The following is a 55,848-nucleotide window of genomic DNA, read 5'->3' as shown; positions in this document are numbered from 1 at the left end:
AGCTGAGGATCTCCGGCTGCGATGCCCGGACACCGCCCCACGCCTGCTGCTCGAAGGAGTACGAGTAGAGGGCGGACGGCACGTCGCACTCGCAGCCGGGGTAGGTGTTCTCCCGCCAGGTGCCGCCGACATCCCCGGCCTTCTCGAGCACGATGAAGTCGTCATGACCCGCCCGGGTCAGGCCTGCCGCCATGCCGAGCCCGGCGAAACCCGCCCCGATCACCACCACCCGGGTGTGCCGGACCTCGCCACGACCTGCCCCTGCCTGCTTCACCGATCTCCCTGCCCTCACGCCAACTTGAACAGTGTTCAAGTTGGCATGCGGTCAGCGCAAATCGGTGGACTTGGGCGTCAGCGGAATCTCCGCAACCGCAGACTGTTCCCCACCACGAACACCGAGGACAGCGCCATCGCCGCGCCTGCGATCATCGGGTTCAGCAGGCCGAGCGCGGCCAGCGGGATGGCCGCGACGTTGTAGGCGAACGCCCAGAACAGGTTCGCCCTGATGGTGCCGAGCGTGGCCCGCGAGAGCCGGATCGCCTGCGGCACCGAGCGCAGGTCGCCGCGCACCAGGGTCAGGTCGCCCGCCTCGATCGCGGCGTCCGTCCCGGTTCCCATCGCCAGCCCGACGTCCGCGGTGGCGAGCGCCGCCGCGTCGTTCACGCCGTCGCCCACCATGGCGACGACGGCACCCTCGGCCTGCAGGCCCGCCACGTGCGCGACCTTGTCGGCGGGCATGACCTCCGCGATCACCCGGTCGATGCCGACGCTCCGCGCCACCGCGTGCCCGACCTCGGCGCGATCGCCGGTCAACAGCACCGGGGTCATGCCGAGCGCCACGATCTGCGCGACGGCCTCCGCGCTGGTGGGCTTGACGGCGTCGGCGACCGTGATGGCGCCACGGATCGCGCCGTCCCAGGCCACCGCGACGGTGGTGCGCCCGGCCCCGAACACCGACCGCAGCTCCGCCGGGATCGGGCCCTCCGGCCGGCCGACGCTGACCCGGACCCCCTCGACCAGGCCGACGACGCCGATGCCGGGGCGGTTCTCGAATTCCGTCACCGACGGCGCCGGGCCGCCCGCGACAGCGATCGCCCGGGCCACCGGGTGTTCCGACGCGCCCTCCACCGCGGCCGCCAGCGCCAGCACTCGATCGGGGCTCTCGCCGTGCGCCGCGACCACCTCGTCGAGCGTCATCCGGCCCGTGGTGACGGTGCCGGTCTTGTCCAGCACGACGGTGTCGATCCGCTTGGTCTGCTCGAGCACCTCGGGCCCCCTGATCAGGATGCCCAGCTGGGCGCCGCGACCGGTGCCCACCAAAAGCGCGGTGGGCGTGGCCAGTCCGAGCGCACAGGGGCAGGCCACGATGAGCACCGCGACCGCGGCGGTGAAGGCCTCCGTCGCGGCGTGCCCGGTGACCAGCCAGCCCGTCAGTGTCGCCGCCGCGACGACCAGCACCACCGGGACGAACACCGCCGACACCCGGTCCGCGAGCCGCGCCACCGCCGCCTTGCCGTTCTGCGCCTCGGTGACGAGCGCGGCGATGTGGGCCAACTGGGTGTCGGCGCCGACCCTCTCGGCCCGCACCACGAGTCGCCCGTTGGTGTTCACGGTGCCGCCGACGACGGCATCGCCGCCGGAGACCTCAATCGGCACCGACTCACCGGTGACCGTCGACGCGTCCACGGCCGCGGCGCCCTCGAGCACCCGTCCGTCGGTTGCGATCTTCTCCCCCGGCCGCACCACGAATCGGTCCCCGACCCGCAACTCGCTCACCGGGATTCGTCGCTCGGCGTCGGCTCGCAGCACCGTCACGTCCTTGGCGCCGACCTCGATCAGCGCCCGCAGCGCGGCGCCCGCACGGCGCTTGGCCCGCGATTCCGCGTACCGGCCCGCGAGCAGGAAGACGGTGACCGCGGCGGAGACCTCGAGATAGATCTGTCCCGCGGGGTCGTGCGCGCCGAGTCGCAGCGTGAACTCGTGGGTCATCCCGATCTGCCCCGCGGTGCCGAACACCAACGCCCACAACGACCATCCGTACGCGGCAAGGGTGCCGAGCGAGACGAGCGTGTCCATCGTCGAGCTGCCGTGACGGGCGTTCGTCAGCGCGGCCCGGTGGAACGGATAGCCGCCCCAGAACACCACCAAGGTGGTCAGCGCCAGCGCCACCCATTGCCAGTAGTCGAACTGCAGCGTCGGGATCATCGACAGCGCGACGACCGGGACGGCGGCCAGCGCCGAGATCGCCAGGCGCCTGCCGAGGTGATCCGGCATCGGTTCCGCGGGCCCGGCAGCGGCGGGGCCGGCAGGCAACGACACGGCCGCGGAGTAGCCCGCCGACTCGACCGCGGACACCAGTTCGGCGGGCTGCACGCCCGCCGGATAGCGAACGTGGGCCCGCTCGGTGGCGAAATTGACGGTGGCGCGGACGCCGTCGATCTTCGCCAGCTTGCGCTCGATCCGGTTCGCGCAGGAGGCGCACGTCATCCCGCCGAGATCCAGATCGAGCTCGCGCTCCGCGACGGTGTCCAACGCGCCTCGGCCCGCGGCGGCGGTCATGGCGCCAGCTCGTAGCCCGCCTCTTCGACCGCCTCTGCGACGGCCCGCGGGTCGAGCTCGGACTCGCTGGTCACACGGACCGCTCCGGTGGCCAGGTCGACGAGCACCTCGGTGACGCCGGCGATGGCGCCGACCTCCTCGGTGACCGAGGAGACGCAATGCCCACAGGTCATGCCCGTGACCGTGTATGTGCTCTGCATCGTGTCTCTCCTAGGACCGGACGAGGCGGGCGATCGCGTCCGAGGCCTCTTTGACCTTCGCGTCGGCCTCCGGGCCGCCCTTCTTGGCCGCCTCGACGACGCAGCCCGCGAGGTGCGCGTCCATCAGTTTCAGCGAGACCGACTGCAGCGCCTTCGTCGCCGCCGACACCTGGGTCAGGATGTCGATGCAGTACCGATCGTCGTCGACCATCCGCGAGATGCCCGCGACCTGTCCCTCGATGCGGCGAAGCCGCTTGAGGAGGTCGTCCTTCTCCGGGGAGTATCCGTTCATGCCCCTACCATACCCCCCGTGGGTACTAGCCGCCAGGGCGGGCCGCTGTTCGACCGGTCACTGCGGACCGCCGCGGTCCCGCCTCCGGACCACGTCGATCACCAACAACCCGGCCACGATCACCAGCACGGTCGCCGCCCCGATCCAGGTGCCCGAGTAGTGCGTGCCGGTGAACGCGGGGGCGCCGTCCATCGCGGGTGCGAAGTCCGAGGTCTGCACTCCCCGGTTCCAGCACCAGATCGCGGCCACGGTCGCGAGCACCGCCAGGGCGAGCTCCACGATCCGCGTCATCCGTTCGCTCACCGCTCACCGTCCTCCGCCTCGTCCACCTCGTCCGCCACCAGCTGCTCCAATTCGGTGCGCAGCCCGTCACCGTCCCGCGCCCACGCCCGCACCACCGAACCGTCCCGCAGCCGCAAGCCGATCGCGGTACGGCGCCGCGGCACCCCGGACAGCTCGCCGAGCGACGGGGCGCTCTCCCACGGCTCCAGATCCTCGGCGAACGGATCCGCCTCGGGCAGCACCCCGACGATATCGGCCACCTCGACGGTCTCGGCGCCGTTGCGCAGCACCGCCGGGGTGAGCAGCACGCTCGCGTGCCGCCGGGCCGCCACCACCTGAAGGGTGACCAGCCCCGCGAGCAGCACGGCGAACAGCGCCAGCCCGAGCCAGTGCACACCCGAACCGATGATCGCCTCCACCACGAGCACGACCAGGCACAGCGCCGGGCCGAGCGCGACCAGCCACCACCGTCCGCCCGGTTCCTCGAACAGGATCCGCTCGGCCGCGTCACTCACCGGCAAACCACGCCGCCGAGGACCTCAGGTAGACGAGCACGCTCGCCACCAGCGCGAGCAACGAGACCAGCAGCGTCGGCACCTGACCAAGACCGGTCGCCAGCAGCCCGAGCTGCAGCACGAAGAACACCGCCGACAGCGCGACGACCGCCCGCCGAAATCGCGGATCCCCCGCCCTGGTCGGCCCAGCCATCAGCCCGACGCCGAGGCCGGTCAGCAGCGAGACGGCGCCGGAGCCACGCAGCAGCACGATGAACTCGTCCACGCTGTCGGGGTTCGCACCGCGCTCCACCAGTTCCTCCCGTATAGCGGTGCCGGGAGATGTCAGGGCCAACAGCCCGAAGAGCACCAGCAGCGCCGCACAGACCAGCCACAGCCAGTACGCGACATCGACCGGGCGAGGACGGGCCTGCGCGTCACCCACGACGGCTACTGCGCCTTCGGTCCGGGCACGAAGTACTGGTTCGACTCGCTCCGGTGCATCAGGATCACCGCACCGACGGACAGCACCGCCTGCAGGATGCCCGCCCCGCCCGCGACCATCCCGGCCACGCCGCCACCGGCGCCGAGCCCGAACAGCGCGGGGATCGCGAAGAAGACCATCGTCACGCCGATCATGGTCACCAGCATCCGGGCCCAGTTCCTGCCGCTGCGCATCTTGAACACGAACAGCAGGTACAGGCCGGTCAACGCCAGCCCGAGCAGCGCAGTGACGCCGAGCCCGACCAGCAGCAGACCCTCAGCCGCCGAGGCGCTGATCTCCACCGTCGGATCCTGGGCGTGCACGTCCTTGATCAGCTGATCGGCGAAGGTCTTCCGATCCGCTGCCACCATCGCGAGGGTGGCGAACAGGTTCACCACACCGAGAGCGGCGACCCCACACAGCAGCTGGAAGGCGGTACCCACGTCGACGGGCACCGCGGGTCGCGGGTCCTGCGCGACGGGGCCGGTCGGGGGCGCTGGCGGCCATGGGGCGGTCATGACACCACCGTAACCATCACAACCGGGCTGCGAACTCGGCGGCCCAGTAGGTCAGCACGATGTCCGCACCCGCGCGACGGATACTGAGCAGCGACTCCAGCACGGCAGCGTCGCGGTCGATCCAGCCGTTCTGCGCGGCGGCGGTGATCATCGAGTACTCACCCGAGATCTGGTAAGCCGCAACGGGAACCGTCGACATGTCGGCGACCTCACGCAGCACGTCGAGGTACGACATGGCCGGCTTCACCATCACCATGTCCGCGCCCTCGTCCAGGTCCAGGTCGACCTCGCGCAGTGACTCGCGCCGGTTGGCGGCGTCCTGCTGGTAGGTGCGGCGATCCCCGGACAGCGACGACCCGACGGCCTCGCGGAAGGGTCCGTAGAAGGCCGACGCGTACTTGGCGGAGTACGCCAGGATGCCCGTGTCCTGATGGCCGGCGTCGTCGAGACCCTCGCGGATCGCGGCGATCTGTCCGTCCATCATTCCGCTCGGCCCGAGCAGGTGCGCCCCGGACTCGGCCTGCGCGACCGCCATGTCGACGTAGCGGGTCAGCGTCGCGTCGTTGTCGACCCGACCGTCCGCCGCGAGCACCCCGCAGTGGCCGTGATCGGTGAACTCGTCGAGGCAGGTGTCCGCCATGATCACGGTGGAGTCGCCGAGCTCGGCGCGGAGCACGCGCAGTGCCCGGTTCAGGATGCCGTCGGGATCGGTCGCACCCGAACCGTTGGCGTCCTTGTCCTCGGTCCGGGGGACGCCGAAGAGCATCAGCCCGCCGACACCCGCCTCGACCGCCTCGGTGGCGGCGCGGGTCAGGGAGCCGAGGGTGTGCTGGAAGACGCCGGGCATCGAACTGATCTCGCGCGGCTCGTCGATGCCGTCCGCGACGAACATCGGCAGCACCAGATGCCGTGGCTCCAGCGAGGTCTCGGCGACGAGGCGACGCAGCGCCGGGGTGGCGCGCAGGCGTCGGGGACGTTCGGCGGGAAAGATGGATGCCCTCCTTCGTCGGGCCTGTGAGTCCTTCTGGCCCGCATGGGGACCAGAAGGACTCACGGGCGCGTCAGCGCCTAGCGCCTACGGGACTTCTTGCGCGGGGGCGGCAGCGCGCCCTCGGCACGCAGCCGGGCGGCGTGCTCGGCGAGCGCCTCCACCAGCGGGCCGACCTGAGCGGTCTCGGGCTGCACATCGACCCGGAGGCCGAACTCGATCGCGGTCTCCGCGGTCTTCGGCCCGATGCACGCCACCAGCGTGCGGGCGTGCGGCTTGCCGGCGATGCCGACCAGGTTGCGCACGGTGGAGGACGAGGTGAAGCAGACCGCGTCGAACCCACCGGTCTTGATCATCTCGCGGGTCTCGGCCGGCGGCGGCGCCGCCCGGACGGTGCGGTAGGCCGTGACGTCGTCGATCTCCCAGCCGCGCTGGCGTAGGCCCTCGGCCAGGGTCTCGGTGGCGATGTCGGCGCGGGGCAGCAGCACCCGGTTGACCGGATCGAAGACGTCGTCGTACGGCGCGAACTCGGCCAGCAGACCCTCGCTGGACTGCTCGCCGGACGGCACCAGCTCGGGGTTGATGCCGAACGAGCGCACCTTGTCCGCGGTGGCCTCGCCGACGCAGGCGATCTTCACGCCGGAGAACGCGCGGGCGTCGAGCCCGAACTCCTCGAACTTCTCCCAGACCGCGCGCACCGCGTTGGTGGAGGTGAAGACCACCCACTGGTAGCGGCCGTCGACCAGGCCCTTGACCGAGCGCTCCATCTGCGCGGGGCTGCGCGGCGGCTCGACCGCGATCGTCGGAACCTCGATGGGGATGGCGCCGTGCGTGACGAGGCGATCGCTCATCTCGCTGGCCTGCTCCTTGGTGCGCGGCACCAGGACGGTCCAGCCGTACAGGGCGCGCGACTCCCACCAGGACATCTTGCTGCGCTGGCTGACCACCTTGCCGACGGTCACGATCAGCGAACCGACCAGCTCGGAGCCGGCCTCGTTCAGCGTCGCGAGGGTGGCCTCGACGGTGCGCTGCTGGCAGGTGGTGCCGCGGACGGTGATCGCGGCGGGCGTCTGCGGGGCCAGTCCGTTCTCGACCAGCTCGCTCGCGGTCTCCGCGAGGTGGCCGGCCGTGGCGTGCAGCACCAGCGGTCCCGGCGCCGCGGCCAGCGCAGCCCAGTCGACCTCGCCGCGCACGTCGACCTCGGTGTGACCGGAGCCCAGCGGCATGCCCGCGTAGCTCGGCACCGCGGATCCGGCGGGCAGGCCCGGCAGGATCTCGAACTGCACCTGGGTCCGTGCCACCGCGGTGACCTCGGCGATCACCGAATCTGTTGTGAGCGGGTCGCCGGAGACCAGGCGGACCACGTCGTGCCCGTTCTTGGCCTCGGCCACCAGCGTCTTGGCGACCTCGGCCGGCTCGCCGAGCGCGGGGCGCACCTCGAACGGCGGGTTCTCGGGGTCGATCTCCTCACCCTTGACCAGCAGTCCGGTGCCGACCAGCGCGGTCACGCCCTTGTCGACGTCGGGATCCGTGAACGCCAGGGTGGCGGCCGCGAGGACGTCGCGCGCCCGGACGGTGAGCAACGCCGGGTCGCCCGGGCCGGAGCCCACGAACAGGATCCGTCCGGGGGTGTTCTTGCGGACTCGGCTCATCGGTTGTTCTCCAGTGCGTTCATGTGTCTAGCAATGTCAGGGACATGGGAATGGGCGCGCGGTTTCGAGGAGCGCGCCGACGGCAATGACTCACTCATCGGTCGGTCCGCCCTCCGTCTCGCTTTCGGTTGCCTTGCCCATCAGGGCGCGGGCGCCCAGGTCGAGCAGTTCGCGGGCGACCTCGCGACCGAGTTCCTCGGCACGGTCCGGCGGTCCGACCGTCGAGGCCCGGATCGAATCGGACCCGTCGAGCGCCGCCGCACAGCCGCGTACCGACAGCTCGTCGAACACCCGGCCGTCGTCATCGATGGACTCCACGATCTCCGCGATCGCGCCGACCGGGGCCGTGCATCCGGCCTCGAGCTCGGCCAGCAGCGCACGCTCCGCCGTGACGGCGGCGCGGGCACTCGCGTCGTCCAGCTCGGCGAGGATGGCGATCAGCGCGGTGTCACCCGCGCGGCATTCGACGGCAAGCGCGCCCTGCGCGGGGGCGGGCAGCATCTGCACCGGCTCCAGCGACTCGGTGATCACGTCGAGCCTGCCGATCCGCGAGAGCCCCGCCCTCGCGACGACGACCGCGTCGAGCTCGCCGCCGGCGACCTTGCCGATCCTGGTGTCGAGGTTGCCGCGCAACGGCTGGATGTCCAGGCCCAGTCCGAGGGCCCGCAGCTGGGCGATGCGCCGCGGCGCGGAGGTCCCGATCCGGGAGCCGGCAGGCAGCTCACCGAGCACCATCCCGTCGCGAGCCACCAGCGCGTCGCGCGGATCCTCGCGACCGGGCACGGCGGCGATGACCACGCGCTCGTCGGGCGCGGTCGGCAGGTCCTTGAAGGAGTGCACGGCGATGTCGACGTGTCCGGCGGCGAGCTCCTCGCGCAGCGCGGCGGTGAACACGCCGACGCCGATCTTCTCGACCGGGCCGGAGAACTGGTCGCCCGCGGTCTTGACGATCACCAGCTTGGCGGGGTGGCCCGCGGCGATCAGCGCGTCCCGGACGGTGCCTGCCTGAGTGGTGGCCAGCAGGCTGCCCCTCGTGCCGATGCGCAGGGTGGCCGCGGGGGCCTGCTCCGCGGTGGTGTCCCTGGTGGATGCGGCGGTTGCACTCATGACTGCATCCCCTTCCATACGTCCATCGCCTCGGCCTCGTGGCCTGCCGTGAAATCGTCCGCGAGCTCGACCGCGCGCATCTCCATCGGCGTCGCGACGGCCTCGGCTGACCCGGGGCTCAGCTCGAACAGCTCACGCAGTGCGGCCGCGTAGGAGTCGCCGCCTGGGGCGCTGGCCAGCTGCTTGACCCGGACGGTCGGCGCGTGCAGCAGCTTGTCGACGACGCGACGCACGGTGCGCGCGACCTCGTCGCGTTGCGGATCCTCGAGCCCGGGCAGGCGCGAGTCCAGCCGCAGCAACTCGGCCTCCACCACGTCGGCGGCGCGCTGGCGGAGGGCGGTCACGGTCGGGGTGACCTCGGCCAGACGCTGTCCGGCCAGGTAGGTGGCGAGCTCGCCCGCGACGATCTCGCGGGCCGCCTCGGTGTCCGCGGCGGCGGCGCCTGCCGCCGGATCGCGCTGCAGGGCCGCCATGTCGAAGATGCTCACGCCGGGCAGTCCGGCGATCGCGGGCTCCACGTCGCGGGGCAGCCCGAGGTCGCAGATCACCAGCGGCCGCCGCGCGGAGTCCCGCTTCGCCAGCGCGACGTGCGCGTCGGCGAGGGTGACCACCGCACCGACCGCGCCGGTACAGGTCACCATCACGTCCGCCTCGGCGAGCGCCGACGGCAGGTCGGCCAGGTCGACGGTCGCGCCGTCCACCCCGGAGGCCCGCACGGTCTCGGCGAGGCGCTCGGCCCGCTCCCTGGTGCGGTTGGCGACGATGACGCGGCCGATCCCGGCCCGCGTCAGGTGCGCGACGGACAGCCCACCCATCGAGCCCGCGCCGACCACGACGGCGGTGCGCCCGGCGAGCCCGTCACCGAGCAGGTCCGCGGCGCGGTCGAGGGCGACCGACACCACCGAGGCGCCCGCGCGGTCGATCCCGGTCTCGGAGTGCACCCGCTTGCCGACCCGCAGCGCCTGCTGGGCCAGCTCGTGCAGCACCCGGCCCGCGGCCTGCTGGTTGTCGGAGATCGCGTAGGCGGTCCGGATCTGGCCGAGGATCTGCTGCTCGCCGACGACCATCGAGTCGAGACCGCTGGCCACCGCGAACAGGTGCTCGGCTGCCGCCTCGCTGTAGCGCACGTATGCGTGCTTGGTCAGGTCCGGCAGATCCATCCCGGAGTGCCCGGCGAGCAACTCGCCAACGTCGGAGAGCGCGCCGTGGAAGGCGTCCACCACCGCATAGATCTCCACCCGGTTGCAGGAGGAGACGATCATGACCTCGGAGACATGGTCCGAGCTCATCATCTTGTCGATCAGCTTCGGCCGATCGGTGTCGCCGATGGCGACCCGCTCGAGGACGGAGACGGGAGCGCTGCGATGCGAGATCCCGACCAGGAGAACACTCACGGTGCCATCACCGATCCATTCGTTGTCGAACCAGAGCCTGACGAAGCCGAGCGTGCCGTGCGGAGCCCCACCGCCGCCGAGGCCGCGGCGGGCTCGGTTTCGGCGTTGCGGGCGCTGTGGAAGGACAGCACCTGCATCTCCACGGCGAGATCCACTCGGCGGATCTCGACGTGTTTCGGGACATCGAGCGGCGAGGCCGCAAAGCTCAGAATGCAGCGCACACCGGCATTCACCAGCAGGTCGCACACCTCCTGAGCAGATTCGTCCGGGGTCGCGATGACCCCGATGGTGGCGTCCAGCTCGCGGCACGCGGCCTCGAGCTCGGCGACGTCGCGAACGGTCAGCGCGTCGACGGTACTGCCGATCCGGTCGGGATTTCGGTCGAACAGGCCGACCATCGTGAATCCGCGACGGCCGAACCCGCCGTAACGGGCCAGGGCCTGCCCGAGGCTGCCGACGCCGACCAGCACCACCTGGTGGCCGCGGTCCAGTCCGAGCGCGGCCTCGATCCGGGCGCGCAGCTTGGTGACGTCGTATCCGACGCCGCGGACCCCGTTGGGGCCGAGGAAGGAGAGGTCCTTGCGCAGCTTCGCGGAGCCGACACCGGCCGCGGTCGCGAGTTCCTCGCTGGAGACGATGAGCGTGCCGTCGTCGGCCATCACACCGAGGACCCGCAGATAGGTGGCGAGCCGGGTGACGGTGGCCTGCGGCAGGTCCCGCACCGTCGTGTCCGCCCGGGCGACGTCGGCACCGGACCGGACTGCGGACGTGTTCTCAGCCCCTGCGACGCCACGGGCAGAGAACCCATGCGGCTGGTGCTGTTCGGTCACGTTGGTGGCTCCTCGTCCGGCCATGCACATGGCCGGTTCTCACGCTGATCCGGGGGGACTGTTCACACCACGGTAACTGCTTGTGAACCCATGCACAAAGTCGCCGGATTCCGGATTCACCCGCTGCGACCTGCGCAGCGTCCGGATGCGAGGGGTGTCAGGTCGGCCTCAGATTGTCAAATCCGATCGCAGCCGAGACTCGTCGACCTCCCAGTAACTGTGCTCACGGCCGTCGAGCAAGACGACCGGCAGCCGGTCGCCGTACTCGGCGCGCAGCTCGGGATCGGTCGCCGCGGCCACGTCGACGTCGACCGATTCGAGTTCGAGGCCGAATTCCTCACACAACCGCAGCAGCTGAGTGCGCGCTACGTCACAGGAGCCGCAGCCGGCCCGGGTCAGCAGGGTGATGGTGTGTGCGGGGTCGGTCATGGGTCCACTGTGCCACCGCCACCTGCGCCTTCCGCGGGCCGCCCGCGGAGACGCAAGTCACAGCGGCCACGCGGGCGGCGATCCACCCGGTGCGCCCCCGAGGCTGGGGATAGGGTGGGCCGCAGTTGGACGAACACAGGAGGTATGAGTGCCTGGTCGATCTGGTCCGACCGGCTCGGGAGTGGGCGCCGGCTGGCTCGACGCCAAGCGTCCCCGCCGACGCGGCAGGAACCCCTTGGGGCCCAGCGACGCCCAGCTGCGGGCCAGCCTCGCAGGTGAGGCCAGCGCGGACGCCGCCATCGCGTTGCACGAGGCGGCGACGAGCGAGGCCGAGGCCGGCGGTGAACTCGGCGCCCGCGGGACCGAGGGCGGCGTGCCGCTCGACCTGACCGCGGCGGCGTTCTTCGACGTGGACAACACCATGGTCCAGGGCGCCTCGATCATCCACTTCGCCCGCGGCCTCGCCGCCCGCAAGTACATCTCGCTCGCCGACATGGCCAGGTTCGGCTGGCAGCAGCTCAAGTTCCGGGTGACCGGCAAGGAGAACAGCGACGACGTCGCCAGCGGCAAGGAACGCGCGCTGGCCTTCATCGCAGGCCGCGAGACCGCGGAGTTCTCCCGCCTCGGCGAGGAGATCTACGACGAGCTGATCGCCGACAAGATCTGGCCGGGCACCAGGGCGCTGGCGCAGATGCACCTCGACGCCGGTCAGCAGGTGTGGCTGGTGACCGCGACCCCGGTGGAACTGGCCCAGGTCATCGCGAAGCGGCTCGGGCTGACGGGCGCGCTGGGAACCGTCGTCGAAAGCGAGGACGGCAAGTTCACCGGACGACTGGTCGGCGACATCCTGCACGGCGCGGGCAAGGCACACGCGGTCCGGACCCTGGCCGTGCGCGAGGGACTGAACCTCAAGCGCTGCACGGCGTACTCGGACAGCCACAACGACGTGCCGATGCTCTCGCTCGTCGGCACCGCCGTGGCCATCAACCCGGACGCCGACCTCAAGGAGGTCGCGCGCAACCGCGGGTGGGAGATCCGCGACTACCGCACGGGACGGAAGGCCGCGAAGATCGGCGTTCCGACCGCACTCGCGCTCGGCGCGGTTGGCGGCGCGCTGGCGGCCGTGATCAGCCGCCGCAAGCACTGACGCAACCGTGCGGAGCCGCTACTCCCTCGACAGCATCGCCGCGGCCGCGTGCTCGAGGTCGATGTAGGCCTCGCCGCTGACGTCGACGACCACCCGGTTCAGCGTGCCGCCGGCGAAGGCCCACGGCGCGGCGCCCGGGTAGTCGTCGGTGACCGGTTCGCCGTCGTCGCGGCCGATGGTGAGCCCGGTGCCGCCGAGCCCGAACACGCCCGGCTGGGTCCGGATCCGGCCCTCCCCGACCTGGTGATCTCCGTAATAGAGGCGGAGCATCCCTCGCGCGGTGCCCGGCGGGTCCTCGCCGTCCTTGTCGAACGAGGCACCGAGGATCACCCGGTCGCCGGTGCGCAGCTCCTCGGTCGCGCTGATCCGCTGCTGCTCGCTGCCGAGGAAGTTGTAGACGTAGTGCAGCCGGTTGTCCCGGACGTACAGCGCGTGCCCACCGAAGCGGCCGCCCTGAGCGAACAGCACCCCGGATGCGCCGGGGGACGGCAGACCGACGAGCGCCCCCAGCGAGTACGAGCGGTTGCGAACGGCCACCGCCACCGACTCGGGCACCGCGGCGCCGCCGGGCCGGTACACATACCGGGTTCGGAGCGGGGCAGGCCGCGGGCGCGGCGTCATGAGGATCTCCACCGGATACCGGTCGTCGAGCGGCAACGCCCGGTTGGCACCCGCCTCGTGGAACCACAGTCCGACCAGTTCCGCGAGCCTGCCCGGCTCGGCGTCGGCGAGGTCGTGCAGCTCGGTGCGATCGACGTCGGTGTTGTAGAGCTCCCAGGTGTCGTCCTGGAAATGACCCCAACCACTGATCGCCGGATGGGTGGTGACGGCCTTCCAGCCGTCGTGCCAGATGCCGCGGGTGCCGAGCATCGAATAGAACTGGGTGTGCCGAGCGCTGGGGATGCCTGCGGTGTCGAAGCTGTAGCGCATGCTCACGCCCTGGATCGGGTGCTGGGGGTACCCCTTGACCGTCTCCGGCATCTCGATGCCGAGACAGTCGAGCACCGTCGGCATCACGTCGATGGCGTGGTGGTACTGATCTCGGATCTCGCCACGGGCGGCGATCCCCGCCGGCCACGAGATGATGCACGGATCGCAGGTGCCGCCGTTGAACGCGTAGCGCTTCCACATCTTGAACGGGGTGTCGAATGCCATCGCCCAGCCGTTCGGATAGTGGTTGTAGGTCCGGTACCCGCCCAGCTCGTCGAGCATGGCCATGTTCTCTGCCAGGTCGTCGGGCACGCCGTTGAAGAATTTGTTCTCGTTGACCGAGCCGTCGGGGCCGCCCTCGCCGCTGGCACCGTTGTCGGAGACCAGCACCACCATGGTGTTGTCGCGCTGCCCGATGTCCTCGAGGTAGTCCAGCAGGCGCCCGATCTGGTCGTCGCAGTGCGAGACGAACCCGGCGTACACCTCGGCCATCCTCGCGAACAGCCGCTTCTCGTCGCCGGAGAGCGTGTCCCAGCGCCGGGTGTGATCCAGCATCGGGAACGGCTGGCCGTCGGGTCCGCGGCGGGACTCCGGGGTGCCGATCGGGTTCAGCGGCGGCAACTCGGCCCCCGGCGGGATCAGGCCCATCTCCTTCTGCCTGGCCAGGACCTCGTCACGCATCGCCTCGTAGCCGCCGTCGAACCGGCCGCGGTAGCGGTCTGCCCACTCGCGCGGCACATGATGCGGGGCGTGCGCGCAGCCGGGCGCGTAGTAGAGGAACACCGGCCGGTCCGGCGCGATTGTCTTCACGTCGTCGATGAACTCGATCGCCCGGTCGGTGATGTCGACGCCGAGGTGGTAGCCCTCCTCCGGCCGGGTTGGCGGCTCGACCGGGTGGTTGTCGTGGACCAGATCCGGGTGCCACTGGTTGGTCTCGCCGCCGAGGAATCCGTAGAACCGCTCGAAGCCCCGGCCGATCGGCCAGCTCGCCTTGTTCGAGGCCAGGTTCATCTCGTCGGCCGCGCACAGGTGCCACTTGCCGACCATCGCTGTGCTGTAACCGCGTTCGACGAGCACCTCCGCGAGGGTGGCGCATTCCCCTGGAACGTGGGCGTTGGCGCCGGGGAACCCGATCGACGCCTCGCTGATGCAGCCCATGCCGTTGACGGTGTGGTTACGGCCGGTGAGCAGACAGGAGCGGGTCGGCGAGCACAGGGCGGTGGTGTGCCACTGGCTGTAGCGCAGGCCGCCGGCCGCGATCCGGTCGATGTTCGGCGTCTCGATCGGGCCGCCGTAGCAGCTGAGCGCCCCGAAACCCAGGTCGTCGAGCACGATGTACAGCACGTTCGGTGCGCCCTGCTGCGCCCTCGGCTGCTCGTACGGGCCCCAGTCGGGAACCGAGTCACGAATGTCGAGGTTGGTGATTCCGCGGAATGACTTGGCCATGGTGTGGCTCCCTGTCGACCCCCCTGTCCCACCAAAGCACAACGGCAGGGCGATCACCAGGTCCGCCAGGGGACCCGGCGACCGCGACGCGGGTTCAGTTGCCGGACAGCCGATCCCGGAACTCTCCGATTCAGCCCAGGAACACGTTGCGGCGCTGGGCGAGCAGCCGGTACAGGGTCTGCTGAATGGTCTCCCGAACGTGGTCGGTCAGCTCGAAGGTCACCATCGGGTCCTCCGCGCACACCGCGTCGTAGGAATCGGTCTGGATCGGCTCACCGAACTCGATGTACCACTTCGACGGCAACGGGATCAGTCCAAGCGGACCCAGGTGCGGGAAGAACGGCGTCACCGGGAAGTACGGCATCCCCAGCAGTCGCGCCAGCGACTTGAGGTCGCCGATCTTCGGGTAGATCTCCTCCGAGCCGACGATCGAGCACGGGATGATCGGGGCGCCGGTGCGCAGCGCTGCGCTGACGAACCCGCCCCTGCCGAAGCGCTGCAGCTTGTACCGCTCGCTGAACGGTTTGCCGATCCCCTTGAATCCCTCGGGGAAGACCGCCGCCACCTCGCCGGTCCGCAGCAACCGCTCGGCATCCGGGTTGCAGGCCAGGGTGTGTCCGGCCTTGCGCGCGATGTTGCCGACGACCGGCATCTCGAAGGCGAGATCGGCCGCGAGCATCCGCAGCGGGCGATGCGCCGGATGGTGGTCGAACATCGCCACCGAGGTCATCAGCCCGTCGATGGGGACCACGCCCGCATGGTTCGCGACCACCAGCGCACCACCCTCGGAGGGCACGTTCTCGATTCCGCGCACCTCGACGCGGAACCAGCTGTCGAACAGCGGCCGGAGTATCGGCAGCCAGACGTTCTCGGTGAAGTGCGGATCGAAGCCGAATTCGTCGACCTGGTAGTCGCCGGTGAGCCTGCGGCGGAGGAACTCCGCGATCGCGACCACCGGGTCGGCGACCAGGTCCCGGGCCGACTCGAGCACCACACCGGGCAGCGACGGCGACGCCTGCTGCGGGACACCGAACAGCGGGCGCGGCTGGGGCAGGGACTCGCCGCCCTGCGGTACGGCAGGCACAGGCCGAGCCCGCCGCCCGGCGGCGTCGTGCAACGGGATCACCTTGGCCACATCACTCATCGCTGCTCTCCCCCGACTCCGACCAACTGCTGTACCCGTGATTCGACCGACCGAAGCCAGTCCTCGCTGATCATCGGGCTGATCCCGGCCCCGTTGATCAGATCGTCCAGTCCCTGCATCGTCGTCCACCGCGGCTCGAAGCCCAGTTCCGCCCGCATCCGGCCGGTGTCGAACCCACAGCCGAAGTGGAAGTAGTCGAGCTGCTCCTTGGTGAAGTCCCGCATCGAGGGTCCCATCAGTGCCCGGCCGATGGTCCGGAACAGCTGCGAGGGCACCGGCACCGCGAGGCCACCCGCCCTCCGGACCGCCTGCGAGAGCATCACGACGCCATCCGCCGCGATGTTGAAGGTTCCCGCCGGACCGGAGACCGTGGCGAGCTCGAGTGCGGCAAGCGCGTCCTCCTCGTGCAGGAGCTGCATCCGGGGATCCCGGCCGAGGACCGTCGGCACGACCGGCGAGTTCAGGTACCGCGACACGGGCCCGCTCATCCGCGGACCGATCAGCGGCGCCATCCTGAGCAACGAGACCGCGATCTCCGGCCGCCTGCGCCCGAGGCTGCGCGCGTATCCCTCGATCTCGATGATGTCGCGCGCGAATGCGCCGCGCGGGGGCGTGCGGGCACTCATCTCCTCGGTGAACTTCGCCGGGTCCCGCGCGCTGCCGCCGTAGACCGCACCGGACGAGCGCACCACCACCTTGCGGACGTCCGGAGACTTCTGGCACACCGCGAACAACTGCATGGCGCCGAGGACGTTCATGTCCTTCATGGCGGCCCTGCTGCCGGACTTCGGGGCCTTGGGGATCGAGGAGGCGTGCACCACGGTGTCGACCCTGGCGTTGCGGATCACCTTGCCGATGAGCGGGTTCCTGATGTCGGCCCGGACGAACTCCGCGCGCCCCATCCGCCGCAGCATGTCCTTGCTCGGCGACACGGCGTCAACGGCGATGACCCGCTCGATGTTCGGATTCTGCGCGAGCCTGGCCACCAGGTATCCACCGAGGAACCGGCTGGCGCCGGTCACCAGCACCACACCGGGCGGCTGCACTCCGCGGTCGCTCATTACCTCCACACCCCACCCCTGCCTGTCGGGCCACACCTGCGAGCCTAGCCACACCCGGCCGGAACCGCACGGCTCTTAACGAGTCCGAAACACCTGTTTACCTGCAATTTTACGACCCCAAAGGAAGAATATTCATCCTCCCGATGCTGGACGTACGCCTAGTCGCCCCCCGAACGCAGCGATGCCCGCCACCTCTCGGTGACGGGCATCGGAGGGACTGGGTCCCACACCTGCGAACTCGGCGATTTACTTACCGAGCTTCCTACGCTGCACTCGCGTCCTGCGAAGCAGCTTGCGGTGCTTCTTCTTCGACATGCGCTTGCGTCGCTTCTTGATCACTGAACCCATGGCGGGTGTCCCTCACGTTCTTCTCTAGCGGTCCTGCGCACGCCGGTGACGTACGCGTGCGTTACGAATCTGGCGCTCGGCCTCGTATCTGCTAACCCAGCGCCTGATGACACCGGCTGGCTGGCACGACAAGTGATCATCGTACCGGTGTGGCCTCGCTCCACCGAAACCGAGCTTCCGTTATCCCCCGGACACTGCATCCGAGGGACGTCGGGACCGGTTCAGCCCGCGTCGAAATACGAGGTTTCCAGGTAGTCGTGCACCGCCTTCGCATGCACTCGAAATGACCGGCCCACCCGCACCGCGGGCAGCTCGCCGTTGTGCACCAATCGGTACACCGTCATCTTGGAGACCCGCATCAGCGCCGCCACCTCGGCGACGGTGAGAAACTGCGTGCCGCCGACCATGGGTTGACCGTCGGGGTTTGACCCCTTCGACTTACTTGTAGACACCATTAATCCACATACCTCCGGCACGTCTCGCGCCGCCGGCTTCCCCTCCGGCGGAACAGACACGCACGTGCTGTAATCAGCTTAGCGGGACAGATGGGGTTACAGCGACGGGTGTGGAGTACCAATATCTATTCGGTACCTCCACCGAGAACAGCGGACCTGCTCTTCGCGGCCACCAGCGCTTCGTAGAACGCGGTCCTGACCCCGCCCCGCTCGAGCTCGCGCAATGCAGCCGCGGTGGTGCCACCCGGCGACGTCACCGCGGCACGCAGATCCGCGGCGGACTCGCCGGACCGGTCGAGCATGGCCGCCGAGCCGATCATCGTCTGCACCACCAACTCGGTCGCGGTGGCCCTGGTCAGGCCGATGCCGACACCCGCGTCGACCATCGCCTCGGCGATCAGGAAGAAGTAGGCGGGCCCGGACCCGGACACCGCGGTGACCGCATCCATCTGCGATTCCGCGACCGCGACCACTTTGCCCACCGACGCGAGGATGTCGGTGACCAGCGCGAGGTGCTCCGCCTTCGCGTACCGCCCACCGGCGATCGCGCTGACGCCCTCGCCCACCAGCATCGGCGTGTTGGCCATCACACGCACCACCGGGAAACCGGCGGGCAGCTTGGCCTCGTACCGGGAGGTCGGCAGGCCTGCCGCCAGCGTGACCACCAGCTGTTCGCGGTCGCCGTCCAGCTCGACCGACGTCAGCTCGGCCATCACGGAATCGACGTCGTTCGGCTTGACCGCGATGACCACGACATCGGCACCCTCGGCGGCATCCGCGATCGTGGTCGCCCTGATCCCGAACAGGGCGGTCAGCTCGGCCGCCCGCGCGGGAAAGGACTCCGCGACGACCAGATCCTTCGGCGCGCGACCCGCCTGAAGCAGACCCGCGATCAGCGCCTCGCCGATCCTGCCGCCACCGATCACTGCAATTCTCGTCATGCCCGCAAGCCTGCCATGCAGCCGTCGGGGCGCCGCGAGGGAGGTCCGGCCCCGGTCAGCCCTTCGGGATCATGGCCAACTGACGGCTCTGCACCACCGCGTGCCCGGCCCCGTCGAGGACGAGATGGTCCTCCTCGAACCAGGTGTCGCCCAGCACGGTGGCGCTGGCCATCACCCGCAGCCAGCCCGGCGCGGGGAGCCTGCGCAGGTAGGTGGTCAGCTGGACGGTCGGCGCCCACCCGAACATGCCGCGGTTCATCGTCACCGGGGCGCTGATGTCGCCGGTCATCAACGCGAACAGCACCGCGACGTCGGTGTCGACCTCGTCCTCGGCGAACGGGCGCACCCACATCCGGTTCACCGGGTCGCCCTGCTGCCCGGACAGGAACAGCGCGGCGGACGGATCGACCCGCAGGTCGCAGCCCTTCGCGACGTGCACGATCTGCCCCATCGGATGGTCGGGGGTGATGTGGACGGCGTCGGAGGGCGGCGCGGCGGGCAGGTCGGCCAGCGCGAGTGGCTCCTGATGCCGCGGTTCCGCGACGTCCGGCACGCCGAGCGTCACCACCGCGGACACCGCGACCTTCTCGCCCTGGATCAGGTCGACATCGACCAGGCACACCTGCCTGCCGAGCTTGCGCACGCTGGTGATCAGCCGCACCTCACCGGGGTCGGGCGCGTTGAGGTAGCTGGCGCTGACCGCGATCGGCTGCATGGCACTCGTGTCGATCGGACGGGCCATGTCCTCGCGCGGCGCCCGGATCACCTCGCGTGCGGCGGCCGCGCAGAGTGCCATCATGCAGCCGCCGTGCACCTTCGGCCCGATGGTCCAGATCGGGTCGATCAGTGCACCGAAGGCGCCGCCGCCCAGGTCCGTCAGGGTGGTCAGGTCCGCGAAGGGGCGGGTCGAGGTGAGGGTGGCGGGCGGGGTCATCGGGTTTCCTCTCGGGGGTCCTGTGCGCTCGGCGGAGCGATTCCGGCCGGCGGGAAGCTTCTGGACGCGATGTCCTGGTGGGCGAGCCTGCGCATCGCGGCGATCACCGGCTCGTAGATCGCGGTGCCGAGCACGGCGTACTCGACGGCCGCCTGGGTGGATCCGACCGGCATCAGCGCGAGGTCGACCTCCGCGATCCCCATGATGTGACTGCCATAGGCGTCGATGCGTTCGTCGGTCATCGGGATGCCGACATCCTCGACCGCCTTCAGCGCCCGCTCGAGCTGGCCGACCGCGGGGAAGGCCGGGTCGTAGACCTGTCCCAGCCGTTCGAGCAGACGGCGGGCGCGGGGGTACTCACGCGCCTCGGCGTCCGCGGCATCGTCCGGGTAGGGCGGCAGCGTGGCCACCGCCCGCCCCAGGGTCTCGTAGAGCCCGTCGACGGGCTCTACGGTCAGGCGGATGATCGCGCGGATCTTGTGGATCGGCAGCCCCGCACCCGCCAGCGCCTTGATCAGCGCGAGCCGCCGCAGGTGCTCCGGACCGTAGCTGGACTGGGTTGCACTGGTCGGTTCGCCCGACATCAGGACGCCCTCGCGCAGGTAGTACTTGATCGTCGCCAGCGGGAGACCCGACCGCTCGACGAGCTCGGAGACGCGCATGGTCCTCCCGGTTGACGGATACATTGGATACTCTTACTATCCAACTACTGGATAGTAACGCTATCCAGACAATCCAGAGAGTACCCCCCGACCCAGGAGACCCGCTATGGACCCCATCCTCACGATCGTCGTCGGCGTCACCCTGCTCACCGTCGTCGGTATCGCCTTCGGTGGCACGTTCATGCTCCGGATCGTCAGCGGTAAACAGGGTGCCAACGCCCTGCAGAAGACGATGTTCCGCGCCGGGCACGCGCACGCAGGCGTCCTGGTGACCCTCGGTCTCGTGGTCGCCCTGCTCACCCAGGCCGCGGGCGTCTCGCCTGGGTGGTCGGCCTCGGGTTCGATCCTCGTGCTCTCGTCGGCGATCTTCGTCCCAGCCGGGTTCTTCTTCTCCGTGATCGGCGCGGACCCCGTGCGCCCGAACGCCTGGATGCGATCGGTGTGGATCGGCTTCGGGGTGCTGGTCGCCGGGCTGCTCGTCGCGGGGATCGCGGTGATCACCGCAGGCGTCGGCGCGCTCTGACCACCGCCTATGACCGGGTGCTCACCGACAGGTGTTCGCGGGCGAAGGCGAGCGACTGCGCGAGCATCGACGACCGCTCGGCCTGGGTACGCGCGTTCTGGGTGTTGATCTCCAGCACCGCCTGTCCGTCGAAGCCGCTGTCGACGAGGTGCCTGCACAACTGCGCACACGGCTGATTGCCGTGCCCCGGGATCAGGTGCTCGTCGACCGACGCGCCCCGCCCGTCCGCCAGGTGCAGATGGGTCAGGCCCGAACCCATCCGCCGAGCCAGGTCGAGGGCGTCCATGCCCGCCGTCGCGGTGTGCGAGAGGTCGAGCGTGTAGTGCGCGTGATCGCTGTCGGTGGGGTCGTAGCTGGGCGCGAAGGCTGACACCCCCGGGCCGGGCCCGCCCCGCTTCTCGAGCCGCTCGGCCGACTTCGCGCGCTTGCCCCAGAAGCGATCCGCTCGCATCGGGAACATGTTCTCCACAGCGACCGCGACGTCGCTGCGCTCCTCGAGCTCGCGCACCTGGTCGGCGAAACCCTCGGAGTACTTGCGCTGCCAGCGGAACGGCGGGTGCACGACCACGGTGCGCGCGCCGAGTGCCTCGGCGGCGCGGACCGACTTCTCCAGTTTGGCGGCCGGGTCCGCGCCCCACACCCGCTGCGAGATCAGCAGACACGGGGCGTGCACGGCCTGCACGGGGACGGCGTACTTCCGGACCAGCGCCTTGACCGCGTCCAGGTCCTGGCTGACCGATTCCGCCCAGACCATCAATTCGATGCCGTCGTACCCCAGTTCGGCGGCGTACTCGAACGCCGCCTCGGTGTTCTGCGGATAGACCGAGGCAGTCGAGAGTCCGACGAGGATCTTGCGTGTCCCGGTTCGAGTGCCGTCCATCGCCACCCTCGGTCAGGTCGTGAGCAGGAAGGCGAGCGGACCGATCGTCACGAACACACCGACGATGATCGCGATCAGCAGGCTCACCATGTCGTCGGTCTGCCGCAGGATCCGGACCACCGCCACCAGGCCGGCGATCACCAGCACCGCGAGGACCAGCGCCACCCATGGCAGCACGTCCCACAGCTTCTCGAAGCCCTTGAACAGCAGCCCACCGACCAGCAGGGCGACGATGCCCTGACCGATCAGGACCGCCCACTCGCGGGCCGCGTGCTTGTCGTCTCGATCGGAGGGCGCGTCCTCGACCGCTTCGTCCGGCTCCCGATCCGCGAGGTCCTCCGACTCTGCGGACCCGGGCGCCGAGTCCTTGCGCGCCGCGCCTTCGCGCACCGGGACCTCGGGCGCCGATTCCCTGAGTGCCTGTTCCTTGAAGGTGGACGTCTTCGGCACCACGATCCGTGGGATCTCGCCGGTGACGTGAACCAGCGCCCTGGCCTCCTCCAGCGTCTCGCGACGCGCGGTGCCCGCGGCCCTGGCCTGCCGCATGAGGTCGCCCTCGAGGCTGGACCCGGACAGCATCGCCGGCTCACGGATGGGGGTGTACGGGACGAACCCGGGGCGCGGGGCGGGCGAAGCCTCCGCGACCGGCATGGCCGCGGTCTTCGGCTGCTCCGCGATCGGGGCGCGCATGGAGGTCTTCGGCTTCTCGGCCTGCGCGGGCTGAGCGTCGACCTGGGTGAGGGCGCCGGACCGGTATTGCGGGGGCAGGGCGGCCGCGGTGGCCGGGGTGGCCGGGGTGGCCGGGGGCGTGACATCGGGCGCGGCGGTCACGCGGTACTGCGACGGCATCACGGGGGCCGGAGGCGCGGGGGTCGCAGGCGCGGGGGTCGGTGTGACGGGGGCGGACGGGGGCGCGACTCGTTCGTACTTCGGTGGCTCGACCTTCGGCGCCTCGAACTTCGGGGCCTCGAACTTCGGGGCCTCGAACTTCGGAGCCTCGACCCTCGACTCCTCGGCCTTCGGCGGCTCGGGGACCGGCGGGATCGTGGGGCGTTCCCTCTCGGGGACGGTGTACCGCGCGACGACCGGCGGCACCGGAGTCCGGTCGGCGCGCCTGGACCGGGGCTGAGCGGGAGGCGAAGGGGTGACGGTCGGCGCGGGCGGCGTGACCGGCGCGGGCGCGGGGGCTGCGATGGGTTCGGGCTGAGCGACGGGCGCGGGCGGCGTGACGGATACCTCGGGCACCTCGGGAATCGTGTGCCGCGAATCCTCGGGAGGCCTGACGACAGGGATCTCGCCGGTCAGTTCGGCGACGCTGATCCCGCCGCCTGCCACTCCCCTGCGGCGACGTCCACCGCGGGACTCCACCTGCTGGCCGTTCCTGGCGAGCAGCTCGGCAACTGAGACCTGCCCGGTGTCCTCGGATCCTTCGCTCATCGCGCACTCACCACCAGTTCTCCGCCCATCTCGGTATCCAGCTTCCGCAGGATCAGCCCCTCACGCAGAGCCCAGGGGCAGATCTCCAGCGAGTCCACCGACAGTGCCCGCATGCTTGCCTCCGCAATCAGTGCGCCCGCCACGATCTGCTGGGATCGGTCCGAGCTCACACCCTCCAATTCTGCGCGGTCCGACGTCGTCATCCTAGAAATGAAGGCGATCAGTTGGCGCAGACCGCTGGCAGTCAGTGTCCTCTGTACCCGGGGTCCTGCGGCGGAGGGCGCGGCCCCGGTGAGTCGTGCCAGGGACCGGAACGTCTTGGACGTCCCGACCACCCGATCCGGCGCGCCTGCGGCACGCAGCGCCTTGGCGGGCTCGACCAGCTCGGCGTCGAGCCAATCGCGCAACACCGCCACCCTGCGCTTGCCGGGCGGGTCGGCCTGCAGCCAGTCCCGGGTCAATCGCCCGGCACCGAGCTGGAGGGAGAACGCGACGTCCGGGTCCTCGTCGCCGCCGGAGGCCAGTTCCAGCGAGCCGCCGCCGATGTCGAAGTTCATGATCCGGCCGGCGCTCCAGCCGTACCAGCGCCGCACCGCGAGAAAGGTCAGCCGGGCCTCGTCGACGCCGGACAGCACCTCGAGCGCCACCCCCGTCTCGTCCCGGACGCGGGCCAGCACCGCCTCGGAGTTGGTCGCGTCGCGGACCGCCGAGGTCGCGAAGGCCATCAGCTCGCCGCACCCGGAAGTCGAGGCGATGCTCGCGAAGTCCCGCACCGCCGCGACCAGCTTGTCGGCCCCGCCCGCGGTGATGTCGCCGCGGTCGTCGGTGTTCTCGGCGAGCCGCAGCGTCGACTTGGTGGAGCTCATCGGTGTCGGGTGAGCGCCCCTGTGGGCATCCACCACGAGTAGATGAACCGTGTTGCTTCCGACGTCGAGTACCCCTAACCGCACGTGACCACGGTACTGGGTCTACCGTCGAGACTTGTGACAGCAGGCAACACCACGCCCGATTCGAAGATGGAGCCGACGCCGGAAGTCGGCCCCGACTTCCCCCGCGAGTGGATCGAATTCGTGGACCCCGCCAACGCCGAACATCTCGTGGTGGCGGACCTGACCTGGCTGCTTTCGCGCTGGACCTGCGTGTTCGGCACGCCCGCATGCCAGGGCACCGTGCCGGGACGTCCGGACGACGGCTGCTGCTCGCACGGAGCCTTCCTCTCCGACTCCGACGACAAGGCCAAGCTCGACCGGTCAGTGAAGCTGCTCACAAAGCGCGACTGGCAGTTCATGGAGAAGGGCCTCGGTAAGAAGGGCTACGTCGAGGAGGACGACCTCGACGACGAGCCCGCGCTGCGCACCAGGCGCTACCAGGGTGCCTGCATCTTCCTCAACCGGCCGGGATTCGAGGGCGGGATCGGCTGCGCGCTGCATTCGATGGCGTTGCGCAAGGGGATCGAGCCGCTCGAGGTCAAGCCGGACGTCTGCTGGCAGCTGCCCGTCCGTCGCACCCAGGACTGGGTCGAGCGGCCGGACGGCTCGCAGATCCTCAAGACCGTGATCACCGAGTACGACCGACGCGGCTGGGGCGAGGGCGGCGAGGACCTGCACTGGTACTGCTCCGGATCGCCCGACGCGCACGTCGGTTCGAAGCCGGTGTGGCAGAGTTACGCCCCCGAGCTGACGGAGCTGCTCGGCAAGCCCGCCTACGACGAGCTGGCCAAGCATTGCCGCCGCCGCGCGGGGCTTGGCCTGATCGCCGTCCACCCGGCGACCACCGCCGCGCAGGCGAAGGCCGACCAGCCCCGAACGTAACGCTCGGTCGGCGGTGTCCCGATAACGGATCAGGAGGGTGCATCGGCCCTCCCCGTCGTAGGGGGACGCTCATGTTCACTCGCACACTCGCAACGGCCGCGCTGGTCGTCGGCGCCGCGCTGGCGCTGGCCCCGGGCGCGTCGGCCGCAGAGCCCGACGACCCGTACGGCTTCAACGCGGTCCGCGACCGGACGGACTACTTCGTCGCGCCCCTCGATGCCGGTGCGCTGATCGGCCCGAACACCTACAAGCCGATCATCCTCAGTCCCTACGGCGCCACCCGCAAGATCGAGTGCCGCGGCGACGGCCACTACGTCTCGATCCACGAGTGCAAGCAGTACGACACGAACAACGTCGCGCACGACCTCCAGCTGCTCGCCAACCCGATCCGCCCGGTCTGGGTCTACAACCCCTTCTAGGGCGCGAGTCCGAGCGCGCGGGAACGGTGGCCGTGCGCCGCGATTCGCGGCGCACAGCCGGGCTGTCAGCCCTCCAGCTTGTACCCCAGCCCGCGCACGGTGACCAGATGCTCCGGCTTGGCCGGATCGGCCTCGATCTTCGACCGCAGGCGCTTGACGTGCACGTCGAGGGTCTTGGTGTCGCCGACGTAGTCCGCGCCCCACACCCGGTCGATGAGCTGGCCGCGGGTGAGCACCCGGCCGGAGTTGCGCAGCAGGTACTCGAGGAGGTCGAACTCCTTGAGCGGGAGCATGACCGTGTCGCCGTTGACCTGGACGATGTGGCGCTCGACGTCCATCCGCACCGGGCCCGCCTCGAGCACGCCGTCGTCGCCATCGTTGTCGGAGTCGTTGTCGGCGCCGCGTCGCAGCACCGCCCGGATCCGGGCGATCAGTTCCCGGGCCGAGTAGGGCTTGGTGACGTAGTCGTCGGCGCCCAGTTCCAGGCCGACGACCTTGTCGATCTCGCTGTCGCGGGCGGTGACCATGATCACCGGAACGCCGGAGCGCGCGCGGAGTTGCTTGCACACGTCGGTGCCGCTCATCCCGGGGAGCATCAGGTCCAGCAGGACGATGTCCGCGCCGGACCGGTCGAACTCGGCGAGGGCGGACGGTCCGTCCCCCACCACCGTCGCCTCGAACCCCTCCTTGCGGAGCAGGAACGCGAGCGGGTCGGCCAACGACTCCTCGTCCTCCACGATCAACACATTCGTCACCGGTTTGCCTCCAGACTCGGCGCAGCCTCGTGCTGCGTCACTTCGTGATCGATCGATGCGGTCTTGTTCGCTGCGGACGTCTCGTCCGCGGCGGGGGGTGCGTCCGCGATGGGCGCGGACCTGAGCTGAACCCCGGGGCCCGATATCGCGCTCCTGATCGGCGCGTCATCGGCGTCGTCGGAGAGTTCCTCGTGCCACGGAATGTGCAGCGTGAAGGTGGACCCGGTGCCGACCTTGCTCCACAGCGTGATGGAGCCGTTGTGGTTAGCGGCCACGTGCTTGGCGATCGCGAGGCCGAGCCCGGTGCCGCCGGTGGACCGGGACCGCGCCTTGTCGACGCGGAAGAAGCGTTCGAACACCCGCTCCTGGTCCTCGTTCGCGATGCCGATCCCACGGTCGGTGACGGCGATCGCGACCTTGTCCCCGCGCCTGGACCGGCTCACCGACACCGGCGAACCCTGCGGCGAGTACGCGATCGCGTTCTCGACCAGGTTCGACAGCGCGGTGATGAGCAGGGTCCGGTCGCCCCGCACCTCGAGTCCGCTCGGCCGGTCGGCGGTGACCGTGATCCCGGCCGCCTCGGCGGTGAGCCGCGAACGGCGCATGGCCTCCTCGACCACCTCGTCGACGTCGACCACCTCGAGGTCGGGCAGCTTCTCCGCGCCCTGCAGGCGGGAGAGCGCGATCAGTTCGCTGACCATGTTCCCCAGCCGCTTCGACTCGGTGAGCACCCGCTCACCGAAATGCCGCACGGACTCCGGGTCGTCGGCGGACTCGAGGAGCGCCTCGGCCAGCAGGCCCATCGCGCCGACCGGGGTCTTGAGTTCGTGGCTCACGTTGGCGACGAAGTCGCGGCGGGTGGCCTCCATGCGGACCTGCTCGGAGTCGTCGTCCGCGAACAGCACGACGAACCGGCGGTCCTGCTCGCTGAGCAGCCGGGCCACCCCGCGCACCGCGATCTTGTTCCGGCCGCGGGCCGGGTTCTTGATGCTGAGGTCCATCTCGACCGGCACCCCGGTCGTCAGCACCTGATTCGCCGCCTGCCAGGCGCGTTCCTCAACGGTGCGGTTGCGCACCAGGCCCAGTTCCTCGGCGCGCGGGTTGAAGAGCACCACGTCGTGGAACCGGTCCACCACCGCGATGCCGCTGTGTGAGGCGAGCACGATCAGGTCGAGGACCTGGGACATGGTCAGGCCGGCCTGTTCGGCTTCGCGCCTGGAGAATCGGTTCTTCAGGAACGGGACCAGTACCCCGCCGACCAGGTATCCGCCGAACGCGGCGACCACGGCCAGGAGGACGGCCTGAACAACACTCACAGCGCAATCGTACGGTCGCCTAAAGCCTGGCGGACGCAGGGTGGAGGCATTTCACCGCACGTCATGGCCCCGCGGCGCCCCGTTTTCCGGCCGTTCACCCGATGTTTGGTCGCTCCGCCGGCTCCGCTCCGGCGTTGGCCCGGGCCCCCTCGTCGGAGAGGGACCCGGGCCGACATCGGAACCGCTACTTCGCGCCCTGGCTGGCGACCGCGGCGGCGCCGGCGGCGGCGGCCTCCGGGTCGAGGTAGGTGCCGCCCCGGTTGAGCGGGGTGAGGCTGCCGTCCGCCGCGACCTCGAGGTCGTAGCGCAGCGGGATGCCGGTCGGGATGTTCAGCCCGGCGATGTCCTCGTCGGAGATGCCGTCCAGGTGCTTGACCAGGGCGCGCAGCGAGTTGCCGTGCGCGGTGACCAGGACGGTCTTGCCCGCCTTGAGGTCCGCGGAGATCGTCTCCTCCCAGTACGGGATGAGGCGCTTGACCACGTCGAGCAGGCACTCGGTCAGCGGGACCTCGTCGAGGCCCGCGTAGCGCGGGTCGGCGTCCTGGCTGTACTCGGTGCCCGCCGCGATCGGCGGCGGCGGGGTGTCGTAGCTGCGACGCCACAGCATGAACTGGTCGTCGCCGTACTCGGCCTTGGTCTGGGCCTTGTTCTTGCCCTGCAGTGCGCCGTAGTGCCGCTCGTTGAGACGCCAGTCGCGCACGACCGGGATCCAGTGCCGGTCGGCGGCGTCGAGGGCGATGTTCGCGGTGCTGATCGCGCGGCGGAGCAGGGACGTGTACAGCACGTCGGGCAGCACGTCGTGCTCCTTGAGGAGCTGACCCGCCCGCTTGCCCTCACCGATGCCCTTGTCGGTGAGCGGCACGTCCACCCAGCCGGTGAACAGGTTCATGGCGTTCCATTCGCTCTCGCCGTGGCGGAGCAGCACAAGGGTTCCGGTACTCATGCCCACAATCCTGACATGCGCCCCACACGGGGAAGGCTCCGGACGCAGACTGAGTGAATGGGCACACGCGACCGGTGGGTGCTGCACGTCGACCTCGACCAATTCGTCGCCGCCGTCGAGGTCCTGCGACGGCCGGAACTACGTGGCCGGCCGGTGATCGTCGGCGGGCGCGGCGACCCCACCGAACGCGGCGTGGTCTCCACGGCCTCGTACGAGGCCCGCGAGTTCGGGATCGGTTCGGGGATGCCGCTGCGGGTCGCCGCGCGCAGGCTCGCCACGCGCGAGGTCACCGACGCGGTGTTCCTCCCCGTGGACGGCGAGGCGTACACCGCCGCCTCACAGCGGGTGATGGACACCCTGCGCGGGCTGGACGCGGTCGTCGAGGTGCTGGGCTGGGACGAAGCGTTCCTCGGCGTCGCCACCAAGGATCCGGTCGGCTTCGCCCGCGCCGCCCAGTCCGCCGTGCTCGCAGCCACCGAGCTGCACTGCTCGGTCGGTATCGGCGACAACAAGCTGCGCGCCAAGATCGCGACCGGCTTCGGCAAGCCGCGGGGCGTGTACCTGCTCACCGCGGACAACTGGTTCGACGTGATGGGCGACCGAGCCACGGACGCCCTGTGGGGAATCGGGAGCAAGACCGCGAAAAAGCTTGCCGCCCTCGGTATCCACACCGTCCGCGAGCTGGCCGACGCCACCGACGGCGAGCTTGCCTCCGCCTTGGGCCCGACCACCGGACCGTGGCTGCACCGGCTCGGCCGCGGCCTCGGCGGCGAGACGGTCACCGCGGAACCCTGGGTCGCGCGCGGCCACGGCCGCGAGACGACCTTTCAGCACAATCTCACCGACCCCGCGCAGGTGGCGGCCGAGGTGCGGCTGCTCGCCGAGCGGGTGGCCGAGGACCTGCGGGCGGAGGGGCGAGCGGCGGTCCGGATCACGCTGAAGGTTCGGTACGCGCCGTTCGACACCCACACCACCGGTGCGCCGCTGGCCGAGCCGACGCTGGATCCGGCGGTCATCGCGGACGCCGCCGCGGCGCTGACCGGGCGACTCGATCCGGGTCGCGAGGTCCGGCTCCTCGGCGTCCGGCTCGAGATGACCGCGCCCTCCGGCGGGAGCTAGCCGGACCCGAGAATGCGACATGCGCGCGGCGGCACCGAGTGCCACCGCGCGCATGTCGCGACGATCGAAGCCCCTAGCCTCGCGACGCCTCGCTCGCGCTGCGCCTAACCCCGCGTCGCCAGGCTCGCGCTGCGCCTAACCCCGCGTCGCTTCGCTCGCACGAAGGTCCTTGCGGAGGATTTTGCCCGCCGCCGACTTCGGCACCAGGTCGATGAACTCCACGATGCGAACCTTCTTGTGGGGCGAGACCCGCTCGGCGACGAACGCGATGATCTCGTCCCCGGAGAGCTCGGCATCGGGCTGACGGACGACGAACGCCTTCGGGACCTCCTCGCCCTCTTCGTCGAGCACGCCGATCACCGCCGCGTCGGCGATCTGCGGGTGGGTGAGCAGCAACGCCTCCAGCTCGGCGGGCGGCACCTGGTAGCCCTTGTACTTGATCAGCTCCTTGAGCCGGTCGACGATGTACACGACGCCCTCCGCATCGACGGTGGCGATGTCACCGGTGTGCAGGTAGCCGTCCGCGTCGAGGGTCTCGGCGGTCGCGGTGTCGTTGCCGAGGTAGCCGACCATCACGTTCGGGCCCTTCACCCACAGCTCGCCCGGCGCGCTGACGCCCGTCGTCGGGAGGTCGACCTCCTCGCCGGTGGCCGGGTCGACGAGCTTGTTCTCGGTGTTCGCGATCGGCTTGCCGACCGAGCTGAGAGGGACGTGGTCGTCCTCGAGCGCGATCGCATGGCTGACGGGGCTCAGCTCGCTCATGCCGTAGCCCTGGCGGACGCGGCAGTTCAGCCGGTTCGCCACCGCCTTGCCCAACTCCTCGTCGAGCGGCGCCGCACCGGAGAAGATGGTGTGCACGGAGGAGAGGTCGTACTGGTCGACGAGCGGATGCTTGGCGAGCGCGACCGCCACCGGCGGCGCCACGAAGATGTAGGTGCACTTGCGCTCGGAGGCGTTGCGCAGGAACTCGACGAGGTCGAACTTCGGCATCGTGACCAGGGTGGCCCGCTCGAACAGCGCCGCGTTGAGCAGCACGGTGAGTCCGTAGATGTGGAAGAAGGGCAGCACGGCCAGGATCCGGTCGTCGGCGCTGATGCCCATCCGCGGGTGGATCTGGCAGACGTTCGCCACCAGGTTCCTGTGGGTCAGCATCACGCCCTTGGGGCGGCCGGTGGTGCCCGACGAGTACGGCAGCACCGCGAGGTGGGTCGCCGGGTCGAAGCTGACCTCGGGTGCCGGGGCGCCCTGGGTGAGCAGGTCCCGCAGCGACGGGTGCCCCTCGGCACCGTCGAGCACGATGACCCGGTCGGCGGGGATGCCGACCTGCGCGGCGGCCGCCCGCGCCTGCGGCAGCAGCGGCGACACGGTGAAGAGGAAGGTCGCCTTGGAGTCGGTGAGCTGCTTGGCGATGTCCTCGGTGTTGTAGAGGGCGTTGATCGTGGTGGCCGTGCCGCCCGCACGCAGGATGCCGTGCAACACGGACGCGAACGCCGGGACGTTCGGCGAATGCAGCGCGGCGACGTCGCCGACGGCCAGGCCGCGCGCCGCCAGCGCGCCCGCGACGGCGTCGACCTGACCGATGAGCGCGCGGTAGGTGGTCTCCGCGCCCGAGCCGCCGTCTATGAGCGCGGGTCGGTCCAGGTCGGCGTCCGAGACCTGACCGAACAGGAAGTCGTAGACGCTCAGGTTCGGGATCTCGACGTCGGGATAGGGGCTCTTGAAGCTCACGGGGGCCTCTCCTCGAGTGGTGCGGCGACAGGGTTGACGAACCAGGTAACTGTGACAGATGGAAACAGTTATCACACCTGTGACAGCCGTCACAGAATCGCCGAAACCCTACCCCGAACCGCGGCTCCCCGCCTCAGTCGGCGTCGGCCGCCCTGACCTGGTCAGCGGACATCAGGTGGACGAACGGCTGCAGGTTCGCGAGCGACTCACCGCGCGAGACCCGCCAGTCCCACTCCCGCCGAATCGACGTGGCGAAACCGAGCTCGAGCAGGGTGTTGAAGTCACCGTCCGCGGCCTCGAGCACCTGGCCGAGCACCCGGTCCAGTTCCGACCCGGTGACGGCGTGGGTGGAGATCTGGCCGAGCAGGTAGATGTCGCCGATCTTGTCGATCGTGTAGCTCACCCCGTACAGCCTGCGGTTGCGGCGGAGCAGGAACCGGTAGACGCCCTCGAAGTTCTCGTCGGGTTTGCGGCAGACGAAGGCCTCGACCCGGACGCCGTGCGCGCCGACGGTGAGCAGGCAGGTGGTCTTGAGCTTGCGCTCGCCGGGCAGTTCGACGACGAACTGGCCCTCGCCCTTGCGGGTGTACTCGAGCTCCCGCTCGGCCAGTTCGGCGTCGATGAGCTTCGCGATGTCGGTCACGCCCGCACTCCCCCCATTCGGCGCAGCTTCCACAATCCGCGGCCGCGGCGCGGCGCGTGTTCGGGCAGCCTGCGGTAGCTGGCGTTCGCCCGCTTGTAGCTCTGGAGCAGCCCGTCGGCGGTGTGCTCCCAGGAGAAGTCCTCCGCGTGCAGCGGCGCGCGGCGCGCCATCTCGGCCAGCCGGCCGGGATCCGCGAGCAGCGAGTGCAGGGCATCGGCCCAGTCGTCGGTGCGGTGACCTGGCACCAACAGCCCGGTCTTGCCGGACCGCACGGCGACCCCCAGTCCCCCGACGTCGGCCGCGACGACCGGCGTCCCGCAGGCCTGCGCCTCGATCGCGACCAGCCCGAAGGACTCCGAATAGCTCGGCACCGCAACCAGATCCGCCGCGCGGTACACCTGCGCGAGTCGCTCGGGCGGCTGCGGCGGAAGGAAGGTGACCCGGGCGGTGATGCCCAGCGAGGCGGCCAGGTCGATCAGCGAATCGGGCCGGTCCAGCCCGGTGCCCGAGGGCCCGCCGACGACCACGATCCGCAGCGGCAGCGCCGGCTCGCGCTCAATCAGCTCGGCCGCGGCGCGCAGCAGCACGTCCGGCGCCTTGAGCGGCTGGATCCGGCCGACGAAGGTCACGATCAGCTCGTTCGGGTTCAGCCCAAGCTCCGCCCGTGCCGCCGCGCGATCACCCGGCCGGTACCGGGACAGGTCCGCACCGGGGGCCACCACGTCGATCTTGCCCGCGTCCGCGCCGTAGATGTCGATCAGCTGCGTGGACTCGTCGGCGGTGTTGGTGATCAGGCGATCGGCCTCGGCCACCACCTGTTGCTCGCCGATCTGGCGCGCGGCCGGCTCCGGGACGTCGCCGTCCGCAAGGGCGGCGTTCTTGACTGCGGCCAGGGTGTGCGCGGTGTGCACCAGCGGGACGCCCCAGCGGTCGCGGGCCAGCCAACCGACCTGGCCGGAGAGCCAGTAGTGCGAGTGCACCAGGTCGTAGTGACCCGGCTCGTGGTGCGCCTCCTCGCGCAGCACCCCGGCCGCGAACGCGCACAGCTGGGTGGGCAGGTCGTGCTTGTCGAGACCCTCGAACGGGCCCGCGACGACGTTGCGGACCAGCACCCCAGGCGCGGCCTCGACCACCGGTGCGTCCGCGGAGGAGGTGGCCCTGGTGAAGATCTCCACCTCCACCCCGCGGCGGGCGAGCTGCAGCGCGGTCTGGAGCACGTACACGTTCATGCCACCCGCGTCACCGGTCCCCGGCTGCGCCAATGGAGAGGTGTGGACCGAGAGAACGGCCACCCTCCGCAACCGGTGGTTCTGCGCTGGGGTCACGGCTCCATCTTGCCCTGTGGCGATCACGCGCGACGAAGCCGACCTGAGGACGTCGGCGGCGACCCGGCCGTCAGTGCCCTCGGTCGCGCCCCCTGGCCCCGTCACAGCCCGTCGACGAACTCGCTGACCTCGGCGACGAAGCGTTTCGGGTCCTCGACGAACGGCCCGTGGTCGCAGCCTTCCCAGTACGACGCAGTGGCGGCCGGGATCAGCCCGGCCGCATGCCTGGCAGCGGAGACGTCGACGACGGTGTCCGCGGTGCCGTGCAGGATCAGCGCGGGGACGGTGAGGCCCGCGAGCAACTCGTCGTGCCCGACCGCGCGGTTGAACAGCGCCGCGCGCACCCGAGGCGGCGTCGACAGGCTGGCCCCGAACAGCGCCTGCGAGGCGACGCCCTTGCCCTCGGCCGGGCCGGTCAGGGCGGTGCCGAAGCTGCCGAGCGCGCGGATCGACTCGCGCGGATCCTCGGACATCGCGGCCGGGATGGCCGCGCGCATCGACGATCCGACGCGGCCGCCCTTCTGCCCGGGCCCGATGCTGGTGATGGCGCCGACCAGCACGATCGCGTCCACCGCGGCCTCACCGAACTCGGCGAGGTAGTCGCAGATCACCAGACCGCCGTAGGACCAGCCCAGCAGCACCGCGCCGGACTCGATGCGCTCGGCGGCGAGCACCGCCTCGACGTCCGACGCCCAGATCTTCGGGTCGTCGTAGCCGTCGGCCGGCGCGCCGGAGTAGCCGTGACCGCGCAGGTCGACGGCGATCACGCGGTACTCGGCGGCCAGAGCGTCGAGCACGCCGTCGCCCCAGCACCGCAGCGACTGCGCCCAGCCGTGCAACAGCACCAGCGGACGCGCGGCGGCGTCGCCCTCGACGCGGTAGACGATGGACGTGCCGTCGACGCTGACGGTTTCCCGGATAGCCATGCCGGCCATTCTGCGCCTCCGGCTCCTGTGAGCGAATTTCACCCCGGTCGGGGTGAAATTCGCTCACAGGAGCGAAGCGCATACTCAGTTCATGTGCCGCTTGTTCGGGATGACCAGCGCACCGTCACGGGTCACGGCCACGTTCTGGCTGCTCGACGCAGCGGACAGTCTGGCCGTGCAGAGCCGACGCGATCCCGATGGCACCGGCCTCGGCACCTTCACCGCCGACGGCGAACCGCTCGTCGAGAAGCAGCCGCTGCCCGCCTACGCGGACGCGAGCTTCGCGACGGAGGCGAGGGAACGCCGATCCGAGACCTTCGTCGCCCACATCCGGCACGCCTCCACCGGCGGGCTCGCGATGGTCAACACCCACCCGTTCAGCCTGAGCGGGCGCATCTTCGCGCACAACGGCGTGATCGAGGACCTGCCCGGGCTGGACGAGGAGCTCGGGCCGTACCGATCGGCGGTCGCCGGCGAGACCGACTCCGAGCGCTTCTTCGCGTTGATCACCAAGCACATCGACGGCCACGGCGGCGACGTCACCGCAGGCATCACCGAGGCCGCCCGCTGGGTCGCCGAGCACCTGCCGATCTTCGCCATCAACATCGTGCTGACCACCCCGACGGAGCTGTGGGCGCTGCGCTACCCCGACACCCACCAGCTCCTGGTGCTCAGCCGCGCACCGGACACGGGCCGGCACCTCGAGCACGCAAGCCCGGCGGGCACTGTCCGGGTCCGGTCGGGCGAATTGGCCACGGCGCCCGCGGTGGTGGTGGCCAGCGAGTGGATGGACGAGAACCCCGCGTGGCGGCCGCTCGCGTCCGGCGAGCTGCTGCACGTCGACGCGGAGCTCACCGTCGACAGCACCGTGATCCTCGACGGCCCGCCCGCGCATCCGCTCACGCTGGCCGACCTCGGCGCCACCGCTGCCGCGTCGCAGGCGAGCCGCTGATCGACCTCAGCCCAGCGCCGCGACGATCTCCGCCGCCGTGGCGTGCACCGCGCCGATCCGCCCGGCCTCCTCGAGGTGGCGGTCGTCGACGCCCGAGATCGCGTCGGCCGCGATGAGCACCCGGAGGTCGCGTTCGCTCGCGTCGACGATGGTGGCCCGCGGGCAGTTCGGGTAGTTGCAGCCCGCCACCACCACGGTGTCGACGCCGCGCTCACGCAGGTGCGACTCGAGCTCCGTCCGATGGAACGCGCTCCAGCGCGGCTTGAACAGCACGACCTCGGCCGGCGCGACCTGCTGCAGCCCGCCACCCAGGAGCAGGTCCGGGTCGAGGTCCGGGGCGCCGAACTCGGGGACGATCTGCGACCCCACGGTGCCCGGGCTCGCCATCTGCGCGCCCGAGGCGATGGCGGACCGCCTGACGAGGTCGACGTCGTCGCCCGCATAGAGCCGGACGATGTGCACGATCGGGCGTCCCGCGGCCCGATAGGCCTCGAGCAGCCGCGCGATCGCGGGCAGGACCTGCGTGGTGCCGGGGATCGGGCTCGATCCGCCGTCGACGAAGTCGCGTTGGGTATCGACCACGAGCAGGGCGGAGGTGGTCAGATGCGGGGCGATCCAGGGGTCGAGACGCTCCTCGAGAGTGCTCACGGCATCACCGTATCGCCACATCCCGGGTGGCCGTCGGGTCTAGCATCGAGCCATGGAGCTTGACGAGCTGCTGGCAACCATGCCGTTCGCGGTGAAGTCGGGAATCGAGCTGGTCTCGGCGACCCCTGGCGAGGTCGTGGGCCGACTGGCGTGGAGCGAGGACCTGACCACCGCGGACCACATCATGCACGGCGGGGCGCTGACCACCCTCGCGGACAGCGTCGGCGCCGTGTCCGCGTTCCTCAACATCCCGTCGGGCGCCGCGCGGGTCACGACGGCCTCGAACGCGGTGTACGCGCGGCAGGTACGCCGCGGCATCGTCACCGCCGCGGCCCGCCCGTTGCACGTCGGCCGCAAGACGATCCTGGTCTCGATCGACCTCACCGACGACGACGGCAGGCTCGTCTCCCAGGTCACCCAGTCGCACGCCGTCGTGGGTGACTCCGGCTTCTGAGCCGCAACCCGCCCATTGATCGGGCCGGTCCCGGCTACCGTTGGGCGATGTCGCGCTTGCTCGACGCCTACCGCGCCACCGGGGCCGACCTGCCGTTCGGCGATCCGCTGGCCGCCCACGGCGTCGCCATGGAGGGCTACTTCTGGCGGTTCACCCAGCCGGAGTCGGGCCGGGTCGTGATCGCACTGTGCGGGATCAACCGGGCCGCCGACGGCAACTGGGCCACCCTGGGTCTGGCCGCGCACCCGGGCGGTTTCCTGCGGACCGCCGCGCATCCGGTCGCGGTCGCCGACCCCCATCGGCTCGGCGCCGTCGCCGGGGAGGCGTTCCGCGGCGAGCCCGACCGGCTGCGGGTGGACCTCGGTCCCGACGCCAGGCTCGACGTGCGAATCACCCATCCGATGCCCTGGCCGCGGCGCGCATTCGGCGGTTCGGGTGTCCTCCAGACGATCCCGGCGCTCAACCAGTATTGGCACCCCTGGCTGCTCGGCGGGCGCGCCGAGGGAACCGCGGTGCTCGGCGGCGAGGACTGGGACCTCACCGGGGCTCAGGTATACGCCGAGAAGAACTGGGGCCGAGGCGGATTCCCCGACTCCTGGTGGTGGGGCCAGGCCCAGGGATTCGCCGAAGCGGCAGCGTGCGTGGCGTTCGGTGGCGCCGAGGTCCAAGCCGGAACGCTGCGCACCGAGATCACCCTGATCGTTGTGCGACTGCCGGACGGCCGTGTGCTTCGGCTCGGCGATCCGGTGGTCTCCCCTGTCCGGGCCCAGGTGACCGACGAGCAGTGGACGCTCCGCGGCCGGAGCCCGCGCTGGAGCGTGGACATCGAGGGTCACGGGGCGATCGGCGACGCCCACGTCCTACCGGTTCCGCTGCCCGCCGAGCGGCGTAACGTCCCCGGCGCGCTGGAACATCTGGGTGCGCGGATGTCGGTGACGGTCCGCCACGGGCACCGAACGGTCTGGTCCGGCGAGTCGGCCGTGGCTGCGCTGGAGCACGGCGGGCTGACGCGCGCCCGGGCCGAGGCGGACCGGCGCGGCGCCGCGCCGGAGGCCACCGACGCGCCACCGTGCGCCCGGTAACCGGCGATCGCGCGACTCAGCTGGCCGCCGACAGCACTTTCACCGGTCGCGGGCCGGACGCCACCCGGTCTTCCCGGCGACGACGCTGCTCCACCGGGTCAGGCACCGGCACCGCGCCGAGCAACCCGCGGGTGTAGTCCTGCTGGGGGTCGCCGAACACGCTTGCCGTTGAACCGATCTCGACCAGTTCACCACCACGGAGCACGGCGACCCTGTCCGCCACCCGGTTCACGACCGCGAGGTCGTGGCTGATGAACAGGCAGGCGAACCGGAACTCCTCGCGCAGGTCCGCGAACAGGTCGAGAATCTCCGACTGCACGGACACGTCGAGGGCACTGGTCGGCTCGTCCGCGACCAGTAGCCGCGGCGCCAGCACCAGGGCCCTCGCGAGCGCAACCCGCTGTCGTTGACCGCCGGACAGTTCGGCAGGCCGCCGGTCCGCGAACGCGCGCGGCAGTCGCACCGCTTCGAGCAGATCGCCCACCCGCGCGCGCAGCAGGGCGCCGGAGGCCGCTCGATGCACGACCAGCGGCTCCGCGACGGAATCCCCGATGCTCCGGCGTGGGTCCAGCGATGCCGCCGGGTCCTGGTGCACCAGCGCCACCCCCTTTCGCAGGCCACGGAGGTCCCTGCGGGACACGGTGCCGAGATCCGTCCCGTCGAACACGACCGACCCGGCGGTGGCCCGCACCACGCCCAGCGCCGCTCGCCCCAGGGTCGTCTTGCCAGAGCCCGACTCGCCGACCAGACCCAGCACCTCACCCGCGCCGACCTCGAGCCCCACGCCGCGCAGTGCGTGGAACTCCTTGTTGCCCAGCCTCGCCGGATACACCACGTCCAGGTCGCGCACCACCAGGACCGGCTCGGCGGGCACCGTACCGACCGGGCCCGCGGTGTCCCCGAGCCGCGGCACCGCCGCGAGCAGCTGCGTCGTGTACTTCTCCCGCGGCGCCGAGAACAGCTCGTGCACGCCGCTCTCCTCGACCAGCTCGCCGCGGCGCATCACCGCCACCCGGTCCGCGATGTCGGCGACCACCCCCATGTTGTGGGTGATGAGCAGGATCGCCGCACCCCGCTCGGTGCGCAGGCCGCGCAGCAGGTCCAGGATCTCCGCCTGCACCGTCACGTCCAGCGCGGTCGTCGGTTCGTCCGCGATCAGGAGGTCCGGGTCGCCGGACAGTGCCAGGGCGATCACGACCCGCTGCTTCTGACCGCCGGACAGCTGGTGCGGATACCAGTCCACCCGCCGTTCCGGATCCGGGATCTCCACCAGGCGAAGCAGTTCGACGGCCCGCGCCCTGGCCTCTCCCCGGCCGACCTTCCCGTGTGCCCGCAGGGCCTGCGCGATCTGCCAGCCCACCTTCTGCACCGGGTTCAGCGCCGTCTGCGGCTCCTGGAACACCATCGCCGCCCGGGTCCCGCGCAGCTGGGCGAGCGTGCCCTCCCCCGCCCCGACCACCTGGGTGCCGCCGAGCCGGATCGACCCGCTCGCCTCGGCGGTGTCGGGCAGCAGCCCGAGCACCGCCTTCGCGGTCATCGACTTTCCGGAACCGGATTCACCGACCAGCGCGAGGATCTCACCGCGGCCGACGGTCAGGTTCAGCCCGTCCACCACCGGGTCACCGGTCGCGCCGAAACGGATGCTCAGGTCCTCGATTTCGAGGATCGGGCCTGTCTGGGTCATCGTCTACTCCTGAGATGTCGTGGCGTGTCAGGCCCGGCGCGCGGATCCGAGCGCCTGGGCGATGAGCAGGAATCCGAGCACCAGCGCCGCCACCACCACCAGCGGGCCGATGGCGAAGGCCGGGTTGGCATCGAGATTGGGCACGGAGTCGGCGATGATCGACCCGAGCGAGGGTTCGGGTGGCCGGACGCCGATGCCGACGAAGCTCATCGCGGACTCCACGAACACCGCAACCGACATGGACAGCGCCAGCTGCACGGCCAGCGGCTCCAGCGCGTTCGGCAGCACGTGGGTGCGCAGCACCCACCACCGACCGGCCCCGATCACCTCCGCCGACTCGACGTACGGCAACTCCCGGATCCGCAGCACCTGGGTGCGGGTCATCCGGCCGAAGATCGGGATCTCTACGACCACGATGACCACGATGACCGTCACCGCTCCGGGTCCCACGATCGCGGCCAGCGCGATCGCCAGGATCAGCGCGGGAAACGCGAGCACCACGTCGAAGGCGCGCTGGGCGATCACGTCCGTCACCGGGTGCAGGCTCGACGCCAGACCCAGCAGCGCGCCGACCAGCGCCCCGATCGGCACCGCGATCACGATGATCTCGAGGTTGATCCGGATGCCGTGCAGCACCCGTGAGTAGACGTCCCGGTTCACCTGATCGGTGCCGAACCAGTGCTCGGCGCCGGGGCCGAGGAGGTTCGCCCCGGCGATCTGCTCGTTCGGCCCGAAGGGTGCGATCCAGTGGGCCAGCAGTCCCGCCGCCGCCACCGCGACCACCAGCAGCAGGCCGAGCAGTCCCTGCCCGTGGGTCAGCGCGTCCCACGCGGGGTGTCCGCGCGCGGGCGCCGGCTCGGGCAGTGACCGGTCGGCTACCGCCGGGTCCTCGATCGGGGTGACGCTCATGAGGTTCCCCCGATCCGGATCCGCGGATCCAGGTAGGCGTGCACGACATCGGTCACCAGCTGGACGAGCACGAACACCGAGACCGAGAGCAGCAGCAGCACCTGGACCACCGGGTAGTCGCGGCGGCTGATGCCCTGTTCGATGAGCTGCCCGATCCCTGGCCAGGCGAAGATCGCCTCGACCAGCACCGCACCACCGAGCAGCTGCCCGGTCTGCAGACCCAGCGCGGTCACCATGGTGGGGAGTGCGTTGCGCAGTGCGCTGCGGGTGACGAGATTCCACCGCGTGACGCCGAGCGCCCGTGCGGTCAGCACGTACGGCTGATTCAGCTCGGTGCGCAGCGACTCGGTCAGGAACCGGGTCAGGGCGGCTGCCACCGGCAGGGCCAGGCACACGGCGGGCAGCAGCAGGTACTGCGCCGAGATATCGGGCCTGACCCAGAACCCCTGCGGGGGAACCCCACCCGAGGGGAGCACCGGAACGAGCACCGCGAACACCAGGACCAGCAGCACCCCGCTGACGAAGGGCGGCAGCGCCACCGCCACGGTGTTGAACCCGGCGACCGCGCTGGTCAGCCAGCGCTTCGGCCATACCACCGCCGCGACGCTGAGGACCAGGCTGACCAGCACGGCGAGCACCAGCGCGGTCACCGCGAGGACGACGGTGTTGACCAGTCCGGAGAGGACCAGATCGGAGATCTGGCCACCGATCACGTACGACCTGCCCAGGTCGAAGGTGAGCACCGAGCCGATCCAGGACACGTACTGGGCCGGGATCGACCGGTCCAATCCGAGCGAATGCCTGATCGCGGCAATCGATTCCGCGGAGGCATCCGGGCCGGCCAGGCTACTCGCCGGATCGCCGGGGACCAGCCGCAGTACGAAGAAGATCAGCAGTGAGGCCAGCAGCAGCACCGCCACGGCCGACGGCAGCCGGCGCGCGAGGTATCGCACCATGGTGCGGGCTCCTCTCGGTCGGGGCCGTCAGGCCAGATAGGTGTCCGTGTAGACGATCTCGGAGCGTTTGGTCCAGTCGATGCCCTGCACCCGCTGCGCCGCGGCGAGTTGGTTGAGCACCACGCCGATCTCCACAAGGAACAGCCCGTCGAGCAGTTGGTCGCTCACCGCCCGGTACCTGTCCTTCGCCTCCGCGCCGGTGCCGTCCGTGACCCGCCATGCCGCGCCCGCGGCGTCGACGTAGGCCGGGCTCTCGTAGTGCGAGGAGTTCTTGAGCGCGTTGAACGGGTACGCACTGATGGTGAGCGTGGACGGAACGTACTGGGCCCACGAATGGAACGTCACCCACAGGGCCGGGATGGTGCCACCGATCAGCGCCTTGATGAAGGTCGCGCCCTCCTGCGGGTCGAGCTCGACCGGGATGCCGATCTCGGCGAGGTTCGCCTGCACGATCTGCGCGGTCGCCTCGTAGAAGGGATTCCCGGCCTGGTAGGTCAGGGGCAGGGTCGGGACAGCGATCCCCGACCCGGCCAGGATGGCCCGCGCCTTGGTCGCGTCCCGGGTGAAGGTCGTGTTCCTCGCCTCGTCGTAGGCGGGCGAGCTCTTGGGCCACGGCAGGTTCACCGGGTAGCCGGAGCCGCGGAACACCTCCGAGATCACCCGGTCCCGGTCGATCGCGTACGCGATCGCCTGCCGCACCCGGACATCGGCGAGCGCCGGGTGGGTGACGTTCGCCCCCACGTACACCTGCAGTTCGGCCCCCTCCAGCGACACCGCCTGGAATCCCGCTGTCTCGCCGAGGGTTTCGGTGTCGCGGTAGTTCAGCCCGCCCGCAACCGCGACCTGGCCGGACTTGAGCGAGCTGAGCAGCGCCTGCGAGTCGGGGATCACCGAGACCTCCACCCGGTCCAGGAAGGGTCGGTCCGGGATCCAGTAGTGCTCGTTACGCTCGAACACCAGCGCGCTGTTGGGTGTGCGCGAGACCAACTTGAACGGCCCGGTGCCGATGAAGGCATCACCGGCGGCGAGCTTGTCGATGGACTCGCTGTCGAGGATCGGCACGGTGTCGAGCAGGTCGAAGACGTTCCCGAGCGGATGCGCCAGCGTCAGCACCAGGCGGTGCGGGTCGCTGCTGTCGAACGCCGTGATCGCGGCCGCGGTGCTGCGCAGCTGAGCGGTCCACTTGGGATCCGCGTAGGTGCGGAGGGAGAACTCCGCGTCCTTCGAGGTGAACGGGCGCCCGCTGTGGAAGGTGACGTCGTCGCGCAGCTCCAGGGACAGCGACAGCCCGTCGGCGGCGAGCTGCCACGACTTCGCCAGCCGTGGTTGCGGCTCCACCTTGTCGTGCGGATAGCGGACGAGGGTGTCGTACGCCAGCCCGATCACGGTGGTGGCGCCGCTGGTGTTGGTCAGGAACGTCGCCGGGATCACGTCCGCGGGGATGCCCGTCTTGAGGGTGCCACCTCGGACCGGTGCGCCGGACGCGCCCGTGGCCGCCCCCGCCCTCTGCTCGTCGACCGCGGAGGAGCAGGCCCCCAGCAGCCCGGTCCCGAAGATGGCGGCGGCGGTCAGGCCCGCGCCGCGGAAGAAGGTACGACGATCGACGATCGACCGGTTGACTGAGGAGCTCACTGGGAGACAACCCTTCGAATGGAGGTGAGTGGATCTGAGTAGAGGGTGCTGAGCGAGACCACGCCTGCCGCGAACTCCTGGACGCGGTTACCGAAGCCGGTGATCCGGATGTCCTTGCGGGCCAGGCTCGACGTGCGCGCGAACGCCTCGGCGACGTGCGGGATTCCGGCGGGGTACTCGGTGAAGGCCTGGCCGCCGAGGATCACCCGGTCCGGGTTGAACAGGTCACGCAGCATCGCCACGGTGCGGCCGAGCACCCGGGCGCGCTCAACCAGGAGTTCGTGCGCCGGAATGGAACCCGCGGCCGCAGCCCGGTAGACGGCGGCGATGGCGGGACGTTCATCGGTCTCGGTGAGGATGCCGGCCTCCTTCGCCGCGGCGATGGTGGCGCGGTCGCTGACCGTGGCCTCGAGGCAGCCCCTGGCACCGCAGGCGCACAGCGCCGAGGAACCGGTGGACAGGTGCACGATCGAGCCGGGGCCGGATGAGGGCGTGTGCACCCGGCCATCGATGGTGACGGCGACCCCCGCCGTCTCGCGGGCGTAAAAGTAGAGGCTGGTCCCCTCGGTTCCGCTGTCACCGGGGCGCTGCGGCGCGAGCAGCAGCTCCGACGCCGCCATCGCCTCGACGTGCGCGGCGACCGACACCGGCAGCCCCAACCCTTCGCCGATGATCGCGCCGACGGGGGCGCCAAGCCAGCCGAGCCGCGGGTGGTCGACACGGCCGGTGGTCGCGTCCACTCGGCCACCGAGCGCCACCCCGACCCACAGGGGCCGGCGTCGATGCCATCTGGAGGCGAACAGCTTTGCGCTGCGAGAGATCTGGGAGAGCGCCCGATCCTGCGGGCCTGCCGGTGTCGGCACCTCGACGGAGCCGAGGATCTTCCCCCGCAGGTCACTGGCGACGATCCCGGTCACCACCGCACCGATGTGGATACCGATGGTGAGGTAGGGCTCGTGGTTGACCTCGAACGGCACCCTGGGTCGACCCACCGCTCCCGACGCGGTGAGATCCGCGCGCTCACGCAGCAGGCCCTCGGCGAGCAGCGCCGAGACCTGGCGGTTCACCGTGGCGGTGGACAGGCCGGTGATCTTGGCCGCGATGTCACGGGCGATCGGCCCGCGGGCGCAGGCCACCCGGAACACGGCCGCGGCGGGGGCGTCCGCGACGCGCAGTTCCGGCGGCACGATCTGGGCGCGGGTTGTGGGGGTACGGGCGATCGGCCGGGTGAGGACGGCCGCGGACGACAAACTGGTGATGGACACGCGAATTCCTTGCGCTTCGTCCCCGGCGGGGGACAGACCTGCACGGTGTGGGCGAGCGCTGACCAGGTCAAACGGCGCGAGACCGACCGCCGTGACGCCCCACAGGGGCGTCCGGGATCAGGCGTCGAGATACGAGGAAGTGGCAGCGCGGACTAGCGAGAGATACCGCGAGGGGAACAACAGAGTTCCCGCGCCAGGGGCAGGCGTGAGCCCAGTGCGGCGGTCACATAGGTGACCCGCAACGGGTGAAGCCTGCCGGAGTTCATGGCGCCAAGCTAACACCTCGCCGAATTCTCCACCAGCCGAGGGGAAATACCCGTCGGGGCGACGATCCGGAACACGGTTGCGATCAGCATGACGGAAACCCTTGGCCACCGCCGGCATCACTGGTTGCCTGGCACACGTACCAAAGCGAGCCCCGTCAGACTACGAAAGGCCAATCATGTCAATCGATTTCGATACTCAAACGACCGCGACGGGAGCCTCCGTCGCAAAGCTGGGCGCCCACATCGGCGCCCGCATCGACGGTGTCACCCTCGGCGGCGACCTCGATCCGGCCACCGTCTCATTGATCCGGCAGGCCCTGCTCGAGCACAAGGTGATCTTCTTCCGCGGCCAGCAGCACCTCGACGAGGACTCCCAGTACGCGTTCGCACAGCTGCTCGGCGAGCCGACCACCGCGCACCCCACCGTCACCTCCCGCGGTGAGCGGGTCCTGCCGATCGACTCCGAGTACGGCAGTGCCAGCAGCTGGCACACCGACGTCACCTTCGTCGACCGCATCCCGAAGGCCTCGATCCTGCGGGCCGACGTGCTGCCCTCCTACGGGGGCTCGACCACCTGGGCGTCCACCGTCGCCGCCTACGACACCCTGCCCGAACCGCTCAAGGCCCTGGTGGAGAACCTGTGGGCGACACACACCAATCTCTTCGACTACGCCGCGAGCACCGCCGCGACCGTCGACGGCAAGGGTGAGGAGTACATCCGGGAGTTCCAGTCCACCTATTACGAGACCCAGCACCCGGTCGTGCGCGTGCACCCGGAGACCGGTGAGCGCTCGCTGCTCCTCGGCCACTTCGTCAAGGGCTTCGTCGGCTTCGGCACCGCGGAGTCGCAGGCGCTGTTCCAGCTGCTGCAGGCGCGCGTGACCAAGCTGGAGAACACCACCCGGTGGAACTGGGAGGACGGCGACGTCGCGATCTGGGACAACCGCGCCACCCAGCACTACGCCGTCGGCGATTACGACGGGCAGCGCCGTCGCCTCACCCGGATCACCCTCGCCGGCGACGTCCCGGTCAACACCCACGGCGAGCGCAGCCGCATCGTCACCGGCGACGCCTCGCACTACTCGACCATCGACCAGCCGGTGCGGGTCGCGAGCTGATGACCGTCCCGCCGCACGCCAGGGGCTACGAGGGGTTCACCGGCCGGATCGGCCGGACCACCGACGACTCGACCCCGTCCTGGGCGCCCGTCCCCTCGGCCGCCCCGGGTTCACCGAATGTCGTCGTCGTGTTGATCGACGACATGGGCTACAGCGACATCGGGCCGTTCGGCTCCGAGATCGACACGCCCAACCTCGATCGCCTCGCCGCCTCCGGCGTGCGGCTGACGAATTACCACACCACCCCGCTGTGCTCACCGTCGCGCGCGGCGCTGCTCACCGGGCTCAATCCGCACCGAGCCGGCTACGGCTTCGTCGCCAACGCCGATCCCGGTTATCCGGGTCTGCGCCTCGAACTGGCCGACGACGTGCTCACCTTGCCCGAGATCCTGCGGGCAGGCGGCTACGCCACCTACGCCGTCGGCAAGTGGCACCTGGTGCGCGACGCCAACATCCGCCCCGGCGCGAATCGCGACTCCTGGCCAACGCAGCGCGGGTTCGACCGCTACTACGGGTCCCTTGAGGGCCTCAATTCCTTCTACTATCCCAACCAGCTGGTCTCGGACAACTCCGCCGTCGACGTGGACGAGTACCCCGAAAACTATTATCTCACTGACGATCTGACGGACAAGGCCATCGGCTACCTCAAGGACCTGCGCGCCCACGATGCCGACAGGCCGTTCTTCCTCTACTTCGCGCACGTGGCCATGCACGGACCACTCCAGGCCAAGCCCGCGGACGTCGCGAAGTACCGCGGCCGCTACGCCGAGGGCTGGGATGCGCTCCGGGAGAGCCGCTTCGCGGCGCAGCTCGCGCAGGGACTGTTCCCTCCGGGGACCGAGCAGGCGCCCCGCAACTCCGAGACCGGATTCGATGTGCCCGAATGGGACTCGCTGATGCCGGAGCAGCAGCGCCGCTTCGCCCGCTACATGGAGGTGTACGCGGGCATGGTCGACAGCGTCGACCAGAGCGTCGGGCGGATCCTCGACACCATCGAGGAACTCGGTGAACTCGACAACACCATTGTGGTGTTCACCTCCGACAACGGCGGCACCGCGGAGGGCGGACCCGAGGGCACCCGGTCCTACTTCTCCCAGTTCGCCCACGTCACCGACCCGGACTGGGTGGGCGACGTTCCGCACGACGAGGAACTGATCGGGACCGCGAGGCTCGGCGTGCACTATCCGCGGGGCTGGGGGCAGGCGTCGAACACCCCGTTTCGGTTCTACAAGGGACAGTCCTTCGCCGGCGGCGTGCGGGTGCCGTTCGTGCTGTCGTGGCCGGACGGACTGCGAAAGCAGGACGGCGACAACGGCATCCGCGAGCAGTTCACCTACGTCACCGACCTCGCGCCGACCCTGCTCGGGCTCGTCGGCATCGACCCCCCGACCGTGCGCGGCGGACTACCTGCCAAGGAGTTCGACGGGGTGGACGCCTCCGCGGTGCTGCGCGATGGTGCCATCGCGTCCTCGCACACCGAGCAGTACACCGAGATGACCGGCAACCGCGGCTATTACCGCGACGGCTGGAAACTGCTCGCCCTGCACCCCGGCCCGGACGTGGATGCCCCCCGCTGGCAGCTGTTCGACGTTCGGACCGACCCGACCGAACTACACGACCTGGCGGACCGGTTTCCGGAGAAGGTCGACGAGTTGGCTGCGGCCTGGGACGAGGCGGCATGGGCGAACACGGTGTTCCCCTTGCTGAGCGGCGGCGCGCTCGCCGTCCGCAGGCCCGCGGAGCAGGCGCTGTCGCGGCCGGTCCGGATCCTGGCGGGCACCCCGCCCCTGGAGCGCTATCGGTGCTCGAAGCTGATCGCCTTCCGCGACTTCGAGATCGCCACCGAATTGGGTGGATCCGGATTCGCGCCGGGCAACGAGGGCGTGCTGGTGGCGCACGGCGACCCGCAGGGCGGCTACCTGCTGTACATCGAGGACGGGCACCTGGTGTTCGGGCTGAACAGCTACGGCCGGTATGCCTCCGTCGACGCCGGTCCGGTGCCGGTGGGCGCCCGCCGGATCGAGGTCTCCGCGACGGTCGCCCCGCGGCTCCGCTGGGACTTCACCGTCCGGATCGACGGCGCCCCCACCGGGGAGCTGCTCGGGCAGGTGCAGCTGGTCGGCATGGCCCCGTGGACCGGCATCTCGGTGGGGGTGGACGCCCGCGGCCCGGTGTCCTGGGATCTGCGCGAGCGTCGCGGTCCCTTCCGGTACACCGGCGCACTGCGTGCGGTCACCTACACACCGGGCCCCGTCCAGGTGCCGGGCGGAGCCATCGAGCGGATCGAACGCGAGGCCGAGTACGCCGCCGATTAGGCAGCTCCGCTGCCCGTGCGCGGTTGACGAGTCCAGGGACCCGCCAACCGCGCACGGGCGGCGCAGACGCCTAGGCTGAGCCCATGACCATCTCGCCTGATGCACAAGTCGCCGTCGTCACGGGAGCGAGCTCCGGAATCGGTGAGGCCACCGCGCGGACGCTCGCCGCGCAGGGGTTTCACGTGGTTGTCGGCGCGCGGCGGCTCGACCGCCTGGAGAAGCTGGCCGAGGACATCGGCGGCACCGCACTCGAGCTCGACGTCACCGACGAGGACTCGGTGGACGCCTTCGCCGCGGTGCTGCCGCGGGTCGACGTGTTGGTCAACAACGCCGGCGGCGCCAAGGGCCTGGCCCCGGTCCTCGAGGCGGACCTGGACGACTGGCGCTGGATGTGGGAGACCAACGTCCTCGGCACCCTGCGGATCACCAAGGCCCTGCTGCCGAAGCTGATCGCCTCCGGCGACGGACTCATCGTCACCATCACCTCGGTCGCCGCGTTCGAGGCCTACGACAACGGATCCGGCTACACCTCGGCCAAGCACGCCCAGGCGGTGCTGCACCGGACGCTGCGCGGCGAACTGCTCGGCCAGCCGGTGCGGCTCACCGAGATCGCCCCCGGCGCGGTGGAGACCGAGTTCTCCCTGGTCCGCTTCCACGGCGACGAGGACCGCGCCAAGAAGGTCTACGAGGGCATCACGCCCCTGGTCGCCGCGGACGTAGCCGAGGTGATCGGTTTCGTCGCGTCCCGCCCCTCGCACGTGAACCTCGACCAGATCATCATCAAACCGCGCGATCAGGCCAGCCCCGGACGCTTCTCGCGGACCTAGCCGTGCAGCACCGGCTGACCGGGGGCCCGCTGCTCGACGAGCGCGGCCTGCTCGCCGAGGCGGGCTGGTCCACGTCCGAGACCCGGCGGTACGACCGGGCGGCCGTCGCCGCTCCCCGTTTCCGGATCAAGGAGTGGGACTACTACTGCGTGCTCACGCAGGACGTCGGTCTCGCGCTGACGGTCGCGGACAACGGCTACATGGGCCTGCTCGGTGTGTCGTGGCTCGACCTCGGGGCGCGTGCCGAGGTGACCGAGAACGTGATGCTGCCCTTCCCGATGGGCTCGATGGCGCTGCCCGCCAGCGCGGACGCCGGCGACGTGGTTGCCTCGCACAAGGGTCTGCGGATCTCGTTCCGGCACACCGATGGTGGCCGGTTGCTCTCGATCGACCACCCGGGTTTCGACGACGGTCGCGGGCTCAGTGGTGAGCTGCTGCTCGCGCAGCCGGCACCTGTGTCCTCGGGTCGCTCCGCGGACTCCGCTCCCGACCGAATGGTCGTCGCGACGCCGTTCCACAAGGCGCCCAAGGCCTTCTACTACAACCAGAAGATCAACTGCCTGGCCGCGAGCGGTGAGGTCGTGGTCGGCGGGCGGTCGTTCGCGTTCGACCCCGGGTCGGCGTTCGGCGTGTTCGACTGGGGCCGCGGCGTCTGGACCTACGACAACACCTGGTACTGGGGCTCAGCATCCGGGCTCGTAGACGGAAAGCCGTTCGGGTTCAACATCGGTCACGGTTTCGGCGACACCTCCGCGGCCACCGAGAACATGGTGTTCGTCGACGGTCGCGCGCACAAGCTGGACGAGGTGACCTTCCACCTCCCGGCGGGCACCTTCGACGGCGCACCGTGGACCTTCACCAGCAACGACGGCCGGTTCGAGATGACCTTCGAGCCGATCCTCGACCGGGCGGCCAGCACCGATCTCCTGGTCCTGCGCTCCATCCAGCACCAGGTATTCGGGCGATTCAGCGGTCACGTCGTCCTCGACGACGGCAGCACGATCGAGGTCGCGGACCTGCTCGGCTTCGCGGAGGAGGTCCGCAACCGCTGGTGAGCTCATGCGCCGCGGCCCGGCCCCGGGTCGAGGATCAGCAGCGCGTCCAGCTCCCGGTTCCGGCAGCGGCGGATGAACTCGGCCGCTGAGCCCGGGTCTGCGGCGAAACGCTCGTGCGTCGGCCCGTCGATCTCGTAGAACTCCTCTGCCTCCGCGACCCCGTTGGCCGCGGGAATGGCCAGGTAGTGACGCCCGGTGGTCTCCTCGATTCCCAGCGAGAAGCGCAGTTCGAGGCAGATGAACCGGTCCCGGAAGCTCGGCGACGCGACGGCCGACTCGGTCCGGTCCTGTTCGCGCCGTCTCGGTCTCATCGGCCGACGGCCCCTGCGCGCGCGACGCCGACGAGCCGCTGCACCTCGGCGGCGATGTCCTCGCCGCGAGCGGGCAGCGCGCTCACGATGTCGGAACCCCGCACGAGGTAGCGCCCGTCGTCGGCGAAGTCCATCCAGTGGAAGCCCTGTCCGTCGTCGGTCGGACGGTTGTCGTAGGCGGGGCCCGCGAAGACCGTGATCTCGCCCAGCCCCGTGCGCGGGCGCCGGAAGAACTCGTCCCGTTCCTCGTTCCCGCGCGCCCGGCTCGCCGACTGCATGAGGGAACCGCTCGCCGGCGCCACCGACCGGGGCACCGACACGCCCCGACGCCGACCCGCGGCGACGGGCGGAATCGATTGGGCCACAAATGTCCCCACCTGCGCAACGGGAGCGGATGCCAGCAGGATGTCGGCGCCCGCGTGCAGGTCGGCACCCGGCAGCTGTACGGCCACGGCCGCGACGGACTGCCCGATCCCGGCGTGCATCCGGATCATCGACTCGAGCCCGGCACCGCGAAACCCGCACAGCTCGATCCGGACCACGGGCTCGGCCAGCGCGACCAAGGCCTCGTACAGTCGCTCGTCGAGCATCGGGATGACCCTCTGCGCGGCCGCCCGTCGGTCCGCCCGGAACTCCTCGTCCGTGGCCGCGGTGCCGCGGAACTGGAACGGGTACGGCAGGCGATCCCGGCCGAATCGCTCCCACAGGACCGTGAACTCGAGGGCGGTCAGGCGCCACCGACCGTCGGTCATCCGCCGATCACCGGCGGCGCGACCTTCGGGAGCCTGCCCACCAGTTCGTTACCGTTGTCGACGTTGACGAGGTAGCTGGGCGTCTTGTGCTCGGTGTCGTCATCGCCGTTCGCGCGCGCACCACCCGGCGCCATGCCGCCGCCCATCGCGCCAGGACGGCCCGCGGCGCCCGCCGCGCCACCGCCGACTCCACCCGCGCCCGCCGCACCACCGGCCGCGCCGGGCGCGCCCATCCCGCCGCCGAGTCCGCCGCGCGAGGAGCCGCCCAGCCCGCCGGTCGCGCCAAGGCCTCCGCCCGCGCCATAGGACGCGCCGGACCCACCGCCCGCGCCGAGCCCCGATCCGGAGCCCGCCGCGCCGTGGCCTCCGGATCCGGTGCCGCCGCCAGTACCTGTGCCGGCGCCGAGACCGCTGCCGGCCCCGTCGGCACCGCCCGCGGCCGCGGGGGCGGTCAATGCGGATGACGGATCGGTCTGTGCGAAGGGCGAATTCGATCCGTCGACACCGTAGCCGTCCGGCGACAGCGGGTTCGCGCCCGCGTTCGGGTCGTAGGGGTCGGCTCCGGGCGATCCGGTCGAGGGATCGTTCCCGACGCCCTGCCGTGTCGGGGCGACCGGGGCATCCCCCGGTCCGGTGTAGCCGGAGGGGTTGTAGCCGGACGGTCCCCCGATGCCCGGCCCGCCGGACGTCGAGTCGGGCGTGATCTTGGGTGGGATCGGCCCAGGGGCTGGGCGGGGGAAGACCGGGACGTTCGTGTCGGCCTGCTGCATCACCGGCGTGTAGACGGTCTTCATGATCTGGATCGCCTGCTGGCGGGCCTCTTCCTTGCCGTGCACCAGCTGCTTGACCATCCCGACCGAGGGCAGCGCGACGTTGACCAGGGACTCGAGCGCGGAGATGGCCTCGACGGCGGGCATGGTCGCCTTGACCTGCGAGATCCCGGTCGCCGCCTCGGCGACCTTGGTCCCCACCAGCCGGCCCGCCACCGCAAGCTTGTCGGAATCGGCGACGTAGGCCGCCGTGGCCACCACCGCGGCCTCGGCCCCGACGCCCTCCCACTTGCCGTCGATCTCCTTCGAGATGAAGTCCTTGAACTCGGTGAGGCCCTCGCCGAGCGAGGATCCGATCTTCGCCCAGCCCTCGGCACTCGCCCGGATCGGATCCGCGCTCATCGCGTCGACGGCGGACTTGATGGCCTCGTGCGACATCGAATCGAAGCTGTCGGGCACCACGGACGGCGGTTCGTAGCCACCACCGAACTCAGCCTTGAGACCGTCCTGCCGGCTGTAGAGCTCGGAGCGCTCGGTGTTGCCTGCCTCCTGCCGATCCTCGACGCGGTCGCGCTCATCGATGTCGTAGCCGGACACCACATCGATGATCTTGTTGCCGGGGTCGCGCGCCAGATCGCTCAGGTCGTCCAGGGCACCCGTGGCCAGGTCGCCCATCGACCCCTTCAGCTCGTCCAGGCTCGGCAAAATCGACATCTCAGATCCCCCTCGCCGTGTTGAACATCGTGCTCAACGCGCCACAGGTCACGCCATCGGCGACCTGGCTCTCGAAACTCATCCGCACCGACACTCCCCCACTGGCCCCGACCGATACCGGTCCTCCCTAGATAGACGCAGCACCGCACCTGTTGGTTCCATCCGGATCATGACAAACCCGGCGAGGCAGCTCACCCCTCCCTAGCTGCCTCGCCGGCCACCGTCCCGAAGCTGTCCCGAGCAGTATCAGTGCGCCGCAGGCCGCCCATTCGCAGCCCGCGTCCACCCCCGTGTGCGCGATACTTTCCGCCCGGCCCAGTTCTCACGGCTTACCTGGAATAGACGCACCCCGGAGCGAATCGGTTCCCTGGTTCGTGTCGATAGTGAATTCAGACAGCACTCACGTGTTCGCGAACTGATCTGAGTAGGTTGGCGCCGAGGACCATTACATCGGTTCTAGGACAGCCTGGCTGCGCCGCAAGCCATTCGGCGGCTTCCTCGACAACAGCTGAGGGATTCGCAGCCGGACCAAGCTCGAGTCCAACTGCGATGCGCGGACGATTCAGAGAATCATCGAGCACGAACACGTAGACATCGTCGACTCCAGCCACCGCACCACCGAGCCTGCGGGCGGCGTCCATCAGGGCAGCTGGCGGCGGTTCCGCTGGAGCACCCACGCGCACCTTCGCCCCTCCCTGCGGGAGCTGATGGGCGACTCGCCTGAAATCCTGCGGCGGCATCACCAAATCCAGTCCCTCGACGCCTGGATTCAACGAAAGGCTGACGTCCTCTGGCCAGGATGCAGCCAGGTCCGTCCCGGTGATCTCCGCGGACCGCTCGACGTCGCCCAGGCTCGCCACATGCCGGGTATCTGTGAACACGGCGGCATGAGGCCTTCCCTGCCAGGAGAACACCCAGAGTCCCGCGGAATCGGAGTCCGATTCCACCAGCGGCACCACCAGCTTTGACCGGCCCAAAAGCCTGAGAAATGCCTCTGCCTCGATATGACCCGCGCGAAGTTCTGTGATCGCACGCTCTAGTTCATTCGACATATCAGGGGTCCTCGGGAAGGAGATGGCAATATCCTTCAACCTCGATCCACGTGAAACGGTCGAGTCCGCGGATATGAACTGATGAGGGGTAGGACCGGTGATTCACTTCGGCTGACGGAGCGTCTCGATAGTCGGATCCAGATTGATCCGAGCCACGGCGACGTTCTCGAGCTTCGCGAAATCCACGGCCCCGTCGCGCATCTGTGAATTGTCGATCACGTACGCGAGATTCACCCACAGGTCCTTCATGTCCGGCGCCACCTGCGTCCCCTGAAATCGAGCACAGAACACCACCGCATAGACCAGGACAGCGGGGCTTCCATCGTTGTCGGTCCGAAAGAACTCCGCCCCCACCCTCGAGACGTCGAAATCCGGTCCCGGCTTGAACACGAGCCGCTTCTCGAGCAATGCCAGGCAATAGTCCGGACGATCAGGGCCCGGCAGCACCCGCACCAACTCGGCACGAACGGGCAGCTGCACAGCCAGCTCCGCGGGCCCGGAATCGACCTGATCGAGAATCACCACTGGCATCGTCATGCACCCTTCGTCGGATCGATTGTGTCAAGTATTTCCGTGGCTCCGAGCACCATCAGCGCGGGTCGATCGGATCGAATGCCCAGAACGGACGCACTACCCGCATATCTGGGATTCCATGAGTGAGGACATCATCTAGCTCCTCGACCCCGAACATCATCGCGTGACTGAACCATTCGCGATCTTCGATCGGCACAGTGCAGCGTGCGCGCGGATCTGCCTTCCGCACGAGCACGACTCGAACGTCATCCTGAAGGGCCTCGACTCCCTCGTCCAGCCCGGCGTCCGACCATTCCGGACCCCGCGGGTCCAATCCGGCGTGCGCCCGGAGTCGGTCACCGATCCGCACCGCGAGATATCGCTCTGCGTCCTCAATCCTGCTGAAAGACAGTCGAGTGCCCTCGTCCCCATCGTTCGTCCGCGCCAGCCCGAAATGGTCACCCTCGACATACACCTCGAACTCGGCCGAGCCGTCCCGGACCGAGATGCCGCCGCGACGCGTCAGGGCGCTGCCGACCTGACCGGGCATGCCCAGCTTGTCGAAGCGATACCCCCAACGCTGAAATCGCCAGAACAGCGAGCCATATCGGCCCAGCCATCCGGCCAGATCGTCGGTGCGCATGACGCCGTCGGTCGCGTTCACAAGTCCATTCCCTCGATCAGCTGCGCATCGAGTTCCGCCATCGACATCATCATGATCTGGCTGGTGGCTGCCTGCGCGAAAGCCGGTACGCTGCACCAGACGGACGGGTCGTCGCGCAATGACAAACGAGCCCTGTACCTGTCGTCTGTCACCTCTACGGCCGGGTGGACTCCCAGCGCCTTCCATTCAAAGTACTTCAGCGGCAGGTTCAGCCGCGACCGAATCTGCTCGCCTTCGTCCTTCACAAGCAGCTTCGCAGCATCCTCGAATCTGCTGAACCGGTCGCTGATCGTGGGCTTGTTCCGTTCAATCCTGAAGTGCGCGAAATGATCCTCGACAATCACGATCCCCATGTGCAAATCCCCAGCTTCGTACACGAATCCACCCGACACTGTGATCGTCGGAGTCAAGCTCTGGGGGAAGCGTGTCAACTTCGAGCGCTCACCCCATAAACCGAGGTAACTGGCTGCCTCGCCGTAGCGATTCAGCACCGAACCGATGTCATCACATTTCATCTCAGGTAGCCGGATTCCACGAGCCTCGCCACGGTGCCGTCATTCCCATCTAGATCCACGATTCTGTACTGGATGCCTCCGCCGGGTTGACCGAAGCCTGGACCAATGACGGAAGCCTCAATTCTCCACCCTTCCGGAAGAGGTGCACCCGTGACTTCATACTGGGTGTAGCCCTTGCCCAAACTGTCGGGCGGGAGTGCGCGTTGCTCGAATGGAACTCCGTCGGGGGAAAGATAGGCCCCTCGCGTCGGGCCGAAGCGGTCGATGACAGTCCCCTCGGGAAGCCTGATGTCAGGATCGAGGATCCGCAACTCCCCGTCGCTGTCGAGGGCGATCCCGTTGTTGTCCGGGTACCGCCACCATCCGGTTTCCGGGTCGTAGTACCGCGACGCGAACTCTTCCTCCGTCAGCCCGCCGAATCTGTCCCAACCCTCGAGCATCTCGGGTGGCACGCCGTCCGGAATCTCATCCGGGCCGCGCGCCTCCTCCGGCAGGGGTTGCTCGGGGTACCGGGGCGGGAAGTCCGCGTTGTAGTCCGGCTTCGTCGGCTGCCCCGTGGTGCCTGGACCGTTCGAACCATCGCGCCCGTCGTTCCGTCCGGGCAACGACGGCGAGGTCGGGGTCGGCGCACCGGGTGCCGCCGTCGAAATCGCCGCCCCCGTGCCCATGTTCAACCCGTCCGATCTCGCAGGCGGGACGGTCGCGGTGGATCCCGCCCCACCGCCCGCCGAGGGCTCGGTGATCCCCATGTTCAACCCGCCGCTGCGTGGTGGCGGCCCGGCGTCGGCCGAACTGGGGACCGTGCTCGCGGGCGTCTCCAATGGCGAGAAGCGGGGCGCGTCGACCGACGAGGTGGGGCGTGTGGCGGTGTCCCCGCCGCCCGCCGCCCCGACGCCGCCGCCGATCGCGCCCGACGCGAGGTCCTGCCAGGACACGCCCTGACCCGACGCCGCCGCACTGGCCGCGGACCCGGCCGCCCCGGCTATCGTCTCCGTGCCGATCTGCCCGAGCGGTGACCCCGAGCCGAACCGACTGACCCCGCCGGAGACCGCGCCCTCGACAAAGCCCTCGATCGCGCCGGAGGCCAGGCTGCCGGTGTCCAGCCGGTCCCGGTTGCCCTGCAGGATCTGCAGCGACTGGATTGCGCCGTCCAGCAACACATTCTGCGCCGCGCTCACCGCGGCGTGTTGGAGCAGCTTCATGATCAGTTGCCGAACCACCATCCGCACCGCGACCTGGGTGGCGATCTGGGCTGCGGGGATCGCCGCGGTG

General features: G+C 70.1%; 58 protein-coding genes (2 of these 58 cut by a window edge). 12 read left to right on the top strand and 46 right to left on the bottom strand.

All coding sequences use genetic code 11. From position 1 onward, the window contains the following. The 14 genes from FCG67_RS07860 to FCG67_RS07795 form a co-directional block, all read right to left on the bottom strand. Positions 1–274, bottom strand: the beginning of a protein-coding gene (locus FCG67_RS07860) for a flavin-containing monooxygenase (protein ID WP_246044925.1). The gene continues 1,232 nt to the left of window position 1, outside the view; the window shows 274 of its 1,506 coding nt (coding positions 1–274); it begins with the start codon at positions 272–274; its stop codon lies beyond the left edge, outside the window. Between the two features lie 77 nt (positions 275–351). Next, positions 352–2,559: a heavy metal translocating P-type ATPase gene (locus tag FCG67_RS07855; RefSeq protein WP_211243142.1), complete on the bottom strand. Its 2,208-nt coding sequence runs from the start codon at positions 2,557–2,559 to the stop codon at positions 352–354. After that, positions 2,556–2,759, bottom strand: coding sequence for a heavy-metal-associated domain-containing protein (locus FCG67_RS07850; protein ID WP_136908692.1), 204 nt, complete (start codon positions 2,757–2,759; stop codon positions 2,556–2,558). The genes FCG67_RS07855 and FCG67_RS07850 overlap by 4 nt, the downstream gene beginning before the upstream one ends. Before the next feature lie 10 nt (positions 2,760–2,769). Next, positions 2,770–3,051 (bottom strand): metal-sensitive transcriptional regulator, encoded by a 282-nt coding sequence (locus tag FCG67_RS07845; RefSeq protein ID WP_072842629.1) that lies wholly within the window; start codon positions 3,049–3,051, stop codon positions 2,770–2,772. A gap of 57 nt (positions 3,052–3,108) precedes the next feature. Then, positions 3,109–3,354: a hypothetical protein gene (locus FCG67_RS07840; RefSeq protein WP_246044924.1), complete on the bottom strand. Its 246-nt coding sequence runs from the start codon at positions 3,352–3,354 to the stop codon at positions 3,109–3,111. Then, a complete protein-coding gene (locus tag FCG67_RS07835; protein ID WP_136908690.1) occupies positions 3,351–3,848 on the bottom strand; it encodes a hypothetical protein in 498 nt (165 codons plus the stop codon). The genes FCG67_RS07840 and FCG67_RS07835 overlap by 4 nt, the downstream gene beginning before the upstream one ends. Continuing rightward, positions 3,841–4,272, bottom strand: a complete 432-nt coding sequence (locus FCG67_RS07830) for a hypothetical protein (RefSeq protein ID WP_136908689.1) — start codon at positions 4,270–4,272, stop codon at positions 3,841–3,843. The genes FCG67_RS07835 and FCG67_RS07830 overlap by 8 nt, the downstream gene beginning before the upstream one ends. Before the next feature lie 5 nt (positions 4,273–4,277). Further along, positions 4,278–4,829 (bottom strand): hypothetical protein, encoded by a 552-nt coding sequence (locus FCG67_RS07825; protein ID WP_246044923.1) that lies wholly within the window; start codon positions 4,827–4,829, stop codon positions 4,278–4,280. Between the two features lie 16 nt (positions 4,830–4,845). After that, positions 4,846–5,820, bottom strand: coding sequence for a porphobilinogen synthase (gene hemB / locus FCG67_RS07820; protein WP_136909059.1), 975 nt, complete (start codon positions 5,818–5,820; stop codon positions 4,846–4,848). 77 nt (positions 5,821–5,897) lie between these two features. Continuing rightward, entirely contained in the window at positions 5,898–7,469 is a 1,572-nt protein-coding gene (locus FCG67_RS07815) for a bifunctional uroporphyrinogen-III C-methyltransferase/uroporphyrinogen-III synthase (RefSeq protein ID WP_077040658.1), read from the bottom strand. A 90-nt stretch (positions 7,470–7,559) separates the two neighbouring features. Next, a complete protein-coding gene (hemC, locus tag FCG67_RS07810) occupies positions 7,560–8,576 on the bottom strand; it encodes a hydroxymethylbilane synthase (RefSeq protein WP_136908687.1) in 1,017 nt (338 codons plus the stop codon). After that, the gene (locus tag FCG67_RS07805; protein WP_136908685.1) at positions 8,573–9,970 is read right to left on the bottom strand and encodes a glutamyl-tRNA reductase; all 1,398 of its coding nucleotides are present in this window, start codon (positions 9,968–9,970) and stop codon (positions 8,573–8,575) included. The genes hemC and FCG67_RS07805 overlap by 4 nt, the downstream gene beginning before the upstream one ends. After that, positions 9,967–10,800 carry a redox-sensing transcriptional repressor Rex gene (locus tag FCG67_RS07800; protein WP_246044922.1) on the bottom strand — a complete coding sequence of 278 codons (834 nt, stop codon included), beginning with the start codon at positions 10,798–10,800 and terminating at the stop codon, positions 9,967–9,969. Before FCG67_RS07800 ends, FCG67_RS07805 begins: the two co-directional genes overlap by 4 nt. 168 nt (positions 10,801–10,968) lie before the next feature. Next, positions 10,969–11,229 carry a glutaredoxin family protein gene (locus FCG67_RS07795; RefSeq protein WP_136908681.1) on the bottom strand — a complete coding sequence of 87 codons (261 nt, stop codon included), beginning with the start codon at positions 11,227–11,229 and terminating at the stop codon, positions 10,969–10,971. A 148-nt stretch (positions 11,230–11,377) separates the two neighbouring features. On the opposite strand from FCG67_RS07795, the gene FCG67_RS07790 reads away from it, so the two are divergent. Further along, complete coding sequence (locus FCG67_RS07790; RefSeq protein ID WP_097210267.1) at positions 11,378–12,376, top strand: HAD family hydrolase; 999 nt, start codon at positions 11,378–11,380, stop codon at positions 12,374–12,376. An 18-nt stretch (positions 12,377–12,394) separates the two neighbouring features. Here the strand turns inward: FCG67_RS07790 and FCG67_RS07785 are convergent, their stop codons facing one another. The 8 genes from FCG67_RS07785 to FCG67_RS07750 form a co-directional block, all read right to left on the bottom strand. Further along, the gene (locus tag FCG67_RS07785; protein WP_136908679.1) at positions 12,395–14,752 is read right to left on the bottom strand and encodes an arylsulfatase; all 2,358 of its coding nucleotides are present in this window, start codon (positions 14,750–14,752) and stop codon (positions 12,395–12,397) included. Positions 14,753–14,882: 130 nt separating this feature from the next. Continuing rightward, a complete protein-coding gene (locus FCG67_RS07780; protein ID WP_136908677.1) occupies positions 14,883–15,896 on the bottom strand; it encodes a lysophospholipid acyltransferase family protein in 1,014 nt (337 codons plus the stop codon). Continuing rightward, a complete protein-coding gene (locus FCG67_RS07775) occupies positions 15,893–16,957 on the bottom strand; it encodes an NAD-dependent epimerase/dehydratase family protein (protein ID WP_136908675.1) in 1,065 nt (354 codons plus the stop codon). Before FCG67_RS07775 ends, FCG67_RS07780 begins: the two co-directional genes overlap by 4 nt. A gap of 246 nt (positions 16,958–17,203) precedes the next feature. After that, positions 17,204–17,305 carry a 30S ribosomal protein bS22 gene (locus tag FCG67_RS07770; protein WP_003402602.1) on the bottom strand — a complete coding sequence of 34 codons (102 nt, stop codon included), beginning with the start codon at positions 17,303–17,305 and terminating at the stop codon, positions 17,204–17,206. Between the two features lie 221 nt (positions 17,306–17,526). Then, positions 17,527–17,760 carry a helix-turn-helix domain-containing protein gene (locus tag FCG67_RS07765; RefSeq protein ID WP_077040650.1) on the bottom strand — a complete coding sequence of 78 codons (234 nt, stop codon included), beginning with the start codon at positions 17,758–17,760 and terminating at the stop codon, positions 17,527–17,529. A 125-nt stretch (positions 17,761–17,885) separates the two neighbouring features. After that, entirely contained in the window at positions 17,886–18,701 is an 816-nt protein-coding gene (gene proC / locus FCG67_RS07760; RefSeq protein ID WP_136908673.1) for a pyrroline-5-carboxylate reductase, read from the bottom strand. Between the two features lie 55 nt (positions 18,702–18,756). Then, entirely contained in the window at positions 18,757–19,635 is an 879-nt protein-coding gene (locus tag FCG67_RS07755; protein ID WP_136908671.1) for a thioesterase family protein, read from the bottom strand. Then, positions 19,632–20,297 carry a MerR family transcriptional regulator gene (locus tag FCG67_RS07750; protein ID WP_136908669.1) on the bottom strand — a complete coding sequence of 222 codons (666 nt, stop codon included), beginning with the start codon at positions 20,295–20,297 and terminating at the stop codon, positions 19,632–19,634. The genes FCG67_RS07755 and FCG67_RS07750 overlap by 4 nt, the downstream gene beginning before the upstream one ends. A 106-nt stretch (positions 20,298–20,403) precedes the next feature. Here FCG67_RS07750 and FCG67_RS07745 point away from each other — a divergent pair, with 106 nt between their 5' ends. Continuing rightward, complete coding sequence (locus FCG67_RS07745; protein ID WP_136908667.1) at positions 20,404–20,820, top strand: hypothetical protein; 417 nt, start codon at positions 20,404–20,406, stop codon at positions 20,818–20,820. Positions 20,821–20,827: 7 nt separating this feature from the next. Here FCG67_RS07745 and FCG67_RS07740 read toward each other — a convergent pair whose 3' ends face one another. The 3 genes from FCG67_RS07740 to FCG67_RS07730 are packed head-to-tail and all read right to left on the bottom strand — an operon-like array spanning position 20,828 to position 24,087. Then, positions 20,828–21,700, bottom strand: coding sequence for a sugar phosphate isomerase/epimerase family protein (locus FCG67_RS07740; protein ID WP_136908665.1), 873 nt, complete (start codon positions 21,698–21,700; stop codon positions 20,828–20,830). A 12-nt stretch (positions 21,701–21,712) separates the two neighbouring features. Next, positions 21,713–23,137: a hypothetical protein gene (locus FCG67_RS25170; protein ID WP_211243141.1), complete on the bottom strand. Its 1,425-nt coding sequence runs from the start codon at positions 23,135–23,137 to the stop codon at positions 21,713–21,715. Then, a complete protein-coding gene (locus tag FCG67_RS07730; protein ID WP_077040644.1) occupies positions 23,134–24,087 on the bottom strand; it encodes a Ppx/GppA family phosphatase in 954 nt (317 codons plus the stop codon). The genes FCG67_RS25170 and FCG67_RS07730 overlap by 4 nt, the downstream gene beginning before the upstream one ends. 66 nt (positions 24,088–24,153) lie before the next feature. Between FCG67_RS07730 and FCG67_RS07725 the strand changes: the two genes are divergently transcribed. Together FCG67_RS07725 and FCG67_RS07720 are read left to right on the top strand one after the other, a co-directional pair. Further along, on the top strand, positions 24,154–24,948 hold the full coding sequence (locus FCG67_RS07725) for a DUF3109 family protein (RefSeq protein WP_136909057.1): 795 nt from the start codon (positions 24,154–24,156) through the stop codon (positions 24,946–24,948). Between the two features lie 71 nt (positions 24,949–25,019). Beyond that, the gene (locus FCG67_RS07720; RefSeq protein ID WP_136908663.1) at positions 25,020–25,367 is read left to right on the top strand and encodes a hypothetical protein; all 348 of its coding nucleotides are present in this window, start codon (positions 25,020–25,022) and stop codon (positions 25,365–25,367) included. Between the two features lie 65 nt (positions 25,368–25,432). Here the strand turns inward: FCG67_RS07720 and FCG67_RS07715 are convergent, their stop codons facing one another. The 3 genes from FCG67_RS07715 to FCG67_RS07705 all read right to left on the bottom strand — a co-directional run bounded on the left by FCG67_RS07715 (position 25,433) and on the right by FCG67_RS07705 (position 28,390). Beyond that, on the bottom strand, positions 25,433–26,122 hold the full coding sequence (locus tag FCG67_RS07715; protein ID WP_136908661.1) for a response regulator transcription factor: 690 nt from the start codon (positions 26,120–26,122) through the stop codon (positions 25,433–25,435). Then, positions 26,119–27,438, bottom strand: a complete 1,320-nt coding sequence (locus FCG67_RS07710) for a sensor histidine kinase (protein WP_136908659.1) — start codon at positions 27,436–27,438, stop codon at positions 26,119–26,121. The genes FCG67_RS07715 and FCG67_RS07710 overlap by 4 nt, the downstream gene beginning before the upstream one ends. 184 nt (positions 27,439–27,622) lie before the next feature. Continuing rightward, positions 27,623–28,390, bottom strand: a complete 768-nt coding sequence (locus FCG67_RS07705) for a phosphoglyceromutase (RefSeq protein WP_211243153.1) — start codon at positions 28,388–28,390, stop codon at positions 27,623–27,625. A gap of 48 nt (positions 28,391–28,438) precedes the next feature. On the opposite strand from FCG67_RS07705, the gene FCG67_RS07700 reads away from it, so the two are divergent. Beyond that, positions 28,439–29,500, top strand: coding sequence for a DNA polymerase IV (locus FCG67_RS07700; protein WP_136908655.1), 1,062 nt, complete (start codon positions 28,439–28,441; stop codon positions 29,498–29,500). A 135-nt stretch (positions 29,501–29,635) separates the two neighbouring features. On the opposite strand, the gene FCG67_RS07695 is transcribed toward FCG67_RS07700, so the two are convergent. From FCG67_RS07695 to FCG67_RS07680, 4 genes are all read right to left on the bottom strand, one after another. Further along, the gene (locus FCG67_RS07695) at positions 29,636–31,228 is read right to left on the bottom strand and encodes an AMP-binding protein (protein WP_136908653.1); all 1,593 of its coding nucleotides are present in this window, start codon (positions 31,226–31,228) and stop codon (positions 29,636–29,638) included. Between the two features lie 133 nt (positions 31,229–31,361). After that, on the bottom strand, positions 31,362–31,871 hold the full coding sequence (locus FCG67_RS07690) for a type III secretion system chaperone family protein (protein WP_136908651.1): 510 nt from the start codon (positions 31,869–31,871) through the stop codon (positions 31,362–31,364). Continuing rightward, on the bottom strand, positions 31,868–33,196 hold the full coding sequence (gene mshA / locus FCG67_RS07685) for a D-inositol-3-phosphate glycosyltransferase (protein ID WP_136908649.1): 1,329 nt from the start codon (positions 33,194–33,196) through the stop codon (positions 31,868–31,870). Before mshA ends, FCG67_RS07690 begins: the two co-directional genes overlap by 4 nt. A 101-nt stretch (positions 33,197–33,297) precedes the next feature. Next, complete coding sequence (locus FCG67_RS07680) at positions 33,298–34,122, bottom strand: alpha/beta fold hydrolase (RefSeq protein WP_136908647.1); 825 nt, start codon at positions 34,120–34,122, stop codon at positions 33,298–33,300. A 91-nt stretch (positions 34,123–34,213) separates the two neighbouring features. Here FCG67_RS07680 and FCG67_RS07675 point away from each other — a divergent pair, with 91 nt between their 5' ends. Continuing rightward, a complete protein-coding gene (locus FCG67_RS07675) occupies positions 34,214–35,074 on the top strand; it encodes a class II glutamine amidotransferase (RefSeq protein WP_136908645.1) in 861 nt (286 codons plus the stop codon). A 6-nt stretch (positions 35,075–35,080) separates the two neighbouring features. Here FCG67_RS07675 and FCG67_RS07670 read toward each other — a convergent pair whose 3' ends face one another. Beyond that, positions 35,081–35,722, bottom strand: coding sequence for a cysteine hydrolase family protein (locus FCG67_RS07670; RefSeq protein ID WP_246044921.1), 642 nt, complete (start codon positions 35,720–35,722; stop codon positions 35,081–35,083). Between the two features lie 52 nt (positions 35,723–35,774). Here FCG67_RS07670 and FCG67_RS07665 point away from each other — a divergent pair, with 52 nt between their 5' ends. Together FCG67_RS07665 and FCG67_RS07660 are read left to right on the top strand one after the other, a co-directional pair. Then, positions 35,775–36,176, top strand: coding sequence for a PaaI family thioesterase (locus tag FCG67_RS07665; protein ID WP_097210244.1), 402 nt, complete (start codon positions 35,775–35,777; stop codon positions 36,174–36,176). Between the two features lie 47 nt (positions 36,177–36,223). Continuing rightward, positions 36,224–37,258: a tocopherol cyclase family protein gene (locus FCG67_RS07660; RefSeq protein WP_136908641.1), complete on the top strand. Its 1,035-nt coding sequence runs from the start codon at positions 36,224–36,226 to the stop codon at positions 37,256–37,258. 16 nt (positions 37,259–37,274) lie between these two features. Here the strand turns inward: FCG67_RS07660 and FCG67_RS07655 are convergent, their stop codons facing one another. Genes FCG67_RS07655 through FCG67_RS07635 form a run of 5 tightly spaced genes read right to left on the bottom strand, consistent with a single transcriptional unit; the run spans position 37,275 to position 43,698 of the window. Next, positions 37,275–38,942: a dipeptide ABC transporter ATP-binding protein gene (locus tag FCG67_RS07655; RefSeq protein WP_136908639.1), complete on the bottom strand. Its 1,668-nt coding sequence runs from the start codon at positions 38,940–38,942 to the stop codon at positions 37,275–37,277. Positions 38,943–38,969: 27 nt separating this feature from the next. Next, on the bottom strand, positions 38,970–39,851 hold the full coding sequence (locus tag FCG67_RS07650; RefSeq protein ID WP_136908637.1) for an ABC transporter permease: 882 nt from the start codon (positions 39,849–39,851) through the stop codon (positions 38,970–38,972). Continuing rightward, positions 39,848–40,807 carry an ABC transporter permease gene (locus FCG67_RS07645; RefSeq protein WP_136908635.1) on the bottom strand — a complete coding sequence of 320 codons (960 nt, stop codon included), beginning with the start codon at positions 40,805–40,807 and terminating at the stop codon, positions 39,848–39,850. Before FCG67_RS07645 ends, FCG67_RS07650 begins: the two co-directional genes overlap by 4 nt. 27 nt (positions 40,808–40,834) lie before the next feature. Then, complete coding sequence (locus FCG67_RS07640; protein WP_246044920.1) at positions 40,835–42,439, bottom strand: ABC transporter substrate-binding protein; 1,605 nt, start codon at positions 42,437–42,439, stop codon at positions 40,835–40,837. Beyond that, complete coding sequence (locus tag FCG67_RS07635; RefSeq protein ID WP_425467810.1) at positions 42,436–43,698, bottom strand: ROK family protein; 1,263 nt, start codon at positions 43,696–43,698, stop codon at positions 42,436–42,438. Before FCG67_RS07635 ends, FCG67_RS07640 begins: the two co-directional genes overlap by 4 nt. 448 nt (positions 43,699–44,146) lie before the next feature. Between FCG67_RS07635 and FCG67_RS07630 the strand changes: the two genes are divergently transcribed. From FCG67_RS07630 to FCG67_RS07615, 4 genes are all read left to right on the top strand, one after another. Beyond that, entirely contained in the window at positions 44,147–45,088 is a 942-nt protein-coding gene (locus FCG67_RS07630) for a TauD/TfdA dioxygenase family protein (protein ID WP_136908631.1), read from the top strand. Next, positions 45,088–47,403 (top strand): arylsulfatase, encoded by a 2,316-nt coding sequence (locus tag FCG67_RS07625; protein WP_136908629.1) that lies wholly within the window; start codon positions 45,088–45,090, stop codon positions 47,401–47,403. The genes FCG67_RS07630 and FCG67_RS07625 overlap by 1 nt, the downstream gene beginning before the upstream one ends. Positions 47,404–47,486: 83 nt before the next feature. Next, positions 47,487–48,230, top strand: coding sequence for an SDR family NAD(P)-dependent oxidoreductase (locus tag FCG67_RS07620; RefSeq protein ID WP_077040624.1), 744 nt, complete (start codon positions 47,487–47,489; stop codon positions 48,228–48,230). A gap of 2 nt (positions 48,231–48,232) precedes the next feature. Next, positions 48,233–49,285, top strand: a complete 1,053-nt coding sequence (locus FCG67_RS07615; protein WP_136908627.1) for a DUF2804 domain-containing protein — start codon at positions 48,233–48,235, stop codon at positions 49,283–49,285. A 2-nt stretch (positions 49,286–49,287) separates the two neighbouring features. Here the strand turns inward: FCG67_RS07615 and FCG67_RS07610 are convergent, their stop codons facing one another. From FCG67_RS07610 to FCG67_RS07570, 8 genes are all read right to left on the bottom strand, one after another. After that, entirely contained in the window at positions 49,288–49,596 is a 309-nt protein-coding gene (locus FCG67_RS07610; RefSeq protein WP_211243140.1) for a hypothetical protein, read from the bottom strand. Continuing rightward, a complete protein-coding gene (locus FCG67_RS07605) occupies positions 49,593–50,348 on the bottom strand; it encodes an ESX secretion-associated protein EspG (protein WP_136908625.1) in 756 nt (251 codons plus the stop codon). The genes FCG67_RS07610 and FCG67_RS07605 overlap by 4 nt, the downstream gene beginning before the upstream one ends. Continuing rightward, positions 50,345–51,832, bottom strand: a complete 1,488-nt coding sequence (locus tag FCG67_RS24910) for a PPE domain-containing protein (RefSeq protein ID WP_169310468.1) — start codon at positions 51,830–51,832, stop codon at positions 50,345–50,347. Before FCG67_RS24910 ends, FCG67_RS07605 begins: the two co-directional genes overlap by 4 nt. Positions 51,833–52,221: 389 nt before the next feature. Beyond that, entirely contained in the window at positions 52,222–52,923 is a 702-nt protein-coding gene (locus FCG67_RS07590; RefSeq protein ID WP_136908623.1) for an SseB family protein, read from the bottom strand. A gap of 63 nt (positions 52,924–52,986) precedes the next feature. After that, positions 52,987–53,415, bottom strand: coding sequence for a hypothetical protein (locus FCG67_RS07585; protein ID WP_136908621.1), 429 nt, complete (start codon positions 53,413–53,415; stop codon positions 52,987–52,989). A gap of 58 nt (positions 53,416–53,473) precedes the next feature. Next, positions 53,474–54,061 (bottom strand): hypothetical protein, encoded by a 588-nt coding sequence (locus FCG67_RS07580; RefSeq protein WP_136908619.1) that lies wholly within the window; start codon positions 54,059–54,061, stop codon positions 53,474–53,476. Then, positions 54,058–54,576, bottom strand: coding sequence for a hypothetical protein (locus FCG67_RS07575; protein ID WP_136908617.1), 519 nt, complete (start codon positions 54,574–54,576; stop codon positions 54,058–54,060). The genes FCG67_RS07580 and FCG67_RS07575 overlap by 4 nt, the downstream gene beginning before the upstream one ends. After that, positions 54,573–55,848, bottom strand: the 3' portion of a protein-coding gene (locus FCG67_RS07570; protein ID WP_136908615.1) for a TNT domain-containing protein. 407 nt of this gene lie beyond the right edge of the window; the window shows 1,276 of its 1,683 coding nt (coding positions 408–1,683); its start codon lies beyond the right edge, outside the window; it ends in the stop codon at positions 54,573–54,575. The genes FCG67_RS07575 and FCG67_RS07570 overlap by 4 nt, the downstream gene beginning before the upstream one ends.

Origin of the sequence: Rhodococcus oryzae, from assembly GCF_005049235.1 — a bacterium.
Taxonomy (GTDB): domain Bacteria; phylum Actinomycetota; class Actinomycetes; order Mycobacteriales; family Mycobacteriaceae; genus Rhodococcus_G; species Rhodococcus_G oryzae.
This window is presented reverse-complemented; position numbering and strand designations above follow the sequence as displayed.

Bases quoted from the DNA above. Each gene is read 5' to 3' on its own strand.
- FCG67_RS07855 (WP_211243142.1), bottom strand. From the start codon at position 2,559: ATGACCGCCGCCGCGGGCCGAGGCGCGTTGGACACCGTCGCGGAGCGC.
- FCG67_RS07850 (WP_136908692.1), bottom strand. From the start codon at position 2,759: ATGCAGAGCACATACACGGTCACGGGCATGACCTGTGGGCATTGCGTC.
- FCG67_RS07845 (WP_072842629.1), bottom strand. From the start codon at position 3,051: ATGAACGGATACTCCCCGGAGAAGGACGACCTCCTCAAGCGGCTTCGC.
- FCG67_RS07825 (WP_246044923.1), bottom strand. From the start codon at position 4,829: ATGACCGCCCCATGGCCGCCAGCGCCCCCGACCGGCCCCGTCGCGCAG.
- FCG67_RS07815 (WP_077040658.1), bottom strand. From the start codon at position 7,469: ATGAGCCGAGTCCGCAAGAACACCCCCGGACGGATCCTGTTCGTGGGC.
- hemC (WP_136908687.1), bottom strand. From the start codon at position 8,576: ATGAGTGCAACCGCCGCATCCACCAGGGACACCACCGCGGAGCAGGCC.
- FCG67_RS07795 (WP_136908681.1), bottom strand. From the start codon at position 11,229: ATGACCGACCCCGCACACACCATCACCCTGCTGACCCGGGCCGGCTGC.
- FCG67_RS07785 (WP_136908679.1), bottom strand. From the start codon at position 14,752: ATGGCCAAGTCATTCCGCGGAATCACCAACCTCGACATTCGTGACTCG.
- FCG67_RS07780 (WP_136908677.1), bottom strand. From the start codon at position 15,896: ATGAGTGATGTGGCCAAGGTGATCCCGTTGCACGACGCCGCCGGGCGG.
- FCG67_RS07775 (WP_136908675.1), bottom strand. From the start codon at position 16,957: ATGAGCGACCGCGGAGTGCAGCCGCCCGGTGTGGTGCTGGTGACCGGC.
- FCG67_RS07770 (WP_003402602.1), bottom strand. From the start codon at position 17,305: ATGGGTTCAGTGATCAAGAAGCGACGCAAGCGCATGTCGAAGAAGAAG.
- FCG67_RS07765 (WP_077040650.1), bottom strand. From the start codon at position 17,760: ATGGTGTCTACAAGTAAGTCGAAGGGGTCAAACCCCGACGGTCAACCC.
- proC (WP_136908673.1), bottom strand. From the start codon at position 18,701: ATGACGAGAATTGCAGTGATCGGTGGCGGCAGGATCGGCGAGGCGCTG.
- FCG67_RS07755 (WP_136908671.1), bottom strand. From the start codon at position 19,635: ATGACCCCGCCCGCCACCCTCACCTCGACCCGCCCCTTCGCGGACCTG.
- FCG67_RS07750 (WP_136908669.1), bottom strand. From the start codon at position 20,297: ATGCGCGTCTCCGAGCTCGTCGAGCGGTCGGGTCTCCCGCTGGCGACG.
- FCG67_RS07745 (WP_136908667.1), top strand. From the start codon at position 20,404: ATGGACCCCATCCTCACGATCGTCGTCGGCGTCACCCTGCTCACCGTC.
- FCG67_RS07740 (WP_136908665.1), bottom strand. From the start codon at position 21,700: ATGGACGGCACTCGAACCGGGACACGCAAGATCCTCGTCGGACTCTCG.
- FCG67_RS25170 (WP_211243141.1), bottom strand. From the start codon at position 23,137: ATGAGCGAAGGATCCGAGGACACCGGGCAGGTCTCAGTTGCCGAGCTG.
- FCG67_RS07725 (WP_136909057.1), top strand. From the start codon at position 24,154: ATGGAGCCGACGCCGGAAGTCGGCCCCGACTTCCCCCGCGAGTGGATC.
- FCG67_RS07720 (WP_136908663.1), top strand. From the start codon at position 25,020: ATGTTCACTCGCACACTCGCAACGGCCGCGCTGGTCGTCGGCGCCGCG.
- FCG67_RS07700 (WP_136908655.1), top strand. From the start codon at position 28,439: ATGGGCACACGCGACCGGTGGGTGCTGCACGTCGACCTCGACCAATTC.
- FCG67_RS07680 (WP_136908647.1), bottom strand. From the start codon at position 34,122: ATGGCTATCCGGGAAACCGTCAGCGTCGACGGCACGTCCATCGTCTAC.
- FCG67_RS07675 (WP_136908645.1), top strand. From the start codon at position 34,214: ATGTGCCGCTTGTTCGGGATGACCAGCGCACCGTCACGGGTCACGGCC.
- FCG67_RS07665 (WP_097210244.1), top strand. From the start codon at position 35,775: ATGGAGCTTGACGAGCTGCTGGCAACCATGCCGTTCGCGGTGAAGTCG.
- FCG67_RS07660 (WP_136908641.1), top strand. From the start codon at position 36,224: ATGTCGCGCTTGCTCGACGCCTACCGCGCCACCGGGGCCGACCTGCCG.
- FCG67_RS07655 (WP_136908639.1), bottom strand. From the start codon at position 38,942: ATGACCCAGACAGGCCCGATCCTCGAAATCGAGGACCTGAGCATCCGT.
- FCG67_RS07650 (WP_136908637.1), bottom strand. From the start codon at position 39,851: ATGAGCGTCACCCCGATCGAGGACCCGGCGGTAGCCGACCGGTCACTG.
- FCG67_RS07645 (WP_136908635.1), bottom strand. From the start codon at position 40,807: ATGGTGCGATACCTCGCGCGCCGGCTGCCGTCGGCCGTGGCGGTGCTG.
- FCG67_RS07630 (WP_136908631.1), top strand. From the start codon at position 44,147: ATGTCAATCGATTTCGATACTCAAACGACCGCGACGGGAGCCTCCGTC.
- FCG67_RS07625 (WP_136908629.1), top strand. From the start codon at position 45,088: ATGACCGTCCCGCCGCACGCCAGGGGCTACGAGGGGTTCACCGGCCGG.
- FCG67_RS07620 (WP_077040624.1), top strand. From the start codon at position 47,487: ATGACCATCTCGCCTGATGCACAAGTCGCCGTCGTCACGGGAGCGAGC.
- FCG67_RS07610 (WP_211243140.1), bottom strand. From the start codon at position 49,596: ATGAGACCGAGACGGCGCGAACAGGACCGGACCGAGTCGGCCGTCGCG.
- FCG67_RS07605 (WP_136908625.1), bottom strand. From the start codon at position 50,348: ATGACCGACGGTCGGTGGCGCCTGACCGCCCTCGAGTTCACGGTCCTG.
- FCG67_RS24910 (WP_169310468.1), bottom strand. From the start codon at position 51,832: ATGTCGATTTTGCCGAGCCTGGACGAGCTGAAGGGGTCGATGGGCGAC.
- FCG67_RS07585 (WP_136908621.1), bottom strand. From the start codon at position 53,415: ATGCCAGTGGTGATTCTCGATCAGGTCGATTCCGGGCCCGCGGAGCTG.
- FCG67_RS07575 (WP_136908617.1), bottom strand. From the start codon at position 54,576: ATGAAATGTGATGACATCGGTTCGGTGCTGAATCGCTACGGCGAGGCA.